Source organism: Halobaculum roseum (assembly GCF_019880245.1).
Lineage (GTDB): Archaea > Halobacteriota > Halobacteria > Halobacteriales > Haloferacaceae > Halobaculum > Halobaculum roseum.
In genome coordinates, this window is record NZ_CP082288.1 from 288,358 (window position 1) to 336,694 (window position 48,337).

Genomic DNA, 48,337 nt, shown 5'->3' on the forward strand with positions numbered 1-48,337 from the left:
GTCGAGGTTCCTGGGGGCCAGTTCCACCGACTCGCCCACGCTGGTCGCGCGCGGCGGTCCGGGGTGGTGCGTCGGGTCGTGGGGGTCCGCGATCGGACGGTCCCCCTCCCGTGCGTCGGCGTCCGTGTGGTCGGTCATGGGCGAGTTCGCTTCCCCGGGCCGCTTGAGCGTTCCGGATTAGTGAACGAATGAAATACGATTACAACAAGAATTATGCCCCGTGGCCGTTCCTACCGGAACATGCGACTACGTGACGCACTCGACGACCACAAACGGAACCGGGACCACCCGACCCGGTTCCCCGGCGAGCGACGCACCACCGCCGGCCTGTTCTCGGGTGCCGGCGGGCGCCTGATCCACGTCGCGCCCGACGGCACGGTACGCGACTTCGGCTACCCGCTCTCCGGCCGATCCGGACTCGCCGACTCCCGGTTCGCGCTGCGCCTCGACGACCCGCCGGTCGAGCTCGACGTGGACGACCCGGCGGTACGACGCACCGACGACGGAAGCGTCGTGATCGAACTCGCCGAGGGCGACCAGTCGTACCACGGGTCGACGGCACTGGTCGAGACCGACTACGAGACGCCGGTCGGGCCCCTGCGCCGGCTCGATCTCGCGGTCGAGACCGACGGGGGCGACGCGCACGTGACGCGCGTCGCGTTCGACGACGCCGACCGCGCCGACGCACTCGACGCGTCGCTGCTCGTCGGCTGTACGTTCGCGCCCGAGGGACGGGACGCCCGGGTCGGACAGCTCCACCACGAGGACGCAGTCGAGGTGTTTCACGACCGCGAGCGCGACTTCCTCGCCGGCGCCGCCGGCCTCGACGTGATCGGCGGCGGGCTTCCCGCCGGCCCGGACGCCGTCCTCGCCTCCGATCCTCACGAGCGCGGGGCCGACGCGCTCGGCGACCGCCGCGAGGAGGACCACCTCGGCGGCCACATCGTCGCCGCGACCGGCTTCGAGAACGGTGCCGCGACTGTCGCAACGCTGCTCACCGACCGCGAGGAGACCGACCGCGAGGCCGCCCTCGACGATCTCGACGACCTGCTCGCCGAAGCGACCTCCGTTGCCGCGCTGTCCGATCTCGCGGCCGACGGCGACGCCGCTGTATCGCTCCCGGCGGAGGTACCGCGGGGCGACTCCGCCGTCGACGACCTGCGGGTGCTGTCGCTGTTGTCGGCGCCGACGGGGATGCGCATCGCCGGGCCGGACTTCGATCCCCATTACGTCCACTCGGGCGGGTACGGCTACACCTGGTTCCGCGACGACGCGGAGATCTCGGGGTTCCTGCTGGGCGCCGACGAGCGGTTCGACCTCGGCCTCGACGACTGGCATCGCCGGAGCGCCCGGGCATTCATCGACACGCAGCTTCCCGACGGCACCTGGCCCCATCGCGTTTGGCCCCGAAACGGGGCGCTCGCGCCCGGATGGGCCAACGCCCGCATGGAGGCCGGCGACGACGTGGAGTATCAGGCCGACCAGACCGCGAGCGTCGTCGCCTTCCTCGCTCGGCTGCTCGACCGGCTCCCCGAGGACGACCCGCTCGCCGACGAAGTCGCGGCCGCGGTCGACGACGGCCTGGACGGGATGATCGCGTCGCTGGCAGACGACGGGCGCCCGGTCGCCTGTCAGAACGCGTGGGAGGACGCCGGCGGTCGGTTCGCCCACACCGCCGCGCGCTTCCTCGACGCGTTCTCTGCGGTCGCCGCGCTCGGGTCGGCTCGGTTCGACCGGGCGGTCGAGGCGACCGACCGCGCGGCGCTGCTGTACGACGCGCTCGACGACCTGTGGGTCGACGAACGCGGCACGTTCGCGGTGCGCGAGCGCGGCGACGGCACGCTCGACGACCGTCTCGACTCGGCGACGTTCGCGCTCGCCGACGCCCACCGGGCGTACGCGGCGATCGGCGAGGTGGACGAGGTCCGTCGCGACCGACTCGTCTCCCACGTCGACGCGACGGTCGACGGACTGTATCACGACCCCGCCGATAGCGAGGTCGCCGGCCTGGTCCGGTACGAGGGCGACGGCTGGCGCCAACGCGGGCAGGGTCACGAGAAGATCTGGACCGTCTCGACGGCGTGGGGCGCTAACGCCGCCGGCGAGGTGGCCGCGCTCCTCGCCGATGCGGACGACGCCCGCAGCGACGAGTTCGCCCGTCGTTCGCTCGAACTGCTCGAGTTGGTCGGTTCGGACGGACCGCTCACGGTTCCCGGCGGGTTCCTCCCCGAGCAGTTCTTCGACGACGGGACCCCCGACAGCGCGACGCCGCTGGGGTGGCCCCACGCGATCCGACTGGCGACGACGGCACTGCTCGACGAACAGGAGGCGCTTTCGGGGGCCGACTGCGAGCCGGCCCCGGCCGTCGACTGACCTCCGGATCGGCGCGGTAGGCCCCGCCGAAATCCGGTACGTCTCTCCCCCGATCGGGGTCGCTTCCCTCGGTAGCTGTATCCTACCAGCCCAGGAGGACTAACTATGAAGAAGAACTTCATCCGGTATTTTTATTGTGTGGGTCTTCCACATGCCGAGACGAACATGGTGAACGATCACTCTGATCGCGAGCGAGGGTCGCCGATCTCCCGCCGTCGGTTCGTCACCGCCGCTGGGGCCGCAGGGATCGCCGGCCTCGCCGGCTGTGGCGGCCAGCAGGCCGTAGAGTCGGAGACCGACGGAACCGGGGGCAGCGACGAGACGACCGACACCGAGACCGCGACGTCGACGCCCGTCGAGGCGACCAGCGAGGCGCAGCGGAAGATCCAGGAACTGGCCTACATCACCAACCAGACGCTGCCGGTGTTGCCTGTCATGGAGAAGCTGGCGCAGTCGTTCCAGTCGACCGACGACTGGAACGTACCCGATGCCGGCAGCACCCCGACACAGCTCTACTGGCCCACGGAGTGGTTGCCGCGGGAGGGCGAGTGGACGGCCGAGGAAGGCTCCGACGACGAACGCTTGACGTTCGCGCAGTGGGCGGTCCCGCAGGACTCCCAGTACAACCCCTGGAACGGTCAGAACTTCGCGGAGGGCCGCCGGATGCTGTTCGACCGGTTCATGAAGTTCAACCTCGCGAACCAGGAGTACTCCGGGTACGCGATCCAGGACTGGTCGGTCGACGAGGAGACGGTGACGCTGTCGCTGCGCGAGGGGATGACGTGGCACAACGGCGACGACGTTACCGCGACGGACGTGGCCAACCAGGTCAAGCTGGACATCTACAACGGCGGGAGCCTCGGCTCGTTCGTCGCGCCCGACGATATGGGAGCGGTCTCCGAGCGCGTCGTCGCCACCGATGAGACGACCGTCGAGATCACGCTGGCGGAGCCGGCGACGGAAACGATCCTGCTCGCGTATCTCCAGCCGAAATACCTCGTCGCCCACGAGGGAACGTACGGCGAGTTCGTCGCGGCGCTCGACGAGGCGTCGAACGAGGACGAGCGCGCTCAGGCGCTCAGCGATCTCACTAACGACACGACGCCCGAACCGGTCGGCTGTGGACCGTTCCAGTTCGAGGACGCCGACAGCCAGCGCACGCTGTTGACGAAGTACGAGGACCACCCCGACGCGGACAACATGAACTACTCGGAGGTCGAGTACCTCTACAAGCCGCAGAACCAGGGCCGCTGGAACTCCCTGATCAACAACGAGACGGACGGGTCGGCGACGCTGTTCATGCCGCAGAACCGGCTGAACCAGCTCCCCGACTCCATGCAGGTCAGTCTCATTCCTCGCCACTGGGGAATGGGGCTGGTGTTCAACTTCGAGGAGGAGCCGGTGGACGACGTTCGGGTCCGCAAGGCCATCGCGCACGTCGTCAACCGGGACAACGCCGCGCAGAACTCCGGAGCCGGGACGGAGTCGAAGATCCCGGTCACGTATCCCAGCGGGCTCACGGGCGAGTTCAACAATCAGATCGAAAGCGGCTGGCTCGAAGGCGTCGCCGACGAGTTCGACACGTACGGCCGTGGGGAGACCCAGACTGACGAGGCGGCGTCGCTGCTACAGGACGCCGGCTACGAGCGTCAGAACGGTACCTGGCAGCGCGACGGCGAACCGCTCGAGCTGCCGATCAAGGGTCCGTCGGGGTTCTCCGACTGGGTCACCGGCGTCGAGACCATCGTCTCCAATCTGCAGGACTTCGGCATCGAGGCCGAGTCCGTGATGCTAGACAACTCCACCTACTGGGGGAGCGACTACGCAAACGGCGACTTCGTCGTCGGGTTGCAGGGGTGGGCCTCCTACAACCAGTCGTACCCGTACTTCCACTACGATTGGATCTTCAACAGCTGGGACTCTCAGAACGCCTGGAACCTCCCGAGCGAGTTCGAGTCGCCGGTCCTGCACGATCAGGAGCGTGACGGCGAGACCGTCACGCCCGTCGATCTCGTCGCCGAGCTGTCCACGGCCAACGAGTAGGTGGCGAACCGATGAGCTACGTACTGAAACGGCTCGGCCAATCCGTGCTCACCGTCTTCGTGGTGATCTCGGCCAGCTTCGGTCTCATCCGACTCCTCCCGGGCGGCCCGCTCGCGTACCTCCGGGCACAAGCGCTCCAGCAGGGAGGAAGCTCCCTATCGACGGCCGAGATCAACGCGCGGATCGCCGCCCAGACCAACATCGCGGTATCCGAACCGCTGTACGTCCAGTACTTCCAGTACATGGCCGCGATGCTGCAAGGGGATTTCGGCGTTTCCACGCGGTACGGCGACCCGGTGATGTCGATCATCGGGCCGGCAATCCCGTGGACCGTTTTCCTGACAGCATCGGCGTTGTTCCTCGCGTTCACCGTCGGGGTGTCGCTGGGTGCGTTCATGGCCTACCGCGAGGGATCGACGTTCGACGTTACCAGCACGGGTGTCGGTCTTGTGCTGAATTCGACGCCCGGGTACGTCCTCGCGCTGCTGTTCATCTCGTATCTCGGATACCGAATGGAGCTGTTCCCGACCGGCGGACGGTACGCGTCCGAGTTGACGGTCGGGTTCAACCTCCCGTTCATCGCGAGCGTGCTCCACCACGGGGCCCTTCCGATACTCTCGATGGCACTGGTCGGCTTCGGCGGCTGGGCGCTCTCGATGCGTGGCAACAGCATCCGCGTCCTCGGAGAGGATTATCTGCGCGTCGCCCGCCTGCGCGGCCTGTCGACGCGACGGATCGCGATGCGGTACGTCGCGCGCAACGCCATCCTGCCGATGTACACGGGATTGATGATCGCCATCGGAACCGTCTTCGGCGGCGCGGTGATCATCGAGAACATCTTCGCGTACCCCGGAGTGGGCTTCTACCTCATTCAGGGGATCAACGCGCGCGATTACCCGCTGATGATGGGCGGGTTCATCATCATCACCGTCGCGATGGTGATCGGCATCACGATCGCGGACCTGACCTACGGTTGGCTGGACCCGCGGGCGAAAGGAGGTGCTACCCGTGAGTCCTACTGAACGTGACGGCGCGGCCGCCTCCGGCGATGCCGAGACGAATACGAACGGCGCCGACCATGGCGTCGACGCGGTCACGGAGGCACTGACCGACGATCCCGACCGCTTCGCCGACGCCGAGTGGGCGCCCGGGGGGAGCGCGATCTCAGGCCACGCCCGCAACGGGCGCGTCGCCGCCGACGGCGGGTCGGCCGTCTCGGAGTTCCAGCAGAAGGCCGACGTCTCCATGACCGCCGGCGAGCGCCGACGGCAATGGCTCGAGGAGCGGGTCCTCGCACCCGCACGGATCGTCTGGAGCGACTGGCGCGCGCGGACGGGTGTGCTCGTCGTCATCCTGTACCTGCTGATGGCGACGGTCGGGCAGATGCTCATCGCGGCGCCCTCGCCCAACCAGGGCGGCTACCTGGTCGGGGCGTTTCGGACGCTGGAGTTCCCGCTGGGGACGACCGCCTCGGGTGTGAGCCTGCTCTCACAGACCGTGTACGCGACGCCGTCGATGCTGACGATGATCGCTTCGGGAGCCGTGTTCACCGTGATACTCGGAACCGTCTTCGGCACCATCTCGGGCTACAAGGGCGGAACCACCGACAGCGTGTTGATGGTCGTCACCGACATCATGATGACGATCCCGGGGCTTCCGCTGACGATCGTGCTGGCGTCTGCGCTGCAGATCGAGGGCAACCCGGTCGTCATCGGGATCCTCATCACGGTCAACGCCTGGGCCGGGCTGGCGCGTGCCATCCGGTCGCAGGTGCTGACGCTGCGCGACGCCGAGTACGTCGAGGCCTCCCGCATCATGGGGATGGGGACGCCGACGATCATCTCCGGCGACATCGTTCCGAATCTGATGCCGTACATCACGATGAACTTCGTCCAGCAGGCGCGAGCGGTCATCTTCGGCTCCGTCGGCCTGTACTTCCTGGGCGTGCTCCCGTACAACAGCGTCAACTGGGGCGTCATGATGAACGCCGCGGTCAACCGCGCCGGCGCGACGTCCTCGCCGGCGGCGTTCCACTGGCTGTTGGTGCCGATGGTGACGATCATCGTGCTCGCGCTGGGGCTGACGCTGCTGGCACAGGGCGCCGACCGGATCTTCAACCCGCGGGTGCGCGCCCGCCACGCGGACACGATCGCCGACGACGACGAGAGCTCGTCGAACACGACTGGAGGGATCTGAATGCAGACAGCAACCGAACCGACGGCACGTGCTGACGCGGACCCGATCATCGAGGTCCGCGACGTGAGCGTCACATACGACCTGGAGCACCGGGAGGCGATGGTACTGGACGACGTGAGCATCGACCTGCGCCGGGGGGAGATCCTCGGCGTCGTGGGCGAGTCCGGCAGCGGGAAGTCGATGCTGGCGAACGCCATGATGGACGCAGTCGAGGAGCCCGGGATCACCACCGGGGAGGTGACGTACCACCCCGGTGACGGACGCGACCCCGTCGATATCCTGGACCTATCCGACGATGAACTGAAGCAGTTCCGTTGGGAGGAGGTGTCGATGGTGTTCCAGGGGGCGCTGTCATCGTTCAACCCCACGATGTCGATCCGGGGGCACTTCGAGGAGACGCTGGAGGCACACGACTACGACGTCGAGGAGGGAATGGAGCGGGCTCGACAGCTCCTGTCAGACCTGTATCTCGACCCTGACCGGGTCCTCGACTCCTACGCTCACGAGCTGTCCGGCGGGATGAGCCAGCGCGCGCTGATCGCGCTGTCGCTGATATTGGAGCCGCAGGTCCTCCTGATGGACGAGCCGACGGCAGCACTGGACCTGCTGATGCAGCGGTCGATCCTGAGCCTCCTCGACGACATCAAGCAGAAGTACGACCTGACGATCCTGTTCATCACCCACGACCTCCCGCTGGTGGCGGGGCTGGCCGACCGACTGGCTATCCTCTATGCCTTCGAACTCGCAGAGGTCGGCCCGAGCGAGCAGGTGACCAGGAACTCACAGCATCCGTACACGCGGGCGCTGTTGCAAGCAGTTCCGAACCTCGACGCGCCGACCGACACGATGCGGCCCATCGAGGGGACCGCGCCGAACCCGGCGCACGTCCCCGACGGGTGTCATTACGCGCCACGGTGTCCGCTCGCAACCAAGGAGTGCCACGACGACCAGCCGCCGTGGGTCGAAGTGGACGACGACCATCGGACAGCCTGTTTCCACCACGAGCAGGCCGAGGAGGCCGTTCCGTTCGATATCGAGGAGGTGACGGACTCGTGAGCACCCCCGCGGGCGACGACGTGGTCGTCTCCCTCGAGGACGTGTGCGTCGACTTCGAGAAAGAGCAGGGACTGGTCGACTCGCTGTTCGGCGAGCCCGAGCGGGTCCAGGCCGTCAGCGACGTCTCGATCGACGTTCCCGAGAACGACGTGCTCGCGCTCGTCGGCGAGTCCGGGTGTGGCAAGACCACACTCGGCAAGACGATCATCGGCGTCCAGCGCCCGACCGAGGGCAGCGTCGAGTATCGCGGCCAGGACGTGTGGGACGCCAAGGACGGCCGCGACGACGTGGAGGTGCCGTTCGGCGACATCCGCCGGTCGCTGCAGATGATCCACCAGGACCCCGGAGCGGCGCTGAACCCGAACCGGAAGGTACTCACGACACTGGAGGCGCCGCTTAAGCGATGGGAGTCCGACCTTTCCACCGAGGATCGACGAGCGCGGATATTCGCGCTCCTCGACCGGGTCGGGATGGATCCGCCCGAGGACTACGCCCACCGCTTCCCACACCAACTGAGCGGCGGCGAACAACAACGCGTCGCGCTGGTGCGGGCGCTACTGATGAACCCGGACGTGATCCTCGCCGACGAGGCCGTCTCGGCGCTCGACGTGTCCCTGCGGGTGGAGACGATGGACCTGCTGTTGGAGCTGCAAGAGCAGTTCGGCACCTCCTTCGTGTTCATCTCGCACAACCTGTCGAACGCCCGCTACCTCGCGAAGGAGGCCGGCGGCCGCATCGGTATCATGTACCTCGGCGAGATCGTCGAGATCGGCCCGCCGGAGGAGGTCCTGAACGACCCGCAACACCCCTACTCGAAGGTGCTGCGGTGGGCGACCGCCGACCTGGATCCCTCGGCCCAACGCATGGCCGATCCCCCGGTACGGTCGATCGACATCCCGGACCCGGTGGACCCGCCCTCGGGGTGTCGGTTCCACACCAGATGTCCCGAGGCTCGCGAGGTGTGTACGACCGACGCCCCGGATCTCGGCGACGACGACGCCGCACCCGGCGACCGGTGTGCGGCCTGCCACCGGACGGATCCCCATCACGAGTACTGGCAAAGCGAACCGCTCGACGGTGTCGAATCGACCGACTTAGAGGCGGTGAACGACTGACCGTGATCCCCCCGTTCACCCCCGATATCGTCACGTCCGCTTCCGTCACTCCGACGGAGGGCCGAACCGACCGTATTCGGACGACTAGTGTCCGGATCGCTCGGCGCGATCGATCGTGATCGTCGTCCGCGCGTTCTTCGTCTCCAGCGCGGTGCTGTTGGCGTTGCTCGCGTTGTCGGTCCCCACGATCCGACCAGGATCGGACACGTTCGTGATAGCGATGTTGAGCTTCGTGATGCTCGGGATCACGCTTCTCGGGTCCGCGGTGTGCATCTACGTGGGATGGGATCCGTTCGAGGAACTGTTCGGGTAGCGACGCCGGACGGCCCACCCGCACCCTGGCTGCACCCGTCGATCCCGGCTGCACCCGATATGACGCCGATAGTATTTTGACCGTGGTGTTTGAATGATTATTTCAGCAAACATGGGACGTGCACTCGTCGTCGTCGAGGACGCCGAGCGGGACCGAGAACTGCTCGAACGGGCGCGTTCGTTCGCCTCAGGGGATGGATCGAGCGTCGAGGTACTCGCGCTCGCGACACCCGAGGAGTATCAGGAGGTCTCCGAGACCCTCGACGCGATCGGAAAGGTCGAGGGAACGACGTACGACGACCGGTCCGCCCTCGAAGGGATCTCGGGAGACATCGACGACGCCGCCGCCGACGTGCTCGGCGACGTCGGCTATCGCCTCCGGACGGAGATCGCCGAGTCGGGCGACCAGGCCGTGACGATCATGGACGCGGCCGACGACGCCGACTGCGATCACGTCTTCCTTCCGGGCCAGCGGCGGTCCCCGACCGGGAAGGCAGTCTTCGGCGACCGAACCCAGCGGGTACTGCTCAACTTCAACGGCTTCGTTACCGCCGAGATGAACTGAGCGGTAGACCTCACATCGTATCGACTGAAGACCCGAACCGCATGCGATCCACCCATTCGACAGAATGAGCGACGACCCGTCGAGTGACAACCGGTCGACCCCAACCCCGACGAGCGACACCCAGCCTATCCCCGACCGATCGCCCGCCGACGAAGGGGACCCGTACAACAGAACCGACGAGGAGATCAGGTCAGAGCTGAGCGTGTTCGGACTGTCGAGCGCCGAGGTCGACACGTACCTCGCGGTGCTCTCGCGGGGCGAGACGAAGGCGAGCGTCGTCGCGGAGGGGGCCGGCGTCTCACAGCGGGCCGTCTACAGTATCGCCGATCGGCTCGAACGCCGCGGCCTCGTGCGCGTGAAAGACCACGCCTCGCCGACGCGGATCAGGGCGCTCCCGCCGGAAGAGGCGATCTCGGAACTCTCGGACCGGCTCGAATCGGTAACCCCCTCGCTGGAAGCCCGATTCGACTCGCCCGAGGACCGCGCACCCGAGATACGGATCGTCAAGGCGCGGGCGACGGCGCTCAAACGCCTCCGATCCGCGATCGCCGACGCCGAGTCGGAGGCGCTCGTCGCTGTCCCGCGATCCGCCTACTCGGAGGTCGAGTCGGAGCTCCGTTCGGCGGTCGATCGGGGGGTGCTCGTGTTCCTTCTCATCGGAGGAGTGACGAACGGATCCCCCTCCCCCGCCGAGTTCTCGGGCTCCGGGACCGTCGTCCGATACTGGGACGAACGCCTGCCGGTGCTGTACGCCGTCGACACCGACGCCGCGATGATCGGCGACTCCGAGATGCTGTCGAACGGTGCCCGCGACGCCGACGCGGTCACGGTCTCCCACCGCCACCTCAACGGCTCCGTCGGCGGACTGTTCTTGAGCGCCTACTGGCCGGCCTCGACGAAGCTGTCGGTGACCGATCCCGACCCCCTCCCGGGGTCGTACGACTGGTTCCGACAGGCCGTCCTCCACGCGTTCCTCCGGGATCGTCGAGGGGTCGACCTCGCCGCGACGGTCGAAACCGCCAGCGGCGAGACGTTCGACGGCGACATCGTCGAGATCCGACAGGCGCTCGTGCCGCCCTCGACGAACGGATACACGCTGGAGATGAGCATCCACCTGGAGACGGCCGACGGGGTCGTGACCTTCGGCGGCCCCGGGTCGTTTATGGAGGATTTCCGGGCGGAGTCGCTGACGCTCCGGCGGGCGGAGTAGCGGGTCGTGACCCCTACGCCGAGGTCGTCTCCGCCCGCTCGCGCGACGCCGGGAGCTTCCGACGGTTCTGCGCCGCCAGCGCGACGAACACGATCAGGCCCACAGCCCGGAGTGTGAGGTCGAGCAGGAGCGCATCGACGGTGACGGTCACGCCGACGAGCCCGAGCAGGTCGAAGACGGTCGCCGAGAGCAGTCCCGGCGCCATCAGCAGGATGGAACTGAGCGCGAAGCCGGCGCGCTGGATGCGACCGACGCGAGTGTACAGCGTGCCGATGACGGTCGCGCCGAGCGCGACGACGCCGAGGAACACCCCGACGACCGGCACCAGGATCTCCGGCACCGAGTACGACAGCTCCGCGAGGTCGGCGAAGTCGACGACTCGATACCGCTCGCGCAGCGGGAGGTCCGCCGCGTCGGCCTTCTCGCGCAGCAGGACAATCCCCGGCGCGAGCACGAACGCGAACGGCACGATCGCCTTGTTCAGCGACAGCGAGAACGCCTTCACACCCGTCTCGAACGGGTCGGACTTGGCGACCCCGCTGGCTGCGTAGGCAGCGACCGCGACCGGCGGCGTGATGTCGGCGATGACGCCGAAATAGAGGATGAACAGGTGCGCAGCCAGCAGGGGAATACCGAACTCCACAAGCGGCGTCGAGAGCATCGATATCAGGATGATGTACGTGACGGTGGTCGGCATCCCCATCCCGAGGATGATGCTGGAGACGGCCGTCACGAGCAGCATCACGACGATGGAACCCCCGGAGAGTGCGAGCAGCAGCGAGGTGAGGTTCGGGCCGAGTCCGGAGACGCTGATGACGCCCGGGATGATGCCCGCGGCCGCGACCGCGACGACGACCGGCACGGCCGTCCGAGCGCCCTCCTCCATCGAGATGACGACGAACGAGCCGACCCGGAACAGCTGGTTGTCGCCGAGGTCGCGGCCCGTCCGCTCGCCGACCGACTCCGCGGTGTTTTGCACGGTGGGGTTCAGATCGAGCACCTTCGACTGCACGTCGCTGTGGATCAGCATGGTGACGACGCCCGCGAGCATCGCGTACCAGCCGATCCTGCCGAGGAGTACCGACGCCGCCTCTGCGGGGGGGAGTCCCACCGCGCCGCCTCCGCCGAGGAGGCCCGTTACTGGGACGCCGGCGACGACGTGGCTGGCGAACTCGGCACCCAGAATGACCGCGAGCGAGGCGGCAAGCATGAGACGCGTCTCGTCGCTGTAGGCCGCGATGACCGTGATCAGCGCGACGAGCGCGACGAGGGTGAACCACGCCGACCGTGAGACGGAGAGCCGTTCGATGATCAGGTAATACAGCAGGAGGAAGATCGGCACGAGGTAGAACCACCCGCGCTTGAGGTGGTCGACCATCGACTCCCGATCGGCGTCTGGCATGCCGCCGATTCCCTCCTGAACGGCCTTGAGATGGACCATCACCCAGACGCCGAAGAAGAAGACAATCGCCGGGATCGTCGCGAGGATGATGATCTCGGCGAACGGCGTCGCCGTGTACTGGACCATGAGGAACGCCGCCGCGCCCATCACTGGCGGGAGGATCTGTCCCCCCGAGGACGCCGACGACTCGACGGCGCCGGCGAACTCCGGCGAGTACCCGGAACGCTTCATCAGCGGGATCGTGAAGGCGCCTGTCGTGACCGTGTTCGCGATCGACGACCCCGAGATGGTCCCCATGAAGCCGCTGGCGAGGATGCTCGCCTTCGCGGGACCACCCTTGCGCCCGCCGGTGGCGGCGTAGGCGAGATCGATGAACCACTGACCCGCCCCGCTCATTTCCAGGAACGACCCGAAGAGGATGAAGATGTAGATGAAGCTGACCGAGACCGTGACCGGGATGCCGAACACCCCGTTCTCGGTGTTGTACCAGAGGTTCTGGACGATCTGGGGCCACGTCAGTTCCGGGATCGCGAGGAGGCCGATGAATGGCGTGTTTCCGCTGATGAGGTACCCCCAGCGAGCGTAGACGATGAACGTCGCGACGATGATCATTAGAGGGAGCCCCAGCGTCCGGCGGGTCGCCTCCAACACGAGGAGGACGCCGGCGATGCCGAGCGCGAACGAGTAGGAGAACTCGCCGACCACGGGAACGCCCCCGAAGACTGGGTCGAGGAACGGGTACACCTCCGTGACCGGGCGGCCCGCCGTGAGCCCGAAGAACCGGATGTCACGGATCTCCGAGAACTCCGTCAGGAAGTAGACGGCCGAGAGGATCGCCGTGACGATACACGCCACGTCGAAGGGAGTGACACGGCTTCGATCGGGGTCGACGAACGCCCACCGGAACACGCCTCGGAGGCCCTCGAACGCGCGCGAAGCGGGGTTCTCGCGACCCAGTCGATCGGCGACCGTCTCGACGGCGCCTCCCAGGCCGCGGGAGACGAACCCGTCGCCCATGCTCGCGGGGAACAGCAGGAACGTGAGTACCAGCGCGAACGCGACGTGGACGGCGTTCGCCTGGAGCAGTTGCAGCGACACCTGGATGTCCGCCACGAGCGGGAGCGGGATCGTGAAGGTGAAGCTCCGGGCCGCGAGATACAGCTGAAACACCGAGAAGCAGATCCCGACGACCGACACCGCGACGGCCGCGAGTCCCGTCAGGGACCGTCGGCGCTCGATCTCGTCGACGAGTTGTTCGGCTTCCTCTGGCGAGAGCGCCTCGATCTCCTCCGCGGTCCCGTCCTCGGTGTCCTCGGGCGTGTCGTCGTCAGGTGCGTCGTTCGTACTCATGCGAATATGTCCGTCAGGGTGCGTTGCTCGACGTGGATCCGAACGTCGCGACCGTTCGTTTCTCCGACCAAGTCGTACCGCCGACCGTCGACGATCAGCGTGTGACCCGCGATCCGTCCGGGGGACACCAGCAACGTATCGAGTTCGGTTATCGATCCCTCCGGCTCGTACACCAGCGTCCCGTTTCGGTTCGTGACGTTCGCCCCGGACGGCAGCCCCCAGCCGTACGAGTCGAACTCCATCCGGGTGTTCACGAGCGTCTCACCCTCGACGCGGTACTCATCGTACACTCGGGATCGCTCGACGCTGTGCATGTACTCCAAGGCGACCGTGCTTCCGTCGTCGACGGGGTGGGCGAGGTAGTGTTCGCCCGTCTCGACGTCCTCGACGACCAGGACCTGTCCGGTCGGGGCCGCGAGGGCAACTCCGCCGACGACTCCCGCGACAACCGTCGCCATCGCTAGGAGGATCGAAACGGCGCGACGTCGGGGTAGCGTGGGGGGAGTCACCGTGAGAGCGGATCTGAGCGGCTCGTTGACGGCACCGGTGTGAGGGTCGAGGACGCGTGCGCGCGCGGAGAATTACAATACTCTCCGTTCGCGCGCCGTCTGGTCCGTCCCGGCCGGGGTTCGGGCTTCGACCCGAACGCGATTCTGGGCGGGTCGCTCGGCGCGTCGCTCGGGTTACATGTCGAAGTACGCGGCGGCTCCCTCGTGGAGTTCGATCGACATGCCGTCCTGTGCGCTCTCGACCGTGATGAAGTCCGTCTTGATCGTCAGTTCGTCGAGGTTGTCGAAGATGGCCGCCGTGATCGTCTCGACCGTGCCGGCCTCGACGCCGGTGTGGGTGGCGATCATCGCTTGGACTGCGACCGTCGGGACGTCCTCCTCGACGCCGCTGTAGGTTCCGCCGGGGATCGTGTCGTCGGCGAACCAGGAGGCCGCTTCCTTGACGGCTTCGCGGTTGTCGCCGTCGATGGGCACGATGTGGATGTCGTTCGTGTTCGCGAGGTCCTCGATCGCGCCGACGGGCCAGCCGCCGACGACGAACGCGGCGTCGATGTCGCCGTTCGCGAGCTGTTCGGACGCCTGCGCGAAGCCGGCGTTCTGTTCGGTGTAGTCGGTGATGCCGACCGCCTCGAGTATCTGGTTCGCGTTCACCTGCGTTCCGGACCCGAGGTCGCCGGTGTTGATCGTGGTGCCGCTGAGATCGCTCAGCGTCTCGATCCCGGTCTCCTGGAGCGTGACGACCGTGATAGTCTCGGGGTACAGCGTCGCGACACCGCGGAGGCTCTCGATCGCGTTGTCCTGGAACACGTCGATGCCGGTCCCGTTCCTCGCAAAGTACGCGATGTCGTTCTGGATCAGCGCGAAGTCCGCCGTTCCGTTCGCGAGGCTCCCGACGTTCTCGACGCTCGCGCCGGTCGACTGGACGTTCAGCGTGAAGTCCGTGTTCGCCTCGACCACCGTTTTGATCTCGTTGGAGAGCGGATAGTACGTGCCGCCGGTACCACCGGCGTGCCAGCTCAGGCGACCGGTAGCCCCCCCGTTTCCGTCGTCTGCCTCGGTGGGCGTCTCAGTGTCATCCCCGTCGCCCTCCGTAGGCGTATCACCGTCACCGCCGTCTCCGTTGCCGTCCTCGCCACCGCCACCGTTTCCGGCGCAGCCGGCGAGCGCGGTGATTCCGGCGACACTCGCGATGCCGGTCGTCTGCAGGAACTTCCGTCTTGTCTCTTCGGGTGACATACCACTTCACGACAACGTAGCAGAGGATTATATCTTTAGTCTGATTAAATATATTAAATAATTACGTATTGTTGTATTATAGTAGTCGGTGAGATATCGATGGGATTCGGATATCGTCATATTATGACTCGTATTGGTCGGTATAGTGGACCGCTCCGTTGAGGTGGGGCGTGTCGATTTCGAGTCGGAGAGAACTCCAAGTCCGGCGTAAAGCGTTCGTTCTTGCTAGGTCGGGAAGGGGTTGGGAGCGGGATGGACCGAATCAACGCCCGTGCAGGCTTCGCTCCCCGAGAATCCATCCGAAACGGTGCTCGTCGAAACACGTAGCCCCGACCTCAAGCACGAGCCGTCAGGTGAGCGGTAAAGTGAGTTATCGTGGATCGAAGTGGTCTACTCGTAGTGGTGTCGTTCGACCCGCTCGACGACCTCCGCGAACGCGACGTTCTGCTTCACGCTCGTGACTCTGATCCGGACCCGCTCGCCCTTTTCGGTGTCCGGGACGATGATCACGTACCCGCGGTCGACACGGGCGATCCCGTCGCCCTGGTCGCCGATCCCCTCGATGTCCACGGTCACCTCGTCGCCACGATCGACCGGCGGCTCCGGTTCGCCGGTCCCGTCCGCCTCGTCCGTGGTATCGGAGGGCTCCCCCGAATACTCGGACGACGTAGCACGTGGCGAGGCGTCGACGTCGGTGTGGTTCGTGCGGTCAGTCGACGGCGCGGCCGACCCATCACCCTCGTCGGTCCCCGCGTCACTGGTTGCCCCGTCGACATCGTCGTCGGTGGGTGCCCCCACGTCCCCGCCCTCGCGTCGACCGAGGATGGCCACGCGATAGACGTGTTCGGGACGAAGCGTCTCCAGACGGACTTCCTGCTTCGGTACCTCTACTACGTACGACCCGTCCTGCTCCTCCACTTCGGCACTGAATACACAGCGTAGATCCTCTGATATCTCCATTCACTTGGGGTTCACACCGCAGTTATGTTAACCCTACGTGTCCCCGATGCTGTAACTGATCGGTCATTCGACGTGAAAACCCGGAGAACCAACCATCAGTGACCGATTGTTCAGTGCCTGTTCTTCTCGACCAACACCGTGAGAGACCGCAAGGCTCAGTCCATGACTCCACCGGGCCACTCATCGGAAGCCACACCACGATGTCCGCCGTAATTGCCGGAAGATCGGTGGTCCGTTCACGCCAACACCACCGTGTCCGCAGTTTCTGCCGAAACACGTTGTACGATCGGGTCCGCTCGAAATAGGATTACAGGGGAAGTTCGGTGGAGTGGCGCGGAGAAGGGAACAGAACCGCGGACATTGTGGTGTTCGAATTCGCACGTTCGCCGGCGTTCCGACCCCGATCGCCGTCGTGAACGGTGACGACATGTCGTCGCGGATGATGAACACACGTCGTCACGAATCCACGCCGTCACGAACGAGGAACTCGCGTGGATATCGTCGGGAGGGGACAGCAGTGGAACCCCGTCTCTCGAAGACACACCACGATGTCCGCCGTTATTGGAACGAAACAAAACGACGGAACAGCGGACACGGTGGTGTGAGCTCAGTGAATCGAACCTCGAGGACAGACGCTTTCCTGCCGTATTCCGGTCCGTTGTTCGGTATCTATTCATCGAATGGTGCGTCCGATCCGTCGGACACTCTCCCCCCACAATGTCCGCCGTTCTCTCGCGAACGAGTGTCCCCGTCGATGAAGTCGTACGTTCTCCGGCCGGAACGAGCTCAGTTAGTTCTAGTACATTTCATAAACTCCAATTAAAACACAACTATTGTTGCCATACGGACTAACTCGAGTTGGTATGGTATAAAACCACCGAGTATTAGATCAGTCATCTCCCCCCTGGGGGACACCTGATCGCCAGAACAGCGGACAAAGTGGAGGGGGTGTGTCCCTACCCCTGTTATATAGTTTTTATACAACCCGGGAACTGCGGAAACGGCGGACGCTCCGGACACTCCGGACGCGGTGGTTTTATCATTCGTCCCACGTATGTACCGACGACTACCAATGGGGATGTTCGAGCGGGATACAGATATCTACCGCGACCGCGACGCCCTCCGGGAGGATTATCAGCCGGAGCAGCTGGTCGGGCGCGATGAGGAGCTCGACACCTACCGCGCCGCGCTCCAACCCGTGATCAACGGGGAACAGCCGAACAACGTCTTCCTCTACGGGAAGACCGGGGTGGGGAAGACCGCGGCGACGCGTTACCTTCTGCAACACCTCCAGGAGGACGCCGCACACTACGACGACATCGAACTCACCGTCGTCGCGCTCAACTGTGACGGGCTGACCTCCTCGTACCAGGTCGCGACGCGGCTCGTCAACGAGTTCCGGGACGACACGGAACAGATCTCCACCACCGGCTATCCACGGGCCAGCGTCTACGAGATGTTGTGGAACGAACTCGACGAGTGCGGCGGGACGATCCTCATCGTCCTCGACGAGGTCGATCACGTCGAGGACGACTCGATCCTCTATCAGCTCCCGCGTGCCCGGGCCAACGGGAACCTCTCGACGGCAAAGATCGGGATCGTCGGCATCTCCAACGACTTCTCGTTTCGCGACGACCTCTCCCCGAAGGTTCGGTCCTCGCTGTGTGAACAGGAGATCCACTTCCCCGCCTACGACGCCACGGATCTCCAGAAGATCCTCGAACAACGCGTCGAAGTCGCGTTCCACGACGGCGTCCTCGATCCCGGCGTCATCCCCCTGTGTGCCGCCTACGGGGCGAAGGACGCGGGTGACGCCCGCCAGTCGATCGACCTTCTGATGAAGGCGGGCGACCTCGCTCGCGACGACGACACCGAACGAGTCGCCGAGGAACACGTCGAACGCGGACGCCGCGCGCTCGAACGCGGTCGGATAAAGGAGGGGATCACCGGGTTGACCCAGCACGGGCATCTCGTTCTCTACGCCCTCCTCACCCTCGATCTCGAGAACGAGGCCCCGGTCCGGTCGCGGGACGTCCGCCCGCGGTACACTCGCTTCGCCGAGATGGCCGACCGCGATCCGCTCGTTCCCCGCCGGATGCGCGATCATCTCTCCGAACTGGCGATGTTGGGTATCATCTCCGTGACTGAGCGAAACGAGGGCCGCCGTGGCGGCACTTATCGCGAGTACGCCCTCGACATGGACGTAGACCTGCTCCTGGACGCGATGGCCGACACCGTTCAGGACGTCGGCGTTCACCAGTCGGTGAAGGAGTTCCTCGTCGAAGACCCGAACGACGACTTCACCGACGCTCGCGTCACGGACTTCGCGGAAGACTGACCGTCGACCTGAGACATCGGTACTGCTCGCGCGCAGCCGCAGCAGCGATACAGAAACAGCGGACGGAGTGGTGTGGAAAACGGGTGAGGAAGCGAGGAGAGTCAACTGAGGATAGGGGACACGTCGAACGATGACCCGACATTACTCAAGGACGCGACCAGCCGAGTCGGAACCGGGGGCTTCGAACGGCGGACGTGGTGGTGTGATACGTCGGTCGCGATGTGATGAAAGCTCCGGACACAGTGGTGTGGAAGCTCCGGACATGGTGGTGTGATCGACCATCCGAGGACGGTAGGCCGACCAGTCATCCGTCGGTCTCCGGGCCGTCGTTCCGACAACTGACGGAACGTTCGACTCAACAATGTTCGTCACAACAGCGGACACTGTGGTGTCGACAAGGCTGGACGAATTCGGGATCACCACTAGAACTCGTCGCGTATTTCTCCGATACGCCCCGTAGAATCCTCGCTCACTCTGATCTACTCTATCGTCTCGATGCGATCAGCGATCCCGCGCTGTGGTTCTCGACATCCACGACAGCAGCGAGAACAGTTCCCCACCGATATCAACGACACCACATCGTCCGCTGTTTCCCACTCGACTCACCGGGAACAGCGGACATGGTGGTGTGGCGACCGACGTACCGATCCGGCCGATCGGAGGGTGTCGACCGCACTCCGGTCGCCTGCGCCGGAGACGGCCGGACGGCCTCCGACCTACTCGCCTTTGACGTGAATCTCCTCGTATCGATCCGTCGCGGCTTTCGGCAGCGAGATCATACACACGCCGTCGTTGAGTTCCGCCTCGGCGCCGCCGGCCCTGACGACCGCCGGGAGCGTAACCATCCGCTCGACGGTGGTCGGGCGCTCGCGCGCGACGACGGTGTCGGTCTCTCCGATCTCCTCCTCGCGTGTTGCGTCGATCAACAGCGTCTGTTGATCGATACGCACCCGAATGTCGTCGGCGTCATAGCCGGGGAGGTCGACGTAGGCGATGACCGAGTCGCCCGCGTCGACGATGTCGACGTCCGGGTACGCGAACCGCTGTTGGTTGGGCTGGAACGTGGGTTCCTGTGTGGATTGCGTGACGCTCCAGTCGGTCGCCTGCGATGTCTCGCCGCCGCGCGACTCGACCTGCGTTTCGTTGAATGGGAAACTGGACATCCGAATCTCTCAGGTGTTCACTTCTGCGGGTGCTGCGACTGGGTGGACTGGTGACCCAGTTGGGACTGCTGTCCCTGCGCGCTCGGCGACATCTGCACCGATCCGTTCTGGAGAGCCGTCGAGGCCTGTTGGATCTGCGCGATCAGCTCCTGATGCGCAGGATCGTTCGGCTGCTGGTGGAGCTCCTGAAGCGCCTGTTGGAGGTTCTGGGCGACGGTTTGGCGGAACGATTCCGCGAACGGGGACCGGCGGAGGATCAGCTTGCGCTCGGCTTCGATCATCGTCTCCAGATCCTCGGTGATCCGTGCGACGGCGGAGTTGCCGTTCTCCAGCGCGTACACGTTCGCCTGATCGAGAGTGCGTTCCAGTTCCTGCAGCGCCGTGGCGATCTGTCGCCCGTCGGCTTGCGCCACCTGCTGCGAGGGGGATCCGGCCTGTTGACTTCCTTGGCTCACTGCCGGAAGCTGTGTCTGCATGGGCGGTGACTGTCCCTGCGGGATCTGGTAACTCGGCTGTGCCTGCTGACCGAACTGGGGCTGCTGACCGAACTGCCCCTGTTGTCCGAACTGTGGCTGCTGGCCGAATTGCGACTGCTGACCGTACTGAGGCTGCTGACCGAACTGGGACTGCTGACTGGTAGATACACTAGACTCGGTACCGTACTGTCCGGGCTGCTGTTGCGGAATCTGGCTCATAGGTGGTTCGCTTCGCGTTGACGCCCCCCGATGCGATATCCGTACACAGCGACGGAATCACGCACACGTTAGCATCACTTGAATTCCCGAGGCGCGCTCCTTGCGAAGCATACGAGAAGCGTGTCGGCACCAGTATTGTTATGAACCAGTCGGTAACTTCGACACCGGACCTACTCACACGAAGTTCGCACTTAGTGATCCGTGATGACGTGGGACTCGCGTAACGTAGATGGATCATACTCCCATACGATCGACGTACTGCGGTGTGCACTTCCGCTATCGTAACACGAACACTCCATCTTATCAAACAAACAACTAGTACGTCCCTTCGTCCACGATACGACGGACGGATCGGACACGTCGACCAGCGATCACCGCCGGCGCAACAACTTACCCGCACCCAGATCGAGCGGAGATACGGAAACCAACAGGTACCCCGAACCCGTAGTGGGTTGTATGACCGACGACACGAGAGCGTCGCGACGAGTCCCCGAGCGTTGGCTCGACGTCTTGGAACTGGCTATCGACGAGGGCATCGAACGCGAGGGCGGGGTCACGATCTCGGCCGAGGACCTCCGCGTCGAAGTGCCGCTCGCGTTCGGCGACGACGCCGACCGGGCGGAGTGGGGGTTCGATGGCTCGGTCACCGTCGAAACGAAGGGTACGCGGGGCACGCTCGCCGAGTGGTATCACCTCCACCGCGAATCGCTCCCGGACCCCCACGGCGACACCGACCGGATCGCGGCGCGTGACGACGGTAGCGACTGACGCCGTCGGCGTTCCGTCCTGTCGATCCTGACGTCCGAACGACGCGCGGGCGTTCCCCTCGCGGCGGGACGATACCTAACTGGCCGTTCGCGATGGATCGAGTATCGCCAGACTCGCCGGCCGCTGAGGGGTGTATTCGGGCTTCCGGGGGCCACACTGTTATTGTCGCCGACGGAGATGTCGTTCATGTGAGCGATGTTGTTATCGTCGGCGGCGGTCCCGCCGGCCTGACCGCGGCGCTGTTCGCACAGAAGAACGGGCTCGAGGCGACCGTCCTCGACACGGACGGGACGTGGCTGCACAAGGCCCATCTGTTCAACTACCCCGGGATCGGTTCGGTCGACGGCTCCGCGTTCCTGGAAACGCTTCGGGAGCAGGTCGACTCCTTCGAGGTCGAGCGGCTCCAGGGAACTGAGGCGACCGATGTCGAGCAAGCCGACGAGAGATTCCGCGTCGAGACCGACGATGACGACGTCGAGGGACGGTATCTCGTGCTCGCGACCGGCGCCAAGCGCGATCTCGCCGAGGCGCTCGGCTGCGCGTTCGACGGCGATGTCGTCGACGTCGACGTGACCATGGAGACGAGCGTCGACGGCGCATACGCGACGGGTGCGATGGTTCGCGCCGAGGAGTGGCAGGCCGTCATCTCGGCGGGCGACGGCGCTGCCGCGGCGCTCAACATCCTCTCGGAGGAGAAGGGTGAACACTACCACGACTTCGATGTCCCGAGCGACGCCGACGCCGTCTTCGGCGGCATGGCCGACGGGGAGTAGTTGATCGCTCTCGGGAACGAATCGGCCACCGCCGATTTCTGAACGGGAGGATGACTCTCGGTTTCAGCGAACGCGGCTGACGGAGGAGTGAGAGCTGCTGTGTGTTGTCAAACTTCGAGTTCGACGTCCACAGCGTCACCAGCAGTCGCACCGTCATCCGTGAGGGAGTACACCCGCTTTCGAGCGTCGCGCAGACAGATGGACTCGTCCACCAATCCTGCGTCTTCGAGTCGACCGAGGGCCGTCCGAACGGTCCGGGCCGACAGGGCCGTCTCCTCGACCAGTTGCGTCTGTGTTCGCTGGTCGTCGCGATCCAACACGAAGTGAACGAGTTTCGCACTCGGCGGGAGGTCGGCAAAGACGTCGGTATCCGGCGCCGATCCGTCGGTCGCCGTTCCCGTAGTTGCAGCGCCGTTCTCCGCCGATTCGGTCGTCGATTGCGTCTGATGGGTGCCGGTCATAGTCAAGGAAATCCGCCATCGGCCCTCCGATTGGGTCGGACGTGAGGACTCATGTCTTCTTACGGGTCGGGATGACTTACCCGTTTCCGGGCGTTCACGTCACCCAGTTACACCGATGTTACCACGACGACGGCTTGGAGCAGACGAAGTCGAATGTCACCTCTGTCAGTCTCTCCAGATCGCCGTCACGACCCGACTGTCGGTTTCGACCGTCTCGAACTCGTATCCTCGGTCGGTCAACTTCGGATACAGGTGTTGAGCTGCGCGATCGTTGAGCTGAACCAAGACGGTGTCGTCCCCGATCTCCGCGAGCCGTTCCAGCGTGTTCTGAAGCGGTTGGGGCGGTGGGAGCTCCCGTGCGTCCAACGTCTCACGATGCCGGTCGTTCGGTGCGGATGTCTCCGCGACGATATCGCCGATCGCGTCCATGGTAGACTATCCAACTCCCGCTATCCAAGCGGTTGTCCCGAATATGTTCTTTCGATCGGCGACTATACGCCGAGGTGACGAAGTCGCGATGTCCCCGACTCGATGGCGACGTGTCGATCGGGGGACCGTCGGACCGAGTTCCCCCTATGAATTCGCGTGACCCCGGCCACGATCGGATTCAGAACGGTGCGTCGGGAGTCCCACGACCCGCATTCTCCGTTTGCATCGGTCGCTCGGTCGGGTTCGAACCGACATCGGGGCTGTCCTCGGGGACGACGGTCACGTCGCCGGTCTCGATGTACTTCTCCTCGAGTTCCGCGAGTTGGTCGTTGATCGCGTCGCTTAGGTGGTGCATCGGGGCCGCACGGACTCGGACGAGATCGTACTCGTGCCGGTCGGAGAGGCCGTTCCACGCCCGGAACGATCCGATCGTCAGCGTGTGCGTCTGGGGGCAAAACGGCGTGGTCGGCGTGAATTCCGCCCGAAGGACACGCTCGATTGGATCCTCGGAGAGTACGTTCTCGCCGCCCTCCCGCTCGATGGCATACCGGTATCCCGCGCTTCGATGACGGGTGTCGAGGTTCAGTCGTGCGAGGTTGTAATTGAAGGTCATGTCGTAGACCTTCCGTTCCTCGAAGATATCACGCGTCAGTCTGTGGAACGCGGCGTGATCGCGCCCATCGAGCACGTCGTGCCCCTCGAGAAACTCGAAGACTGTCGGTTGGGTATCCGGTACGAACTCGCCGTAGCTATCGAACAGCGAACCGTCGTCGTCACCGAACGGGGACGGGAATCCCGGCATATGCAGGATTAGGTCGTCAACCAGTGTACCAGTAACCCCGGAGATGTTCGCGGCACAGGTGGATCGAAGACGGATCTACCCTGATCAGGGGACGTGGACGCGAACAACGTGTCCGCCACAGCCGCACTGTTCGATGTACTCCCAGTCGAGGTCGCTCCCGTCGAACTCCTCCTCTAACGTTGGGTAAAGGTATTCCGACGGATGCCCGTGATCGCCATGGGTGACCAAATTGACGTGGTTTCCGCCGGCCGTGTGTTCGATCGCGTCGACCGCCTGTCGACGGACCAGGTCGCGATCCGAAGCGTGTTCCGGTTTCTCGAGGTTCGCGGACCACGATGTGTCGTGAACTCGGTCGGTGACAGGTTGGACGTCCCCGTGGTCGTGGTCGTCGTGGGTGCTCATCGTTCGATGATACGTCTCCGATACCCGTAAACAGCCGCCCGAACATCTTCGTTACCGCACTCTGTGCTCCATTGTTCTCCCGTTCGCTAACGATACCGAGGCCACGAATCGCGTTCAGATGGCCTCCTCGATGTAGTCCAGTTGCGCCTCCAGTTCGGTTCGACGCTGGCGTTTGATCAGGGTCGCGTCGAGAACACCACCGACGAGGGGGATATCGAGGGCGAACTCGGTCGTCGCCTCGACTTCGGTACCGTCCGGAACCGACGTGAGTGTGAACGCGGTCCGCATCTCCTCGAAGATCCCTTCGCGTTGCTCGTAGGCGAAGGCCGCGTCAGGGTCGTCGACGACGGCCAGTTCCAGTTCGATCTCGGCGACGCCGACCGCGTTGGCGACGCGGATCGTCCGCCCGTCTACGTCGACCTCGTCGAAGCCTGCCGCGAGGGTGAACCGTTCGAGCTCCAGCATCGCCTCCCGGATATCGGTTCGCGACGCGTCTATCGTTCTGGTGATCGTGACTGAGTGCATGGTGAACCTGTGAAACAGTGTCCGACACACTGTGATCGATCCCGGTGAACGAACGGTCCCCTTCGGCCGTGTTCCGGATCACGTCACAGTCTGCGGGTGTTCACAGACACTGTAGTGTCGCGTACATTCTCGATCAACACGGTCCCTTCCGCGAATATGTTCGGAGAGACAGTGAGGGAGACGGACGCGCTAGCGAACGGTATGGGCGCGATGCCGGGAAACATCGAGACGGATCACCAACCCCCGATGACGGTCCCGTTGCGTCACTTCGTCGTGGGGCTCGGATTCCTCCTCGGGGGTGTGCTTGTCGGCATCGGGATCGCTGCCGACGCCGTTCCCGGACTTGGAACGCTCGTCCACGTCCATCTGCTATTGGCGGGGTGGATCTGCCTCACTATCATGGGTGCGATGACGCAGTTCGTGCCGGTCTGGTCCGGGGTGACGCTCTACTCTCGTCGGCTCGCGACCGTGCAGTTGGCACTCGTCGCTTGTGGGATATTGGGCTTCAGTATCGCTCTCGTATTCAACATGCTCGGGTGGCTCGTTCCGTTCGGGATCCTCATGCTCGCCGGGTTCTGGACCTTCGTCTACAACATCGTCCGGACGATGATTCCGATGGAGTCGTACGACGTGACCGAGCGGCACTTTCTCACCGCGCTCGGGTTCTTCGTCTTGCTCACGTCCCTGGGCCTGCTGCTCGCTATCGGATTCACGAGACCGGTGTTCGGAGACCTCCCGATCGCTCGTGGGGACGTCGTCATGGCGCACGCGACGCTCGCCGTGTTCGGTGCAGTGCTCACGACAGTCTACGGCGCGCTCTACCAGTTGGGGACGATGTTCACGCAGACCGAACTCCACGGGATCGATGACTACCTCCGCCCCGTCGAGGAACTCGGGCACCCTGTCGGTGTCGTCCTTCTCGCGCTCGGTCGTCTCGTCGATATCGTGATCGTCGCTCGTGTCGGCGGCGTACTCGTGTTGGCGGCGGCGGTCGCGTTCGCCATCGTCACCGCCCGGAGACTGTTCGAGATGCAGGTTCCCCGAACGCCGATGCACACGCGATACGCGGTCGTCGTCCCGGCGTTGACCGCGTGGGCGCTGGCTACCGTCCCGACATGGCTGCGTGATCCGACCGCTGCAGACTCCCTGTTCGGTGCACCGACGGCCGTCCACCTCTTCGTCCTCGGTACCGTCGGGTTCGTCGTCCTCGGAACCCTCTATCACATCGTCCCGTTCATCGTCTGGGTTCACCGATACAGCGACCTGCTCGGGTTCGAGGACGTACCCATGATCGACGATCTCTACGACGATCGATTAGCTGCCGCGGACGCGACCCTGCTGGTCGTGGGGACGCTCGTGCTCGTCTTTTCCGACTGGCTTCAACTCCCGTCGAGCGTTCAGGTGATCGGCGGCGGGTTTGTGACGCTCGGTGTCGTCGTCTTCGCCGCAAACATGCTTCGCGTCATCCGAATACACAGCCCGCATTCCCTGAGTCAGATCCTGTTGGGATCGCTCGACCCACGACGGAAGGCCGTACAAGCCGCCGAATCGGACCCGAGCAAGTAGGATGGAACCGGTACGGTGGTGTCACAACGAGCCACAGGACCCCGAGGAGCGCTCCGCTACGAACCAGTTCGAACCAAGAGTTAGGTCATGGCCGACGATGTCGCAGTTGTGCGACTCGATACACTCGGCATCGACCCGTCCGTTTCGACCCTATTCCCACCGGAGGTGCTTCGTGACGCCCTTTCGGATCTTCCCGTCGAGACAGTCGTTCTCGACGAGGCCCGCTCGGCGACCGACAGCCTCGACGGCGTCGTTACGTTCGCGTACGACGAGCGATTCCTCGATACGGGATGGATCCACTCCGTCCAGGCCGGCGTCGATAGGTTCCCGCGAGACCGGCTCTCGGAGGCGAACGTCGTTCTCACGAACAGCACCGGGATCCACGGCGACGCGATCGGCGAAACCGTCGCCGGATACGTGCTCGCGTTCGCCCGCCGGCTCCACGACCACGTCTCGAACCAACGCCGGGCGAACTGGTCACAACCCGAGTGGAACGAGGCGTGGACGGTCGCGGGCGAGCGCGCTTGTGTCGTCGGACTCGGGAGTCTCGGGCGCGGGATCGTCGATCGTCTGACCGGACTCGGACTCGACGTTGACGGCGTTCGACGGACACCCACCCCCGAACCGGGCGTCGACCGCGTGTATACGCCCTCGGAACTCGAAACCGCGGTATCGGACGCACGGTTCGTTGTGGCGGCGGTCCCGTTGACCGACGAGACGAGCGGGATTATCGACCGCGCCGTCATCTCCGCGATGCGCGAGGACGCCTACCTGATCAACGTCGCTCGCGGCGAAGTCGTCGAACAGGAGTCGCTCGTGGCGGCCATCGAAAGCGGGGACATCGCCGGCGCGGCCCTAGACGTGTTCGAAACGGAACCGCTGCCCGAATCCTCGCCGCTCTGGGACATGAACGAGGTGATCGTTTCGCCTCACTGCGGAGCGTTCACCCACGAGTACGTTGACCATGTCGCCTCGATCGTCCGCGAAAGCGTCCGCCGTGTCCGAGCCGGCGAGACGCCGGTGAACACAGTTCCCTAAGACCGGACTGAACACCGTCCAATTCCGATCGGATTCCCCGTCAGCGTCTGGGTGATCAGTCCTCGGATCGGGGTGAAAGGACTATCAGCGCAGTGCTGTCCTCGAGCGCGCGCGGCGATATCTCGCGCTCGCCCTCGAACCGGGCGATGTCGCCGGCGGTCACCTCGTGTCGATCGTCGTCGAGCTGGAGTTCGACCGTCCCCTCGACGAGGTAGAAGACGATGTCGCGGCCGGGGTGTGAATGCGGCGCGACTTCGTCGCCTTCGGAGAGTCGGAGTCGGATCGTCTTCGGCTCCGAATCGGGAAAGACGTTCGCGTGGGGCTGTCCTTCGATGTCCATGAGCGTTCGGATCTCCGTCATGACTCTCGTGTGTGTGGGTCGAATCGGTCGCGCTGTAGCCCCTCCCGAACCGGTTCGTGTTCGGCGTGGGTCGGCGGGGGCGCGGTAACGAGCATCGCCTCCAGGCTCGAATCGTCGTCAGCCTTGACGCCCCGATCGGTATCGGCCTCGACGACGACGACATCGCCGGCCTCGACGTGGTGTTCCGTCTCCCCGTCGCGGACGGTACCGGTTCCGGACCGGACGTGGATAGCAACGTCGCTTGAGGGAGCGTGGACGGGAATGAACTGACCCGGCTGGAAGTATCCGCACACGACCTTCATCCGATCGCTGCGGAACACTTCGACGGCGGAAAATTGGTCGTCGTCGTAGCCTCTTTCAGCGTCGAAGTCGGTCGCGGTCATGCTGTCTCCTTCGCTTGATGTTCTTGCCAGGCCGAACGAGATTCGAAGCCTGCGTCGCCGCCGGTCGAGGGCATCACGCCGTGACACCTCCGTTGCGGCGGTGTCGAGGACCCTGTGAGCTGATCGACGTTCCTATTTTAGGGGTGCCTAAATACATCACCTGAACGTTGGTGAGTGGACACGAAAAGACCTGTTGCGAACATGTTACTCGCGGAACACTCGAACTGAACATGTTCGTCGATGCACTCACGGTGACGACGCGGCATGGATACCCCATGAATCGAACGTGGGACCACGACTCCGCGACCGACTGATGGACGCCCTCGAATCCCACCCCGTACCGGATACGGTCGATCCGAGCGGGTGGCGGCTCCACGTCACGGGCGCGGTCTCACAACCGCTGCGACTCGCTCTCGAGGACCTGCGCGCGCTCCCTTGCGGGGACTTCTCCGACGATTTCACCTGCGTCGAGGGGTGGCGAGCCCGTGACCTCTCGTGGCACGGGGTCAGCGTCGGGTCCGTCCTGGCACGTGCGAAGCCGACACAACACGCCACAGATGTCCTCGTTCGGGCGATGGATGGCGACTACGCGAGCTCGTTCCCGCTCGACCGCGCACGCAGTGCACTGATCGCGATCGAACTCGAAGGCGAAGCGGTCCCCCTCGAACACGGCGGGCCTGCCCGCCTCGTTCCGACCGGAGGCGATGCAGACTGCTGGGAGAGCGTCAAGTGGGTCTCGGAGATCGAGGTCCTGACGGCGAACCCGACCGACCGCGACACCGCCGAGACGATCGCGTTGAACCGCGGTTCGACACCGACCGAGTAACGGCTCCGGGGAACTGCGCGCCCGAACTCGGGGACCGACGACGTCGCCGGGCCGACGGGCAGTGCTTCGTCCGAAGGATCCGAACGATGCCCCCGTTCTCGGGAGGGTTCCTGCTCGCGATGCCCGCACGTAGTCCATCGGATCACGTTGGGTGCCGATAGTTTTACAAACCCAATTGTGTTTGCACAAATCGGATTGAGTATGTCCACAACCGATACCGTACACGACCGGTGGGAACTCGCCAGAACGGAGCTCACAGCCCCGCAGACCGCTTCAGCGGTGTTGACCGTCGCCGCACTCGGGTTCGCGCTGCTGTTCGTGCAGGATCCGATGGTCCACGACGCGATGCACAACTTCCGGCACGCGGCGGGCATCACCTGTCACTGAAATGTTCGTCGAGTACCTGACGAGGGGAGTGAAGGCCGGGCTCGTCGCCGGTGCGGTCTTCGGCGTGCTGCTGGCGCTCGTCGCGAACCCGATCGTCGGCTTCGCCGACGAACTCGGCCACGACGGCGAGGCTCACGCCCACGAGGACGGGAGTCACGGTCACGAGGAGACGACCGCGGCCCACGACGCCGGACTCTCGGTCAACGGGGGTGTCAGCGTGTTATCGGGCGCACTGTGGGGCGTGCTGCTCGGCGCCGTCGGGTTCGGCGTCGCGTTCTACTTCCTGGAGCCGATCGTCCCCGGCACCGGAGCCGTCCGGAGCTACGTCTTCGCGGCCGCCGGGTTCCTCACGGCCTCGGGCGCGCCCTGGCTCGTCCTGCCGCCGGCGCCGCCGGGGACCGACCACGCGCTGGACGCCCAAACTAGAATGATCCTCTACGGGGTCATGATGGCCGCCGGCGCGGCTGCGGCGATTGCCGGGATGGTGCTGTACGACCGACTCCGGGAAGACCGTGGACGGGCGGTCGCCGTCGCGGTCGGACTGCTCCCCGTGGGGGCGCTGCCGGTGCTCGCCGCCGCAGTTCCGGCGGATCGGACGACTGTCGCGCTGCCGTCGGAGCTCGCCGCCGGCCTCGTCGGCCTGGTCGTCTTCGGACAGGCGCTCATGTGGCTCGTCCTCGCCACCGTCCACGCCCGGTTGCACGGCGCGGAGGCGGGTGACACCGCGGCGGCGACCGACTCGCAGTCGGGCCACGCAGTCGGGGGCGACTGATGCGCGATCGCACCGACGACGTGTACGAGAACGGCTTCACTGACCACGTGCTCGTCTGCACGAACGCCCGCGACTCCGAGTACGCCGCCTGCGCGGAGGCACACGGCGACGCGGTCCTCGAGGCCGTGAAGGGGTGGCTGCGCGACCGCGGGGTGTTCTGGTCGCGGGTTCACGTCGCGGAGACGAGCTGTCTGGGCCTGTGTAGCGCCGACGGAACCGCCGTCGCGGTCCACCCGCGCGGCCGGTGGTTCTCCGATGTGGTGCCAGCGGACGTGCCGGACCTCCTCGCGACCGTGTTCGGTCCGGACGCGTCTGACCTCGGCCGATCGCCCGACATCACGGAGGTGACACCGCGGTAACGCCGCCTCCCGCCGCCGACACGACACGAACCGGGGGTCGTCGCGACCGACGAGCCGTCGGCTCGTCGACCCGAACGCAATTCCATTTGTTTTAACCCAAACCAAATTGTTATGTGTCCCCGTCCGTCTTGTGAGCCTGATGCCCCGGATACCGGCAACGCGGCTCCCGCACGACGCGAAGGCGGGGCCGACGAAGCCCGAGGTGCGAGCCGTGACAGTATCGAAACTCGGGCTCACCGAGACGGATCACTTCGTCGAGGTCGGCTCGTGTACCGGCGCCGTGACCGTCGAGGCGGCCCGCCGCGCCGGGCGGGTCACGGCGCTGGAGCGGTCGCCCGAGAAGCTCGACGTGACGCGGAAAAACCTGGCAGCCAACGGGCTGGCGGACGCGAATATCGAGCTCGTCGCGGCCGAGGCGCCCGAGGGACTCCCGGCCGACGCCGACGCGCTGTTCGTCGGCGGCTCCCGGAACTTCAAGGCCGTCCTCGATCACGCCGTCGAGACCGGCGTCGCGCGGGTCGTGATGAACGTCTCCCGGCTGGAGACTGCCGGCCGAGCCGTCGAAGCGTTCCGCGAGCGCGACCTCCTCGATGAGGTCGTCCAACTGCAGGCGAGCTACGGCTACGAGCTGGCCGGCGCGACGAGCTTCGAGTCGGAGAACCCGGTGTACGTGATCACGGGCGGCGCCGGCGACGCGTCGGCGGACCGCGGCGGGGTGGGTGCGTGACCCTCTACGGAATCGGGCTCGGGCCGGGCGCGGCCGACCTGATCACACTGCGCGGCCGACGAATCTTGCGCTCGGTCGACACCGTCTACACGCCGGGGCGGCTGTCGCGGTCGGTTGCCGTCGAGCACGTCGCCGAGTCGACGCTCGGCGACCTCGATTTCCCGATGACGCGCGACGAGGACGAACTCCGGCGGGCGTGGCGCGAGGCGGCCGCGGAGGTCGCCCCCGACGCCCGCGACGGCGACGCCGCGTTCGTGACGCTGGGCGATCCGAACGTCTACTCGACGTTCGGTCACCTCCGGCGGACGCTCGACGCGTTTCACCCCGACGTGGCCGTCGAGACCGTCCCCGGCGTCTCGGCGACGACGGCGTTCACCTCGGCGCTCGGCGTCGAAGTCGAGGCCGGCGCGGGGCTCGCCTTGCACGAGGCGGCCGGCGGCCGTTCCCCGACCGGTCCCGATCGGATGGTGCTGTTCAAGGTGACCGACGCGCCGGCGACCCACGAGGGGCTCGTCGACGCCGGCTACGAGGTGACGTACGGCCGGCGGCTGTTCATGGAGCAGGGCGACACCGTCGTCACTGACGACCCCGAGGAGATCGCCGACCGCGACTACTACACCCTCGCGTACGCCCGCCGACCGGACGCCGGCGAGGAGCCGGCGACCGCGGCGTTCACCGATGGCGTGAGCGACGCGAGGCGGGAGAGCGACGCGCGGGGCGACACCGAGTCCCCGGAGGCGGTCGACGGATGAGCGACGCCGTCCCCGACCCGGCGACGGAGGTTCTAGAGGACCGCGAGGGGATCCCCTTCGTCGGCGCCGGCCCGGGAGACCCGGGACTGCTGACGGTGCGCGGGCGGGCGCTGCTGGCGGACGCCGACCTCGTCGTCCACGCGGGTTCGCTGGTCAACAGCGAGCTGCTGGACGCCTTCTGCGACCACGCCGAGCAGGTGAACTCGATCGGGAAGGACCTCGAGGAACTGATCCCGCTGATGCGGGACGCCTACGAGGCGGGCCGCACGGTCGTGCGCCTCCACTCGGGCGACCCCGCGATCTACGGCGCGGCGCTGGAGCAGATGGACGCTTTGGAGGCGGAGGGAGTCCCGACCTACTTCGTCTCGGGCGTCACCTCGGCGTTCGCCGCGAGCGCGACGCTGGGCACCCAGCTCACCCTCAACGAGGTGGCCAACCACGTCGCATTCACCCGGCCGCAGGGGAAGACGCTGAGCCCCGAGGAGGACCACATCTCGGAGTTCGTCGGGATGGGCGACGTGACCACCTGCGTCTACCTGGGCACCCACGCGGTCCGCGAGACGATGGACCGTCTGCTGGATGACGGCGTCGACCCCGACACCCCGGTCGCGGTCGTCTACCACGCCTCCTGGCCCGACGAGGACGTGATCCGGGGGACGGTGGCCGACATCGCCGACGCCGTCGAGGAGGCGGGCTACCGCGCCTCCGCGCTCGTGGTGATCGGCGAGGCGGTCACGGGCGGGGGGTACGAGCGGTCCTACCTCTACGGCGACTGGGCGAGCGGTGGCGACAGGGGTGAAGGGGGCGACGGGAGCGACGGAACCGACGGAGGCGCCGGAGACGGGAACGACGAGGACGCCACCGATGCCGCCGACAGCGACGCGATCACGGAGGGATCCACGCAATGAGCACGGACGACGACACGGCGGAGACGACAGAACCGACGGATGCATCGACCGGCGACGCCGCTGCCGCGACCGACACGGACGCGGAGGGTTCCGGATCGGACGCCGACTCCGGCTCCGACTCGGGCGGCGGCCACTGCTCGACACCCGACTCCGACGGCGAGGTCGCCGAGACGCTCGGGATCGTCACGTTCGAGCGAAAGCGCGAGACCGCAGAGGAGATCAAGGAGGGCCTGGCCGACCGCTACGAACGCATCGACCTGCTGGAGTACCACGGCGACGTGTTCGCCGAGCACTGGGGCGAGTACGACGTGTTCTGCGGGCTGATGGCCAGCGGCATAGCCATGCGCAAGACCGCCCCCCTGCTCGACGACAAGTGGGACGACCCCGCGGTCGTCGTCGTCGACGAGGAGCTCACGTGGGCGATCCCCCTGACCGGGGGCCACCACGGCGCCAACCAGGTCGCCGACGACCTCGCGTCGCTGGGGGCGGTTCCGGCGATGACGACGGCCAGCGAGGCGGCGGGAAAGCAGGGCGTCGAGGAGCGCGCGAAGGCGCTGGACGCCCACGTCGTCAACGGCGACTCGACGGTCGCGACGAACCTCGCCGTCCTCGACGACGACCTCGGCCCCGTCGCCAGGCTCGACGGCCCACGGGCGGTCCTCGTCGGCGACGACGTGACCGTGCTGAAGCGCAACAGCGACCCCGAGGACGGCGTCGTCCTCGGGACCGGCTCCGTCTCGGGGGCCGACGCCGAGCAGTTCGAGGCTGCCTGGGAGCGAGCCCTCGACGAGGCCGACGCCGACTGGGGCGACGTGGAGTTCGTCGCCACGGGCACCCGCAAAGAGGAGGAGCCGGGATTGCTGGAGGCGGCCGAGAACCGCGACCTCGGGGTCGTGAGCTTCGAGAAGGAGGCGCTGGAGGCGTTCGAGGGCCCGACGCCGTCGCGCTCGAAGGAGCTGATCGGCTGGCCGGGGATCTCCGAGGCATCGGCCATTGCAGCCGGCCGCGACCACGAGCTCGTCGTCGAGAAGCTCAGTCACGAGGACAGCGTAACCGTGGCGGTGGGGCGATGAACGGCGGGTCTTCCCCGAATACGTCGCTCCCCGAGTCACGCGCGGCCGCCGGCGGCGACCCCGCCGGCGAGGCGCCCGCGGCGTACGGCACGCTGTACGTCGTCGGCATCGGCCCGGGGCTCCCCGGCGAAATGACCGACCGAGCCCGACGGGTGATCGAGGATGCCGACTGCGTGATCGCCTCGAACCTGTATCAGGCGTTCCTCCGAGATGACGGCACCCTCCCGCCGGAGGAAGAGCAGGCAGACAGTGATCAGGAACTCGTACGCTCGTCGATGGGCAAGCAGGTCGAACTCGCGCGAGAGGCGTTCGAGCGCGTCCGCGACGGCGAGGACGTGGCGCACGTCTCGGGTGGCGACCCGAACGTGTACGGGAAGTCCGACCTGCTGTTCACGATGGCGGAGGCGGAGGAGGCGACGGACATACCCGTCGAGATCGTCCCGGGCGTCACCGCGGGGTTGAGCCTCGCGGCGACGCTGGGGGCGCCGCTGTCGAACGACTTCTGCACCGTCTCGCTGTCGGACAAGTGGCGCGGCTGGGCGGAGATCGAGGAGAAGCTTCGGGCGGCGGCGATCGCCGAGTTCGTCGTCGTCCTGTACAACTGCTGGCGCGACTACGAGCGCGCGATCGCGGTGCTCCGCGAGGAGCGCCACGACGACGTGCCCGTCGCCATCGTCAACGACGCCGGCCGGGGCGACGCCGGCCGCAACGTCGACGGCGAGACGTACACCCTGACGACGCTCGGGGAGGCGACCGAGCACGACGAGGAGGTCGGCGGGATGGGCACCTCCATCCTCGTCGGCACCCACGAGACCGAGGTCTGGAGCAACGACTACCGCGAGTACCTCGTCACGCCCCGCGGGGGGCGCGACGTGGACGACTTCTGAGACATCACACACCACGACACCATGAGCGACGACACCGACACCAAATGCGGCGGATCGACGGACGGCGAACGGGACACCACGGACGACGCGAGCGCGTGCGGCGCCGCGACCGACGGCGGGACGGCGACCGACACCGACGGCTCGGGCACCACCGCATCCGACTCGGCCTGCGGCGCGTCGAGTTCCTCCGGATCGAAGGGATCCGGGTGCGGCGGCTCCTCGTCGGCGACCGAGGAGAAGGTCGAGGCCCGCGTCGACGACTTCGACGCCGACCCCGGCCGACTGGTCGCGGTCGGGCTCGGTCCGGGCCACGCCGACGGCATGACGGCTCGGGCGAAATCCACCCTCGCGGACGCCGAACACATCGTCGGCTACACCACCTACATCGACCTGATCCCCGACGAGATCACCGAGCAGGCGGACGAGCTGTACGACACACCGATGTGCGGGGAAGTCTCCCGCACGGAGGAGGCGATCGATCGGGCGCTCGCGGGCAACGACGTGGCGATCGTCGGCTCCGGAGACCCGAACGTGTACGCGCTGGCGGGGCTGACCCTGGAGATCCTCGAATCCAAGGGTGCGACCGCCTCGATGGTCGACTTCGAGGTGGTCCCCGGGGTGCCGGCGGCGCAGTCCTGTGGCGCGCGGCTCGGAGCGCCGCTGGTAAACGACTCCGTGTCGGTCTCGCTGTCGGACCACCTCACGCCGATGGCGGAGATCGAATCGCGGCTGCACGCCGTCGCCGGCGAAGGGTTCACGATCTCCATCTACAACCCCTGGAGCCGCAAGCGCCGCGAGAACTGGGAGACCGCCTGCGGGATCCTCCGCGAGCACCGCCCGGACGACACCCCCGTCGGGATCGTCCACGGCGCGGGTCGCGACGACGAGGCCGTCGAGATCACCACCCTCGGCGAGCTGGAGTCGTACGGCGAGACGGACCTCGTAGACATGACGACGACCGTCGTCGTCGGCAACGAGGACACGTACGTGTGGGACGGCCGGATGGTCACCCCCCGCGGGTACGAGAGCAAGTACGACTACTGAGATGACCGAGCACGCACGCTACACGGTCACGGTCGACCGCGACGCCTGCGACGGCGTGTTCGCGTGTCTCGTCCGCGACTCGCGGTTCGTCGAGGACGACGACGGCCTCGCGGGGTTCGACCCCGAGGCCGCGGCGTCGCTGGAGCGCACGGACGCGACGGTGACGGCGACGTTCGCGGACGACCGACGCGGGGACGCCGAGCAGGCGGCCGCCGCCTGTCCGCTGGACGCGATCGCCGTGCGCGACGCCGGCGACGCGGAGGTGGAGCCGTGAGCGACCCCGTCGAGGTCGCCGACTCGGTCGAGGGGGAGCCCCCCAGGCCGGACCCACCGGACGATCTCCTACGGTCGACGCCCGCGACGGCGTACCTGTGGGGACGCGTCGCCGCCGACGGCTCCGTCGCCGACGGGACCGTCACGATCCGCGCTGGCGACGCCGCCGCGGCCGACCGGATCGCGGCGCTGTTCGGGGGCGCCGACACCGACCTGACGAGCGAGGTGACCGAGCGCGAGTACGCCCACAACACGGACGTGACTCGCACGAGCGACGAGTACGTCGTCACGGCGAAAACCCCCGCAGCCGACCGCGCGGCCGCGGCGTTCGGACTCCCGACCGCCGGCGACGAGTCCGGCGGCTACCGCTTTTCGGCGCTCGACGACCATCGCCGGCAGCTCCTTCGTGGCCTCGTCGAGGGCTGCGGCACGGTGTGTTACAAGTCGGACGCGAACGCCGTCGGGATCTCGTTCGTCCACGACGACGAGGCGCTGCTTTCGACCGTCCGCGACCATCTCGACGCCGCGCCCGTCGACGCCCCCTACGGCGACCTGAACGAGTCCTCGTCGGGCGGCTACTGGTTCGGCGTCGCCGACGAGGCCGGCCCCGAACTCGGCGAGTGGCTGTACGAGGGCAGTGTGGAGTCTGGACTGTTCGCTCCCCAGCGCCGACGCAAGACCCGCAGGAGCATCGAGCGCGTCCGGGAGAGCTCCACCGCCGGTGGCGACGAGGGGGTCGCCGGCGACGGAGGGGGAACGTGAGCAGCGAGACCGCCCCAACCCCCTCGACGCTGTCGAACGAGGCGGTGCTGCTCGTGGGGCACGGCTCCCGGCGCGAGAAGTCGAACGAACAGGTGCGCACGCTCGCGGCCGACCTGGAGTCTCGGCTGGGAATCCCGGTCGACGCGGCGTTCCTCGAACTCGCGTCGCCGGCCATCGACGAAGCGGTCGCGGGCCTCGCGGGCGCCGTCTCCCGGGTTTCGGTCGTCCACCTGTCGCTGTTCGCCGCGAGCCACGTGAAAAACGACGTGCCGCTGGCCGTGAAGCGGGCTCGCGCCGACCACCCGGATCTGGAGATCCGAAACGGCGCGCATCTCGGGGTCCATCCGGCGATCCTCGACATGTTGGACGAACGCGCCCGCGCCGTCGAGCGCGAGCTGGGCGTCGACCGCGCGGACGACGAGGTGGCGATCGTGCTGTGCGCCCGCGGCTCCTCTGACCCCGACGCCAACGCGGATGTGCACAAGCTCGCTCGCTTGTTGTACGAGGGACGGGACTTCGACGACGTGCGCGCCACCTTCATCGGCGTGACCGAGCCGACGCTGGACGAGACGCTCCACGCCGTCGCCCGCGAGCGACCCGACGCCGTGGTCGTCCTCCCGTACATGCTCGGCGACGGCGTCCTCACGGGTCGTATCAAGGACGGCGCCGAGGAGTTCGACGACGAGTACCCGTACGTCGCCGCGGCTCCGGGTGAGCCCCTCGGCACGGACCCTCGTCTGCTCGACGTCCTCTCGGACCGCTGGCAGGAGGCGCGTACGGGGAGCGTCGAGATGTCCTGTGACACCTGCAAGTACAAGGTGGAACTCGACGGCTACGAGGCCGACGAGGGCGGCGCGCGGGCGATGCTGCGCGCGCTGACCCACAGCGCGGCTCACGCCGACCGCGAGAACGTCGACGACGATCCGCACGCTCACGACGCCCCCGCCCACCACGTCGCCGTCTGCACGAACCAAACGTGCGCGGCCGACGGTTCGCCGGCGGTCCTCGAGCGACTCCGGCAGGCCGTCCGTGACTCCGACGCCTGCGACGCGTGCGTCACCCGAACATCCTGTCTCGATCAGTGCGGCGACGGCCCGATGGTGGCCGTCTACCCCGACGGCGTCTGGTACGGCGGCGTCGAGGAAGCCGACGCCGACCGCATCGTCTCCTCGCACCTCGACCGCGAGCGCATCGTCTCCGACCTCGTCCACGACACGCTACAATAATGAGCTGCCTCGAACTCGAAGCCCTGCGACTCGGCCTGATGACCGTCCTCGGCACCGACGACCGCGCCGCCCGCGAACACGCCGAGAAGGAACTGGAAGGTGAACTGGAGGGCCCCATCGAGGGCCTCGCGACCGCCGAGACGCTCGACGGCCTCCGGCGACACCTCGACGCCGCGCTCGTCGATCTGGAGGAACAGGTCGCGACCCTCGACGACAACGATCCCGAGGCCGACTACGTCCGCGGGCGGCTCGTCGCCGTCCGCGACGCCGAGCGGAGCCTCGCGCGCCTCGCGACCCACGGCGAGGGCCTGCTCGACGGTCTGGGCGAAACCCACCACGACCTACACGATGCCTTCCCCGTCGAAGATTGACGCGGCCAGCGACGGGCGGGAGTCGCCCGCTCCCGCCGTCGCGGTCGACACCCACGCCGCGGTCTCGCTCGGCGATGTCGATCCCTGCGGTTCGCGCCAGCGGGGTCGGCGCTCGGCGGTCGCGCTGACGGACGACCTGGTCGTCGTCGGGACCACGGACGGCGACCTCCGGGCGTTCGAGCGGGGGGCAGGGAACGGCGACGACGCGGTCGGACCCGAACGCTGGCGCCGCTCAGGCGAGGAGGCGGTCGTCGCGATGACGCCGTTCGACGGCGACGTCCTCGCGGGCACGCGCGGCGAGCGCGGCACGATCGTCCTCATCGACGCCGACGGAACCGAACGCTGGCGCGTCGACGGCGCCGCGGACGTGGGACCGCCGGCGAAGGAAACACGGTTCTGGCTCCCGTTCGTGGCCGCGCTGGCGACCGACGGATCGCGGGCCTACGCGGCCGTCAGGCGCTACGAGCGACGCGACACGGCCGACGACTCGACGGCGGACGACGCCGACGGGGAGGAGGGGGAGGACGGTGAGGACGACGCGGACGGGTCGGACGGACCCGTCCGTCGGTTCGAGAGCGCCGTCTACGCGTTCGATCCCGACGGAACCGTCCGGTGGAAGTACGCCGCACGAGCCTCGCCGATCGCCCTCGCGACCGACGGCGACCGGGTCGCGGTGTCGTACAACCGCTGCCCGGAGCCGGAGGCCCACCGCGACGGGCTGGTCGTCCTCGACGCCGAGCACGGGGACGAGCGGCTCCGATGGGACCCGCGTTACGCGGCGGACGCGGCAGCCCCAGCCGAGGCCGACCGTGCCGTCGGTGACGTGGCGCTGACGCCAGATGGCTACGCCGTCACGAGTCACGCCGACCGGCGTGGGTACCTCCTCGACGGAGATGGATCGGTGACGGCAAGGCTCGACCTGGGCGCGACAGTCGAGCGAGAACCGACGGGCGAGACCGACGACGGGGAGCCCGAGCGGGTGTACGCGTACCCGAACCACGTCATCGCGAACGACGGCGTTGTCGCGTTCGTCCTCGGCAACACCTTCCCGGAGGCCGGCCGCGAGACCGCTGCCCGCCACCCGGCGGAACACACCGCCGTCGGCGTCTCCCCGGACGGGACCGAGCGGTGGCGCGCTTCAGTCGGGGGGTTCGCTCACCAGGTTGCGAGCGCCGACGGAACGCTGGCGGTGCCGACGGCACAGCACTTCCGTGACCGCGACCCGGCCGTCCACGGCGTTCGATTACTCGATCTCGCGGACGGATCGACGACCACGCTTCGGACGGACGGTGTCGCCACGGCGGTCGGGGTTGCCGAAGCGGGGGTCGCCGCCGTCGAGGAGCCGGTCACGTACCACGACGGCGTCGCCGACGGGCACGGGGCCTATCGGCTCCACGGCTGGGGGCGATAGGATGCGGGAGAACAGGGGAGACCCTGAACGCGACGTTCGCGGGAGCACGCCGGGGGCGTCAGTCCCGTCCGGCAGCGTCCGCCGCCCGGTCGACACGGTCGGCCGACAGCGCAGACAGCGGGACGCGATCGCCGCCGCAGGCCTCGACCAGCGTCGGCACGACTCCCTCCAGTTCGCCGGCGTCAACCACGAGCGTCCGGTCGACGGCCTCCCGGAGCCGCTCGGCGGCCTCCCGGACCGCTGCGGTCGGCCGCTCGCTCCCGTTCGCACCGCCGTCGGTGACGACGACCGCGAGCGCCGCCTCCGGGTCCGCGCGGACGCACACCTCGGCTGCGGTGCCGAGGCCGGCGGACAGCGGCGTGCGGTCGCCCGTCGGGAGGTCCTTGAGGTGACGGGCCGCTCGCCCCACGTCATCTGTCGGCGGCAGCAACACCTCCGGGGAGTCGCCGGCGACGCCGACGAGCGCGACCGCGTCGCGGTGTTCGTAGGAGTCCCGCAGCAGCTGGACGGCGACGCCCTTCGCCGCCCGCATCGGGCCGCGCATCGACGCCGAGGCGTCGACGACGAAACACACCAGCGTCTCGGCGTCGCCGGCGCGGACCGACCGACGAAGGTCCCGCGACGCCACCCGGTCGCTGCCCCGGCGAGCGGCCGCCCGGACGGACGCGCCGGCGTCGACGCGGTCGCCTGCGGTCGGATCTGCCCGCTCGGTGCGCACCCGCGCGCCGCGGCCGTTCGCGCTCGGCGCGGCGTCGCCTCTGCCGCCGGCGCCGTCGGAACTCTGTTCGGGATCGGTGTCGGGAGCATCGACCTCCGGTGCGGCCGCGTCGCCGACATCCGCCCGGGCCGACCCGGGAACGATCGGCGTCGCCTCCTCCGCGCTCTCGTCCCCGTCGTCGTCGGCACTCTCGCGGCCGTCCGCGGGTCCCTCGTCGGTGTCCGAAGGGTCGGGCACGTCCGCCGCGGAGGATCCCTCCGTTGCGGAGGCGTCGGCCCGTTCCGGCTCGGATCCCGGGGAGTCGTTCGCGTCGCTGTCCCGTGGCTCACCGTCGCCGGTGTCGGGTCCGTCGAGGTCCGGCGAATCGGCGTCGCCCGAGTCCGCCTCGCTATCGGATCTGTCGGCGTCTCCCCCCGAACCGTCACCATCCCGCCCCTGATCGTCGCCGTCGCCGAGGCTGTCGTCGATCAGCTCCTCGGCGTCGGGGGCGTCCTCGAAGGGATCGCTCCGCAGACGGTGGGGGAGCGCCCACGAGAGCGCCGTCCGGATATCGCCCTCGATGACGTGGGAACGCTCGTCGAGCGCAGCCAGCGCCCGAGCGCACCGCGCGGCCGCGATGTCGCCCCGGTGACCGTCGAGCCCGGCGTCGCGACACGTCTCGACGATCCGGCGGACGAACGAATCCGGGAGGTCCACCGTCGGAAGCCGTTCGCGGGTCCCGGCCACGGCCGCCACGGGGTCCCGGATCGTCACGTCGGGTGTCGTCCCGTCGGATGCCGGCCCGTCCCCGTCGGGCCCCGAGGCGTCCTCGGCCCCGTTGTCGACGCCGAGCGCCCGGTCCACGACGGCGACGCGGTCCGCGGTGTCGCGCAGGCCGGTCACCTCGACGGCGAGGTCGAACCGGTCGCGCAGTTGGGGTCGGAGGTCTCCCTCCTCGGGGTTCATCGTCCCGACGAGGGTGAACTCCGCCGGGTGGCTCCGCGAGACGCCGTCGCGCTCGACGGTGTTGACGCCGGAGGCGGCGGCGTCCAGCAGCACGTCGACGAGGTGGTCGTCGAGGAGGTTCACCTCGTCGACGAACAGCACGCCGCGGTTGGCGCGCGCGAGCAGTCCGGGCTCGAACGACGCCTCGCCGTCGAGGGCGTCCGCGACCGACAACGAGCCGACGACGGCCTCGCGGGTCGCACCCAGCGGCAGCGTGACGAACGGCGCCGGACGCGTCGCGACGGGCACGCTCGCGCGCCGGCGACACTCGGGGCACTGCCTGGAGCGGTCATTCGGGGGGCAGCCGAACGGGCAGTCGGCGGCGACGCGTCGCTCGGGGAGCGCCCCAGCCAGCGCGCGCGCCAACGTCGACTTCCCAGTCCCCTTCTCGCCGCGCACGAGCAGACCCGACAGGGCGTCGTGCGCGCCGACGGTCACCAGCGCCCGCTTCAGCTCCGCCTGCCCGACCACGTCGCCGAACGCGGCGTCGGGCGTCGACGGCCCGGTTGCACGGCCTTCATCAAACACACTTGCAGTACCACAACGAGGATTTAGAAACCTTATGACGACGATCGGACTGTACACGGCGACGGAGAACGAACTCGGCGCGGTGGCGACGGCCGTCGACGAGACGGCCGTGTCGCTGGCGGCGCGCTCGAAGAGCGACCTGAGCGATCCCACGGACGTGGACGCCTTCTGCGACGACCTGGAGGCGGCTGACGCGGCAGCGGTCGTCCTTTGGCTCCACGGTGGGGTCGACAGCATGCCCGGCTACGAGCGGGCGCTCGACCGCCTCGGCGACGCGGGGATCCCGGTCGTGGTTCACTCGACCGGCGACGCGTTCGCCGCCGAGGATACGACGGCAGACCCGAGGACCGCCGGGCGGGTTCGCGAGTACCTCGAACGCGGGGGCGCGGCCAACGCCGCCAACCTCCTGCGGTACCTCGCGGACACGTACGGCGACCCCGACGACATCCCGCCCGAGGGCTACGAGTACGATGATCCTGTCGCATTACCCTCGGAGGGGGTGTACCACCCCGACCATCCGGGTGCGAGCTACGAGGAACTCGTCGCGACGTTCGATCCCGACACGCCGACGGTCGGCGTCTGGTTCTACGAGTCCCATTGGACCCACGAGAACACGCGGTACGTCGACGCGCAGGTGCGTGCGCTGGAGGACCGCGGCGTCGACGCGCTCCCGGTATTCTGCAACCCCGCCGGCGAGGAGGAGGGCTGGGACGCCGAGCGCGTCACCGACGAGTGGCTGCTCGACGCCGACGGCGACCCCGTCGTCGACGCGATGCTCTCGTCGTTCATGTTCGCCCTCTCGATGGACGAGCGCGGCCGCGACGCCGATGACGAGGGTAGCGGCGCCGAGGAGGTGTTCCTCGACCGACTCGGCGTCCCGGTGATCCAGACGGTGACGACGATGCGCTCGCGCTCGCGGTACGCGTCGAGCGACACCGGGGTCATGGGCTTCGAACTGGCGCTGTCGGTCGCGCTACCCGAATTCGACGGCAACGTGATCACCCACCCCATCTCCGGCAAGGAGCGCACGGACGACGAGGCGGGGATCGGCTCGGCGCCGAAACAGCATTTCCCCATCGACGACCGCGTAGAGCACGCCGCGTCGCTGGCGGTCAACTGGGCGCGCCTGCGACACCTCCCGAACGACGAGGCCGACGTGGCGGTCGTGCTCCACAACTATCCACCAAGCGACGACGGCATCGCCACCGCGTTCGGACTCGACACGCCCGAGAGCACGGCGAACCTCCTCGCGGAGCTCGACGAACGCGGGTACGATCTGGGAGAGACCGGGAGCGACGACGGTCCGCCGGCCGACGGCGCGGACCTCATCGACGCGCTCACGGCCCAGCTCACCCTCGACGACCGCTGGGTCGCCCCCGAGGATGTGCGCGAGCTCGCCGTCGACACGGTCGCGCCCGATACCTACCGAGAGTGGTTCGCCGACCTGGACGACGGCTTCCGCGGGAACGTCCGCGAGGAATGGGGCGAGCCCCCGGAGCGCCCGTTCGCGATCCCCGGCGTCGAGTTCGGGAACGTCCTCATTACGGTCCAGCCGCCGCGAGGGTTCGGGATGGACCCCGAGAAGGTGTATCACGACTCGGATCTCCAGCCGCCCCACGACTACGTCGCCTTCTACGGCTGGCTCCGCGAGACGTTCGACGCCGACGCGGTCGTCCACATGGGGACCCACGGGTCGCTGGAGTGGCTTCCGGGCAAGACGGTGGGCCTCGACGGCGAGTCAGCCCCCGACCAACTCGTGGGCGATCTGCCGAACGTCTACCCGTACGTGATCAACAATCCGGGCGAGGGGACGCAGGCGAAGCGCCGGTCGTACGCCGCCGTCGTCGACCACCTCACCCCGCCGATGGCGAACGCCGGCACGTACGACGAGCTCGCCGAGCTGGAGGAACTCGCCGAGCAGTACCGGGAGGCCGGGACGACCGCCGCCCGCGGCGACGAGGGCGAGCGACTCGAACGGCTGATCCGGGAGAACGTGGACGAACTGGATCTGGCCGTCGAACTCGGGGTCGCGGGAACGGTGGACGAGGAGGTGGACGTGCGCGGCCCCGACGAGGCCGGGACGACGCTCGCGGAGGGCGAGGTCGCCGGCGACGACCTCGCCGTCGACGACCTCGTCGAGCGGATCCACGCGTACCTCACCGACGTGAAGACCACCCAGATCCGGATGGGTCTGCACACGCTCGGGGAACCGCCCGCGGGCGACCGGCTCGTGGAGTACCTCGTCGCGCTCACCCGGCTGGAGAACCCCGGCGCGCCGAGCCTCCGCGAGTCCGTCGCGGGTGTCCTCGGGATCGACTACGACCGCATGCGCGAGGAGCCCGGAACGTACGACGATGACCTCGGGATGACGTACGCCGCGGCCGCCGACCGCGTCCACGAGGTTAGCTGTGATCTCGTCCGGACGCTCGCCGAGCACGGGTTCGACGTGCCCGAGTCGGAGCGGGAGGCCGGCCCCGACGACGAGGTCCGCGCCCGAGGCGGGGACGTGGCCCCCGCCGAGGTGAACATGAACCTCCTCGTCGTGGATGTCGACACCGTCGGCGACGCGCGGGCGAAGTCGGGGGCCCACGACGACCTCCGCGAGGTCCTCGCGTACATCTGCGAGGAGGCGGCCCCGCGCGTCGGCGGCGCCCGCGCGGAGGTCGGGAACGTCGCCGACGCGCTCGCGGGCGAGTACGTCCCGCCGGGCGGCAGCGGCGCGCCCACCCGGGGCGGCGTCGACCTGCTCCCGTCGGGTCGCAACTTCTACACGCTGGACCCGCGGAAGGTCCCCGCCCGCGCCGCTTGGGAGGTGGGACACGAGGTCGCCGACGGCGTTCTCGACCGCCATCTCGACGAAGAAGGGGAGTACCCCGAGGAGATCGGCGTCGTCGCGTGGGGCACTCCGACCGTCCGGACGCGCGGGGAGACCATCGCCCAGGTGCTCGCGCTGATGGGTGTCGAGCCGGTCTGGTCGGACGCCGGCCGCGTCGAGGACGTGGAGCCGATCCCGCTGGAGAAACTCGACCGCCCCCGCGTCGACGTGACCACACGCGTCTCGGGGCTGTTCAGGGACGCGTTCCCTGCGGCCGCGGGGGTGATCCACGACGCCGTCGACGCGGTCGTCGACCTCGACGAGCCGCCCGAGATGAACTACGTGAAGAAGCACGTCGAGGAGGAGACCGAGGACCTGGCCGAAGTCGGGGTCGACGACCCCGAGTCGGCCGCCCGCCATCGGGTGTTCACGACGAAGCCGGGCGGCTACGGCGCCGGGACGAACAAGGCGGTCGACGAGGGCAACTGGGAGGACCGCTCGGATCTGGCCGAGGTGTACACGCAGTGGGGCGGCTACGCGCTCGGCAAGCGCGGTTCCGTGAGCGAGGCCCACGACGCGTTCGCCCGACGGCTCTCGGGCGTCGAGGCGACGGTCAAGATCGAGGACACCGACGAGCAGGACGAGTTCGACTCCTCGGACTGGTACGCCTTCCACGGCGGATTCATCACGGCCGTGACCGAGCACGCGGGCACCGAGCCCGCCTCCTACGTCGGCGACTCGGCGGACCCCGACGACGTGCGCGTGTACACAAACGAGGAGAAGGTGCGGAAGACGATGCGCTCGCGCGTCCTGAACCCGCGCTGGCTCGACTCGATGGAGGAGCACGGCTACAAGGGCGCCGGCGACCTCTCGTCCACGGTCGATGTCGTGCTCGGCTGGGACGCGACAACGGGCGTCGTCAGCGACACCCTCTGGGAGGCCGTCGCCGACGCGTACGCCTTCGACGACGAGCGGCGCGAGTGGATGCAGGAGGTGAATCCCTGGGCGGTCGACTCGATCGCGGACACGCTCTTGGAGGCGATCGACCGCGACCTCTGGGACGCCGCCGACGAGACGACCGAACGCCTCCGCGACCTCAAACTCCGCAACGAGGGCGCTATCGAGGAGCGACGCACGGACGACTCGAACGCGCTCGAGGAGTTCGCGGACGACGACTGACGCGTGAGGACGCATGAGAACGCGTGAGGGCCCGCGACGACACACGAACACACACGAGAGAATACGACGATGACCGACACAACCGACGCGACACGGACCGACGGCGAGGGATCGAGCGACGACGAACCGACCGAAAGCGAAGCGTACGCCGACCTCGGCGCGACCACCGAGGCGGCGATGGATATCGCCGAGACGAGCATGGACCGCGTTCACGAACTCGTCCCGCAGGAGACGCTCGCGGACCGCCTGCGGGCGAAGGCGGTCCACGCGACCGGCGACCCGGAGTTCCAGCACCTCGTCCGGTTCACGGGCGCCGACGAGGACGAGCCGGTCCGCGCGGGCGCCCGAGCAGTCCTCGACGAGCGACCGATCGTGACCGACATCACGATGGTCAAGGCCGGGATCACCGGTCGCGGCCACGACTGCGAGGTCCGCAAGGCGATCGGCAACGGAGCGGAGCTTGCCGCCGAGACGGGAATGACACGGACAGCGGCTGCCGTGCTCGAACTCGATCGGGAGGGTGTCTACGAGGAAGCGATCGCGGTCGTCGGAAACGCGCCCACGGCGGCGCTGGCGCTGGCCGACTGCATCGAGGACGGCACCCGGCCGGCCGTCGTCGTCGCGACGCCCGTGGGCTTCGTGAAGGCTGCCGACTCCCGCGAGCGACTCCGGGAGGTGTGTGACGAGTACGGCGTCCCCGCAGTGACGAACGTCGGACGGCGTGGCGGTAGCGGCCTCGCGGCCGGACTGACGAACGAGCTCGTCCACGTCGCCAGCGACGTTCGCGAACGGCAGGTCTCACTGGAGACCTCGGAACGGTCGAGCGGCGAGGGAACGGAGCCGCGAGACGGGGAGGTGGATCTGTGAACGCCCCCGACGAGGACCTGACACTTCCTGACCGCCCAGGGGTCGCAGCGAGCGCGAGTCCGGAGCCTGGGACAATCGCGGGCGGCGACGCGAATCGTCCGGTTCACGCTATCGGGATCGGTCCGGGTAACCCTGATTTCTTCACGCGGCGCGCGGGGGACCTCCTCGCCGAGGCGGACGTGGTAGTAGGGTTCGAGACGGTCGTCGACTACGTGGCCGACGAGACCGACGCCGAACTGCTCAGCTGCGGTTATCGTGACGAACGGGAGGCGCTGGTCCGATTCAGTCGCCGCGTTGCCGACGGCGCCGTCGGTGTCGCCGTCCTGATGGGCGATCCGAACCACTCGGGCTACCAGTTCCTCGGGAAGGTGGAAGCCGCCGTCGATGGTCCTGTTCGCGTCGTTCCGGGAATCTCCTCGGTCCAGATCGCCGCGAGTCGCGCGCGCACCCCACTCGAGGACTCGACGTTCGTCACTCTACATGTTCGCGGGGATGTGACCGCGAGCCTCGACCGCCTGGCCCGCGATGTCGGCGACAGACACCTGATCGTCATCCCCCGCCCCTACGACTGGATGCCGGGCGACGTGGCGGCCCGACTCGTCGATGCCGGCGCCGATCCGGAACTCGACGCGCTCGTCCTCGAACGGCTGACCCATTCGGACGAGTCGGTCACACGGACCGACCTCGGGACGCTGGCGGTCGATGCGGGTGGAGATGGCCCGGAGGACAGCGATTTCTCCGATTTATCGGTCTTGGTCGTACGCAACTGACTGCACAAACGGTACAGGTTCATTCATCGGCATGTTGTTACGCTAGATGTATCTCCCTCACATCGTGTGTTCCGAATTGGAACGGTTAGAGAGGGTGAACCTCCGAATTGTTCGGAGACAGCCTGATACCAGCCTCTGTTCGGAGGTCGTTCGCTCAGCGATAGCATATATCGTTATCTGGTTTATTATTGGTTCATGCTGGTTCGCCGGGGCACGACAACCACGTCTTGACACGAGCTGAGTCGGACATCTGTGAATACCAACTCATGTCTGAATCCATGGATCGGCCACTGCGGTCGTTCCGATGGTATCTCAGACGGCCGTCTTCGCTAGTTCGGTTATCCAATTATTTCTGAGTCGTTCGGGTCGCAACCTCGCGTAGTTCACAGTCAGTCCTGTACGGCTGGCGTTGTCTCCTCGGACGGACACAGTGGTCTAAATCGGAGTTGTGATCTCGAACACCCTCCGGATCGAATCTGCCGCACCGATGTTCAGGGATCTCGTCGTGTCTGGTCCTCGCCCGCGAAAACCACGCCCGTCTCCGATAGTGGGTGCGGGGATCGCGTCCGTTTCGTCTTATGATGCTCGCACCATCACACAATAGCTGAGGCACCTGAGGTAGATATCTTTCCTATCGTTTTGACCAGATAATATTCCTCTGTACACT

At 67.2% G+C, this 48,337-nt stretch carries 47 protein-coding genes (1 of these 47 cut by a window edge); 32 read left to right on the forward strand and 15 right to left on the reverse strand.

All coding sequences use genetic code 11. From position 1 onward, the window contains the following. Positions 1–138 carry the start of an alpha-amylase family glycosyl hydrolase gene (locus K6T36_RS17710; RefSeq protein WP_222923773.1) on the reverse strand. It extends 2,232 nt beyond the left edge of the window, so 138 of the gene's 2,370 nt are visible here — the first part of the coding sequence; it begins with the start codon at positions 136–138; its stop codon lies beyond the left edge, outside the window. Positions 139–240: 102 nt separating this feature from the next. Here K6T36_RS17710 and K6T36_RS17715 point away from each other — a divergent pair, with 102 nt between their 5' ends. The 9 genes from K6T36_RS17715 (at position 241) to K6T36_RS17755 (ending at position 10,870) form a co-directional block, all read left to right on the forward strand. Continuing rightward, complete coding sequence (locus K6T36_RS17715; RefSeq protein WP_222923774.1) at positions 241–2,373, forward strand: DUF7997 domain-containing protein; 2,133 nt, start codon at positions 241–243, stop codon at positions 2,371–2,373. 165 nt (positions 2,374–2,538) lie between these two features. Then, entirely contained in the window at positions 2,539–4,416 is a 1,878-nt protein-coding gene (locus tag K6T36_RS17720) for an ABC transporter substrate-binding protein (protein ID WP_222923775.1), read from the forward strand. Positions 4,417–4,427: 11 nt separating this feature from the next. Further along, on the forward strand, positions 4,428–5,438 hold the full coding sequence (locus tag K6T36_RS17725) for an ABC transporter permease (RefSeq protein WP_222923776.1): 1,011 nt from the start codon (positions 4,428–4,430) through the stop codon (positions 5,436–5,438). Next, positions 5,425–6,612: an ABC transporter permease gene (locus tag K6T36_RS17730; RefSeq protein WP_222923777.1), complete on the forward strand. Its 1,188-nt coding sequence runs from the start codon at positions 5,425–5,427 to the stop codon at positions 6,610–6,612. Before K6T36_RS17725 ends, K6T36_RS17730 begins: the two co-directional genes overlap by 14 nt. Then, positions 6,613–7,668 (forward strand): ABC transporter ATP-binding protein, encoded by a 1,056-nt coding sequence (locus K6T36_RS17735; protein ID WP_222923778.1) that lies wholly within the window; start codon positions 6,613–6,615, stop codon positions 7,666–7,668. Further along, a complete protein-coding gene (locus K6T36_RS17740) occupies positions 7,665–8,783 on the forward strand; it encodes an ABC transporter ATP-binding protein (protein ID WP_222923779.1) in 1,119 nt (372 codons plus the stop codon). Before K6T36_RS17735 ends, K6T36_RS17740 begins: the two co-directional genes overlap by 4 nt. 115 nt (positions 8,784–8,898) lie before the next feature. Further along, positions 8,899–9,096, forward strand: coding sequence for a hypothetical protein (locus K6T36_RS17745; protein WP_225935260.1), 198 nt, complete (start codon positions 8,899–8,901; stop codon positions 9,094–9,096). 111 nt (positions 9,097–9,207) lie between these two features. Further along, on the forward strand, positions 9,208–9,660 hold the full coding sequence (locus K6T36_RS17750) for a universal stress protein (RefSeq protein WP_222923780.1): 453 nt from the start codon (positions 9,208–9,210) through the stop codon (positions 9,658–9,660). A 64-nt stretch (positions 9,661–9,724) separates the two neighbouring features. Next, positions 9,725–10,870 (forward strand): TrmB family transcriptional regulator, encoded by a 1,146-nt coding sequence (locus K6T36_RS17755; protein WP_222923781.1) that lies wholly within the window; start codon positions 9,725–9,727, stop codon positions 10,868–10,870. A 13-nt stretch (positions 10,871–10,883) separates the two neighbouring features. On the opposite strand, the gene K6T36_RS17760 is transcribed toward K6T36_RS17755, so the two are convergent. The 4 genes from K6T36_RS17760 to K6T36_RS17775 form a co-directional block, all read right to left on the reverse strand. Further along, on the reverse strand, positions 10,884–13,622 hold the full coding sequence (locus K6T36_RS17760) for a TRAP transporter permease (protein WP_222923782.1): 2,739 nt from the start codon (positions 13,620–13,622) through the stop codon (positions 10,884–10,886). After that, positions 13,619–14,080, reverse strand: a complete 462-nt coding sequence (locus K6T36_RS17765; protein ID WP_222923783.1) for a DUF1850 domain-containing protein — start codon at positions 14,078–14,080, stop codon at positions 13,619–13,621. The genes K6T36_RS17760 and K6T36_RS17765 overlap by 4 nt, the downstream gene beginning before the upstream one ends. 225 nt (positions 14,081–14,305) lie before the next feature. Beyond that, positions 14,306–15,367: a TAXI family TRAP transporter solute-binding subunit gene (locus tag K6T36_RS17770; RefSeq protein WP_222923784.1), complete on the reverse strand. Its 1,062-nt coding sequence runs from the start codon at positions 15,365–15,367 to the stop codon at positions 14,306–14,308. Positions 15,368–15,757: 390 nt separating this feature from the next. Next, positions 15,758–16,327, reverse strand: coding sequence for a TRAM domain-containing protein (locus K6T36_RS17775; RefSeq protein WP_222923785.1), 570 nt, complete (start codon positions 16,325–16,327; stop codon positions 15,758–15,760). A gap of 1,072 nt (positions 16,328–17,399) precedes the next feature. On the opposite strand from K6T36_RS17775, the gene K6T36_RS17780 reads away from it, so the two are divergent. After that, a complete protein-coding gene (locus tag K6T36_RS17780; protein WP_222923786.1) occupies positions 17,400–18,665 on the forward strand; it encodes an orc1/cdc6 family replication initiation protein in 1,266 nt (421 codons plus the stop codon). 716 nt (positions 18,666–19,381) lie between these two features. Here K6T36_RS17780 and K6T36_RS17785 read toward each other — a convergent pair. Together K6T36_RS17785 and K6T36_RS17790 are read right to left on the reverse strand one after the other, a co-directional pair. Continuing rightward, positions 19,382–19,828 (reverse strand): Hsp20/alpha crystallin family protein, encoded by a 447-nt coding sequence (locus K6T36_RS17785; protein WP_222923787.1) that lies wholly within the window; start codon positions 19,826–19,828, stop codon positions 19,382–19,384. Between the two features lie 17 nt (positions 19,829–19,845). Next, positions 19,846–20,523: a hypothetical protein gene (locus K6T36_RS17790; protein ID WP_222923788.1), complete on the reverse strand. Its 678-nt coding sequence runs from the start codon at positions 20,521–20,523 to the stop codon at positions 19,846–19,848. A 456-nt stretch (positions 20,524–20,979) separates the two neighbouring features. Here K6T36_RS17790 and K6T36_RS17795 point away from each other — a divergent pair, with 456 nt between their 5' ends. Then, positions 20,980–21,291, forward strand: a complete 312-nt coding sequence (locus K6T36_RS17795) for a hypothetical protein (protein WP_222923789.1) — start codon at positions 20,980–20,982, stop codon at positions 21,289–21,291. A gap of 188 nt (positions 21,292–21,479) precedes the next feature. Beyond that, entirely contained in the window at positions 21,480–22,064 is a 585-nt protein-coding gene (locus K6T36_RS17800) for an NAD(P)/FAD-dependent oxidoreductase (protein ID WP_222923790.1), read from the forward strand. Positions 22,065–22,171: 107 nt separating this feature from the next. On the opposite strand, the gene K6T36_RS17805 is transcribed toward K6T36_RS17800, so the two are convergent. From K6T36_RS17805 to K6T36_RS17825, 5 genes are all read right to left on the reverse strand, one after another. After that, positions 22,172–22,525: a helix-turn-helix transcriptional regulator gene (locus tag K6T36_RS17805; RefSeq protein ID WP_222923791.1), complete on the reverse strand. Its 354-nt coding sequence runs from the start codon at positions 22,523–22,525 to the stop codon at positions 22,172–22,174. Between the two features lie 165 nt (positions 22,526–22,690). Then, positions 22,691–22,954, reverse strand: coding sequence for a DUF2249 domain-containing protein (locus K6T36_RS17810; RefSeq protein ID WP_222923792.1), 264 nt, complete (start codon positions 22,952–22,954; stop codon positions 22,691–22,693). A 178-nt stretch (positions 22,955–23,132) separates the two neighbouring features. Further along, positions 23,133–23,756, reverse strand: a complete 624-nt coding sequence (locus K6T36_RS17815; RefSeq protein ID WP_222923793.1) for a DUF7998 family protein — start codon at positions 23,754–23,756, stop codon at positions 23,133–23,135. A gap of 84 nt (positions 23,757–23,840) precedes the next feature. After that, a complete protein-coding gene (locus K6T36_RS17820; RefSeq protein ID WP_222923794.1) occupies positions 23,841–24,158 on the reverse strand; it encodes a CGCGG family putative rSAM-modified RiPP protein in 318 nt (105 codons plus the stop codon). A gap of 114 nt (positions 24,159–24,272) precedes the next feature. Next, complete coding sequence (locus tag K6T36_RS17825) at positions 24,273–24,683, reverse strand: SRPBCC family protein (protein WP_222923795.1); 411 nt, start codon at positions 24,681–24,683, stop codon at positions 24,273–24,275. A 201-nt stretch (positions 24,684–24,884) separates the two neighbouring features. Between K6T36_RS17825 and K6T36_RS17830 the strand changes: the two genes are divergently transcribed. Next, positions 24,885–26,249 carry a hypothetical protein gene (locus K6T36_RS17830; protein ID WP_222923970.1) on the forward strand — a complete coding sequence of 455 codons (1,365 nt, stop codon included), beginning with the start codon at positions 24,885–24,887 and terminating at the stop codon, positions 26,247–26,249. A 108-nt stretch (positions 26,250–26,357) separates the two neighbouring features. Beyond that, positions 26,358–27,287 (forward strand): D-2-hydroxyacid dehydrogenase, encoded by a 930-nt coding sequence (gene ddh / locus K6T36_RS17835; protein WP_225935261.1) that lies wholly within the window; start codon positions 26,358–26,360, stop codon positions 27,285–27,287. A 55-nt stretch (positions 27,288–27,342) separates the two neighbouring features. Here the strand turns inward: ddh and K6T36_RS17840 are convergent, their stop codons facing one another. Beyond that, on the reverse strand, positions 27,343–27,627 hold the full coding sequence (locus tag K6T36_RS17840; RefSeq protein WP_321170482.1) for a cupin domain-containing protein: 285 nt from the start codon (positions 27,625–27,627) through the stop codon (positions 27,343–27,345). A gap of 17 nt (positions 27,628–27,644) precedes the next feature. Then, on the reverse strand, positions 27,645–28,031 hold the full coding sequence (locus tag K6T36_RS17845; protein ID WP_222609341.1) for a cupin domain-containing protein: 387 nt from the start codon (positions 28,029–28,031) through the stop codon (positions 27,645–27,647). Positions 28,032–28,317: 286 nt separating this feature from the next. On the opposite strand from K6T36_RS17845, the gene K6T36_RS17850 reads away from it, so the two are divergent. The 15 genes from K6T36_RS17850 (at position 28,318) to K6T36_RS17920 (ending at position 39,809) form a co-directional block, all read left to right on the forward strand. Next, the gene (locus K6T36_RS17850) at positions 28,318–28,857 is read left to right on the forward strand and encodes a molybdopterin-dependent oxidoreductase (RefSeq protein ID WP_321170483.1); all 540 of its coding nucleotides are present in this window, start codon (positions 28,318–28,320) and stop codon (positions 28,855–28,857) included. A 201-nt stretch (positions 28,858–29,058) separates the two neighbouring features. Next, positions 29,059–29,244: a CbtB domain-containing protein gene (locus tag K6T36_RS17855; protein ID WP_222923798.1), complete on the forward strand. Its 186-nt coding sequence runs from the start codon at positions 29,059–29,061 to the stop codon at positions 29,242–29,244. Between the two features lies 1 nt (position 29,245). After that, on the forward strand, positions 29,246–30,016 hold the full coding sequence (locus K6T36_RS17860; RefSeq protein WP_222923799.1) for a CbtA family protein: 771 nt from the start codon (positions 29,246–29,248) through the stop codon (positions 30,014–30,016). Next, positions 30,016–30,375: a (2Fe-2S) ferredoxin domain-containing protein gene (locus tag K6T36_RS17865; protein WP_222923800.1), complete on the forward strand. Its 360-nt coding sequence runs from the start codon at positions 30,016–30,018 to the stop codon at positions 30,373–30,375. The genes K6T36_RS17860 and K6T36_RS17865 overlap by 1 nt, the downstream gene beginning before the upstream one ends. Before the next feature lie 148 nt (positions 30,376–30,523). After that, positions 30,524–31,102 (forward strand): precorrin-6Y C5,15-methyltransferase (decarboxylating) subunit CbiT, encoded by a 579-nt coding sequence (cbiT, locus tag K6T36_RS17870; RefSeq protein ID WP_222923972.1) that lies wholly within the window; start codon positions 30,524–30,526, stop codon positions 31,100–31,102. After that, positions 31,099–31,854 (forward strand): cobalt-factor II C(20)-methyltransferase, encoded by a 756-nt coding sequence (locus tag K6T36_RS17875; RefSeq protein WP_222923801.1) that lies wholly within the window; start codon positions 31,099–31,101, stop codon positions 31,852–31,854. The genes cbiT and K6T36_RS17875 overlap by 4 nt, the downstream gene beginning before the upstream one ends. Continuing rightward, positions 31,851–32,762, forward strand: coding sequence for a cobalt-precorrin-4/precorrin-4 C(11)-methyltransferase (locus K6T36_RS17880; RefSeq protein ID WP_222923802.1), 912 nt, complete (start codon positions 31,851–31,853; stop codon positions 32,760–32,762). Before K6T36_RS17875 ends, K6T36_RS17880 begins: the two co-directional genes overlap by 4 nt. Beyond that, positions 32,759–33,835: a cobalt-precorrin 5A hydrolase gene (gene cbiG / locus K6T36_RS17885; RefSeq protein WP_222923803.1), complete on the forward strand. Its 1,077-nt coding sequence runs from the start codon at positions 32,759–32,761 to the stop codon at positions 33,833–33,835. Before K6T36_RS17880 ends, cbiG begins: the two co-directional genes overlap by 4 nt. Continuing rightward, the gene (locus K6T36_RS17890) at positions 33,832–34,722 is read left to right on the forward strand and encodes a precorrin-3B C(17)-methyltransferase (RefSeq protein WP_222923804.1); all 891 of its coding nucleotides are present in this window, start codon (positions 33,832–33,834) and stop codon (positions 34,720–34,722) included. Before cbiG ends, K6T36_RS17890 begins: the two co-directional genes overlap by 4 nt. 21 nt (positions 34,723–34,743) lie before the next feature. Further along, positions 34,744–35,766 (forward strand): precorrin-3B C(17)-methyltransferase, encoded by a 1,023-nt coding sequence (gene cobJ / locus K6T36_RS17895; RefSeq protein WP_222923805.1) that lies wholly within the window; start codon positions 34,744–34,746, stop codon positions 35,764–35,766. A gap of 1 nt (position 35,767) precedes the next feature. Beyond that, positions 35,768–36,040, forward strand: coding sequence for a ferredoxin (locus tag K6T36_RS17900; RefSeq protein ID WP_222923806.1), 273 nt, complete (start codon positions 35,768–35,770; stop codon positions 36,038–36,040). Next, the gene (locus tag K6T36_RS17905) at positions 36,037–36,801 is read left to right on the forward strand and encodes a cobalamin biosynthesis protein (protein ID WP_222923807.1); all 765 of its coding nucleotides are present in this window, start codon (positions 36,037–36,039) and stop codon (positions 36,799–36,801) included. The genes K6T36_RS17900 and K6T36_RS17905 overlap by 4 nt, the downstream gene beginning before the upstream one ends. After that, entirely contained in the window at positions 36,798–38,027 is a 1,230-nt protein-coding gene (locus K6T36_RS17910; protein WP_222923808.1) for a CbiX/SirB N-terminal domain-containing protein, read from the forward strand. Before K6T36_RS17905 ends, K6T36_RS17910 begins: the two co-directional genes overlap by 4 nt. After that, positions 38,027–38,398, forward strand: coding sequence for a DUF3209 family protein (locus K6T36_RS17915; RefSeq protein WP_222923809.1), 372 nt, complete (start codon positions 38,027–38,029; stop codon positions 38,396–38,398). The genes K6T36_RS17910 and K6T36_RS17915 overlap by 1 nt, the downstream gene beginning before the upstream one ends. Then, positions 38,376–39,809, forward strand: coding sequence for a PQQ-binding-like beta-propeller repeat protein (locus K6T36_RS17920; protein WP_225935262.1), 1,434 nt, complete (start codon positions 38,376–38,378; stop codon positions 39,807–39,809). Before K6T36_RS17915 ends, K6T36_RS17920 begins: the two co-directional genes overlap by 23 nt. 58 nt (positions 39,810–39,867) lie before the next feature. On the opposite strand, the gene K6T36_RS17925 is transcribed toward K6T36_RS17920, so the two are convergent. Beyond that, a complete protein-coding gene (locus K6T36_RS17925) occupies positions 39,868–42,039 on the reverse strand; it encodes an ATP-binding protein (protein WP_222923810.1) in 2,172 nt (723 codons plus the stop codon). A gap of 34 nt (positions 42,040–42,073) precedes the next feature. Between K6T36_RS17925 and cobN the strand changes: the two genes are divergently transcribed. The 3 genes from cobN (at position 42,074) to K6T36_RS17940 (ending at position 47,670) form a co-directional block, all read left to right on the forward strand. Beyond that, positions 42,074–46,033, forward strand: coding sequence for a cobaltochelatase subunit CobN (gene cobN, locus K6T36_RS17930; RefSeq protein WP_222923811.1), 3,960 nt, complete (start codon positions 42,074–42,076; stop codon positions 46,031–46,033). Positions 46,034–46,102: 69 nt separating this feature from the next. Beyond that, positions 46,103–46,900: a precorrin-8X methylmutase gene (locus K6T36_RS17935; RefSeq protein ID WP_222923812.1), complete on the forward strand. Its 798-nt coding sequence runs from the start codon at positions 46,103–46,105 to the stop codon at positions 46,898–46,900. After that, the gene (locus K6T36_RS17940) at positions 46,897–47,670 is read left to right on the forward strand and encodes a cobalt-precorrin-7 (C(5))-methyltransferase (RefSeq protein WP_222923813.1); all 774 of its coding nucleotides are present in this window, start codon (positions 46,897–46,899) and stop codon (positions 47,668–47,670) included. The genes K6T36_RS17935 and K6T36_RS17940 overlap by 4 nt, the downstream gene beginning before the upstream one ends. The last annotated feature ends 667 nt before the right edge of the window (positions 47,671–48,337 follow it).

Excerpts from the sequence above, each read along its gene's own strand:
- K6T36_RS17760 (WP_222923782.1), bottom strand. The coding sequence starts at position 13,622 with ATGAGTACGAACGACGCACCTGACGACGACACGCCCGAGGACACCGAG.
- K6T36_RS17855 (WP_222923798.1), top strand. The coding sequence starts at position 29,059 with ATGTCCACAACCGATACCGTACACGACCGGTGGGAACTCGCCAGAACG.
- K6T36_RS17715 (WP_222923774.1), top strand. The coding sequence starts at position 241 with ATGCGACTACGTGACGCACTCGACGACCACAAACGGAACCGGGACCAC.
- K6T36_RS17790 (WP_222923788.1), bottom strand. The coding sequence starts at position 20,523 with ATGAGCCAGATTCCGCAACAGCAGCCCGGACAGTACGGTACCGAGTCT.
- K6T36_RS17845 (WP_222609341.1), bottom strand. The coding sequence starts at position 28,031 with ATGACCGCGACCGACTTCGACGCTGAAAGAGGCTACGACGACGACCAA.
- K6T36_RS17755 (WP_222923781.1), top strand. The coding sequence starts at position 9,725 with ATGAGCGACGACCCGTCGAGTGACAACCGGTCGACCCCAACCCCGACG.
- K6T36_RS17935 (WP_222923812.1), top strand. The coding sequence starts at position 46,103 with ATGACCGACACAACCGACGCGACACGGACCGACGGCGAGGGATCGAGC.
- K6T36_RS17920 (WP_225935262.1), top strand. The coding sequence starts at position 38,376 with ATGCCTTCCCCGTCGAAGATTGACGCGGCCAGCGACGGGCGGGAGTCG.
- K6T36_RS17890 (WP_222923804.1), top strand. The coding sequence starts at position 33,832 with ATGAACGGCGGGTCTTCCCCGAATACGTCGCTCCCCGAGTCACGCGCG.
- K6T36_RS17775 (WP_222923785.1), bottom strand. The coding sequence starts at position 16,327 with ATGGAGATATCAGAGGATCTACGCTGTGTATTCAGTGCCGAAGTGGAG.
- K6T36_RS17765 (WP_222923783.1), bottom strand. The coding sequence starts at position 14,080 with ATGGCGACGGTTGTCGCGGGAGTCGTCGGCGGAGTTGCCCTCGCGGCC.
- cbiG (WP_222923803.1), top strand. The coding sequence starts at position 32,759 with ATGAGCACGGACGACGACACGGCGGAGACGACAGAACCGACGGATGCA.
- K6T36_RS17770 (WP_222923784.1), bottom strand. The coding sequence starts at position 15,367 with ATGTCACCCGAAGAGACAAGACGGAAGTTCCTGCAGACGACCGGCATC.
- cobJ (WP_222923805.1), top strand. The coding sequence starts at position 34,744 with ATGAGCGACGACACCGACACCAAATGCGGCGGATCGACGGACGGCGAA.
- K6T36_RS17880 (WP_222923802.1), top strand. The coding sequence starts at position 31,851 with ATGAGCGACGCCGTCCCCGACCCGGCGACGGAGGTTCTAGAGGACCGC.
- K6T36_RS17810 (WP_222923792.1), bottom strand. The coding sequence starts at position 22,954 with ATGGACGCGATCGGCGATATCGTCGCGGAGACATCCGCACCGAACGAC.
- K6T36_RS17840 (WP_321170482.1), bottom strand. The coding sequence starts at position 27,627 with ATGGACATCGAAGGACAGCCCCACGCGAACGTCTTTCCCGATTCGGAG.
- K6T36_RS17820 (WP_222923794.1), bottom strand. The coding sequence starts at position 24,158 with ATGAGCACCCACGACGACCACGACCACGGGGACGTCCAACCTGTCACC.
- K6T36_RS17915 (WP_222923809.1), top strand. The coding sequence starts at position 38,027 with ATGAGCTGCCTCGAACTCGAAGCCCTGCGACTCGGCCTGATGACCGTC.
- K6T36_RS17720 (WP_222923775.1), top strand. The coding sequence starts at position 2,539 with ATGGTGAACGATCACTCTGATCGCGAGCGAGGGTCGCCGATCTCCCGC.
- K6T36_RS17900 (WP_222923806.1), top strand. The coding sequence starts at position 35,768 with ATGACCGAGCACGCACGCTACACGGTCACGGTCGACCGCGACGCCTGC.
- K6T36_RS17725 (WP_222923776.1), top strand. The coding sequence starts at position 4,428 with ATGAGCTACGTACTGAAACGGCTCGGCCAATCCGTGCTCACCGTCTTC.
- K6T36_RS17785 (WP_222923787.1), bottom strand. The coding sequence starts at position 19,828 with ATGTCCAGTTTCCCATTCAACGAAACGCAGGTCGAGTCGCGCGGCGGC.
- K6T36_RS17735 (WP_222923778.1), top strand. The coding sequence starts at position 6,613 with ATGCAGACAGCAACCGAACCGACGGCACGTGCTGACGCGGACCCGATC.
- cobN (WP_222923811.1), top strand. The coding sequence starts at position 42,074 with ATGACGACGATCGGACTGTACACGGCGACGGAGAACGAACTCGGCGCG.
- K6T36_RS17805 (WP_222923791.1), bottom strand. The coding sequence starts at position 22,525 with ATGACCGGCACCCATCAGACGCAATCGACGACCGAATCGGCGGAGAAC.
- K6T36_RS17865 (WP_222923800.1), top strand. The coding sequence starts at position 30,016 with ATGCGCGATCGCACCGACGACGTGTACGAGAACGGCTTCACTGACCAC.
- K6T36_RS17825 (WP_222923795.1), bottom strand. The coding sequence starts at position 24,683 with ATGCACTCAGTCACGATCACCAGAACGATAGACGCGTCGCGAACCGAT.
- K6T36_RS17795 (WP_222923789.1), top strand. The coding sequence starts at position 20,980 with ATGACCGACGACACGAGAGCGTCGCGACGAGTCCCCGAGCGTTGGCTC.
- K6T36_RS17780 (WP_222923786.1), top strand. The coding sequence starts at position 17,400 with ATGGGGATGTTCGAGCGGGATACAGATATCTACCGCGACCGCGACGCC.
- K6T36_RS17750 (WP_222923780.1), top strand. The coding sequence starts at position 9,208 with ATGGGACGTGCACTCGTCGTCGTCGAGGACGCCGAGCGGGACCGAGAA.
- K6T36_RS17860 (WP_222923799.1), top strand. The coding sequence starts at position 29,246 with ATGTTCGTCGAGTACCTGACGAGGGGAGTGAAGGCCGGGCTCGTCGCC.
- K6T36_RS17815 (WP_222923793.1), bottom strand. The coding sequence starts at position 23,756 with ATGCCGGGATTCCCGTCCCCGTTCGGTGACGACGACGGTTCGCTGTTC.
- K6T36_RS17830 (WP_222923970.1), top strand. The coding sequence starts at position 24,885 with ATGGGCGCGATGCCGGGAAACATCGAGACGGATCACCAACCCCCGATG.